The sequence below is a fragment of the Hydrogenophaga sp. genome, from assembly GCF_026125785.1.
GTDB lineage: Bacteria > Pseudomonadota > Gammaproteobacteria > Burkholderiales > Burkholderiaceae_C > Hydrogenophaga.
Genome location: NZ_JAHCKL010000010.1, coordinates 1 through 55,095, shown reverse-complemented (window position 1 = coordinate 55,095; position 55,095 = coordinate 1). Strand labels below are relative to the sequence as shown.

Below are 55,095 nucleotides of genomic sequence, written 5' to 3'. Positions count from 1 at the left end.
CGAGCAACCCGTGCAGGACCTGCTGCCCGACGAGCAGCGCCGGTTCATGGAAGACCTGCTGGCGCGCGAAGGCGTACCACCGCTGAGCGCGGACGATGCGCAGGTCGCACGCGAAGAGCTGATTGGCCGCGGACGCAATTCCACGCCGGCGGGTGCTCGCAAGCTGATCGACGTGGCGCTGCGGCACCCGCAGGTGAAGCTGATCGTGAGTGCGCTGGGCACGCCGTCGCGCGCGCTGGTGGATGAGCTGCATGCGCGCGGCATTCTGGTGGGCTCGCTCTGCGGAAAACCCGAGCACGCGGTGGACCAGCGCGATGCGGGCGTGGACCTCATCGTTGCGCAGGGCACGGAGGCGGGCGGCCACACAGGGCAGATTTCCACCATGGTGCTGGTGCCGCAGGTGGTGGACCTGGTGTCGCCCCAGGTCGCGGTGCTGGCCGCCGGCGGCATCAGCCGCGGCCGCCAGATCGCCGCGGCCTTCGCGCTGGGTGCGCAGGGCGTCTGGATGGGCACGGTCTGGCTGGGCACGCGTGAGAGCGAACTCACACCCATGGAGAAGGACGTGCTGTTCAAGGCGCGCACCGAGGATGCGGTGCAGCGCAAGTACCAGACCGGCAAGACGGTGCGCATGATCCGCAGCAAGGCCTCCGAAGCCTGGGAAAAGCCCGGCGCTCCCAAGCACCTGCCGCCGCCGCTGCAGAACGTGCTCTACCACAGCGCGCGCATCCGCATCGAGAAGGCGCGGCGCGCCGACCTCTGCTCCTTTCCCGCGGGTCAGGTGGTGGGCACCCTGCGCGAGGAGACCTCGGTGCGCCAGGTCATGGCGGACCTGATGAACGAATACGCCGAGACGGCCGAGCGGCTGTCTCCCCTGATCAACCTCTGATACCTCAACCGGACACACCGCATGAGCCAGATCACGCACAAAGAGTTTTGCACCGTCGAACGCGACGGCCATCTCACCATCGTCACCATCAACCGGCCCGATGTGATGAACTCCACCCACTTCGAAGCCGACCAGGAGTTGCATGAAGTCTGGAACGAATTCGCTGCCGACGATGAGCAGTGGGTGGGCATCATCACCGGCGCGGGCGACAAGGCTTTCAGCACCGGTAACGACCTGAAGGTGCATGCGCAGCGAGGCGTGCGCCACTTCCCGCCCACCGGCTTTGCCGGGCTGACGACGCGGTTCGACCTGGACAAGCCGGTGATCGCGGCCGTCAACGGCATCGCCATGGGCGGAGGGTTTGAACTCGCGCTGGCCTGCGACCTGGTGATCGCGGCGGAGAACGCATTCTTTGCGCTCTCTGAGCCGCGCGTGGGCCTGGCGGCGCTGGCCGGCGGTGTGCAGTACCTGCCGCGCGCCATTGGTTTGCCGCGTGCCATGGGCATCCTGCTTACGGGTCGGCGCGTGCCCGCGGCGGAGGCCTTTGACCTGGGTTTCGTGACCGCGCTGGCACCGGCCGGCGGTGCGATGGCCGAGGCCCGCAAGTGGGCCGACCAGATGCTGGAGTGCTCGCCGCTGTCGCTGCGTGCCACCAAGGAAGTGGCGCGCAAGACCATGCTGGGCGATGACTTCGAGACCAAGCTGATGGCCGCCCGCGAGTTTCCCGCCGCGCAGCGCTTGCGGAGCAGTGAGGACTACAAGGAGGGGCCGCGCGCCTTTGCCGAGAAACGCAAGCCACAGTGGAAGAACCGTTGAGGGGGCGATGAACATGGCGCACGACAAGACCCGCGTTCCCGTCATCGTCGGGGCCGGCCAGGTGACCGACACGGCATCTCCCCCCGAGAGCGCTCGCTCGCCCCTGGAACTGATGGTGGAGGCCGCCCGCCTGGCCGCGGCCGACAGCACTGCCGGTGAGGCGCTGCTGCGCTCGCTGGACTCGGTGACGGTGATACGGCTGTTCGCCGACACCGTGCCGCGTTTTGCCTCGCCATTTGGCAAGCTGGCCAACCCGCCCTGGTCGGTGGCCCGGCGGCTCGGTGCGCGGGCGGCGACGGATCTGGTGTACCCACCGCAAGGCGGCGACACGCCCCAGGTGCTGCTGGCCCGTGCGTGCGAACGCATTGCACAGGGGCAGTCGCAGGCCGCGCTGATCGTAGGGGGCGAGGCGCTGCGCACGGAGCTGGCGGCCAAGCGCGCGGGCCTGCAACTGGTCTGGGGCGAGGACGCACCCAGTCCGCCCGACGGGCTGGACGGCGTGAAGGACATGTACACCGCCGAGGAGGAGGCGCACGGCATGCGCTCGGCCATCGCCATGTACGGGCTGATCGGCCAGTCGTTGCGCGCATCCGCCAGGCAGACCGTGGACCAGTACCGAGAGGCCAGCGCGCGCCTGTTTGCCGGCCTGGCCGCGGTGGCCAAGGCCAACCCGCTGGCCACGCGCCGCGCCGGCTACAGCGCCGAAGCCATTGCGGCCGTGAACACGGACAACCCCTATGTGGGATTTCCCTTCACCAAGCTGATGACGGCCAGCGCCTACATCGACCAGTCGGCGGCGTTCGTGGTGGTCTCGGAGGCGAAGGCCGATGCGCTGGGCATACCGGTGGACAGGCGTGTCTACCTGCACGGCAGCGCGGCGGCCCATGACCAGTGGTTCGTGAGCGAGCGCCCCCGGCTGGACGCGTCACCGGCCATGCGCCTGTGCGCACAGCACGCGCTGGCGCAGGCCGGCCGCACACTGGACGAGGTGGCGTTCTTCGATCTCTACAGCTGCTTTCCGTCGGCGGTGCAGATCGCCTGCAAGGAGCTGGGCATTTCGCCCGAGGACCCGCGCCAGCTCTCGGTGACGGGCGGCCTGCCGTACTTTGGTGGACCGGGCAACAACTACGTGACGCACGCGATCGCCGAGATGGTGCTGCGTGTGCGCGGCCAGCCCGGGTCCTTTGGCCTGGTCATGGCCAATGGGGGTCTGGTCACCAAGGAGGCCGTGGGGGTGTTCTCCACACAGCGGCCGGACAAGCCTTTCGTGCGCGAACCCGCCTCCGTGATCCAGGACCAGATCGATCGCATGACGCCCCGCGAGCCCCTCAACCACCAGCCGCAGGGCGAGGCCGTGATCGAGACCTGCGCCGTGCTGCATGGCAAGAAAGGCCCCGAGCGCGGTGTGCTGTTCGGCCGCCTGGTTTCCTCGGGTGAGCGCTTCCTGGCCAACTCGCCCGCGGATCCCGCGACCCTGGCGCGGTTGCAGAGCGATGGCGCCATCGGTCTGCGCGGCAAGGTTTCTCAGGTCGATGGGCTCAACGTCTTCGTGCCGTCGTGATGGCACTCAGGCCAGATGCGGAAGCCCATCGGTATGCTGGCAGCCCTCGCACAAGGTCTTCACCAGCTCACGCACCACGCCGCGCACCCACTGATGCAGTGCCTGGCGATGGGTGCGCTCGTGCCAGACCATGGTGGTCTTGAAGGCCGCTGTCTCGAAAGGCAGGGCATGCAGCGTGATCGGCAGGACCGCCTGGCTGCGCCGTGCCAGCCAGGTGGGCATGGTGCAGAGCATGCCCGAACTGGCCACGATGGGCGGCGCGAGCAGGATGGAATTGACCCGTGCCCCAACGGTACGCACGAGGTTGCGCGCCTTCAGCGCGTCCGCCACCGAGGACTCGGCCCAGGAAATGGAGTGCCGGGGTGCGGCGGTCAGCACATGCCGCTCGCGCATGAAGGTGTCCAGCGAGAGCCGGCGGTCGCGTATGCGCGGATGGTCATTGGCGCGTATGGCCGAGAGCGACTGGCTCAGCAGGTCGCTCGCGTACATCTGTTCGGGTACCGAAGTGGCGTAGCCGATCCCCAGGTCCAGCTTGCCCTCGGCCAGCAGGCTGAAAAGGTTGGCCTGGTCCAGGCGCTGGATGTGCAGGCACAGCGCCGGCGCCTCGCGGTCCAGCCGCGCAGTCAGCCGAGGGCCGAGCTCCAGGGCCATCGAGTCGGACATGGCGACGGTGATGACGCCTTCCGCGCGTGCGGGTTCGAAAGGGCGTGGGTCGGAAAAGATGTCATCGAACACCGACAGGCCCGATTTCACGAGCACCGCCAGTTCCACCGCGCGCGGCGTGAGCTCCATGCCCTTGCCGGTGCGCACCAGCAGCGGGTCGCGCGTGAGGTGGCGCAGCCGGTTCAGGGCGTTGCTCATGCCGGGCTGGCTCATGCCCAGGCGGTTCGCCGCGCGCGTCACGGAGCGCTCGGACAGCAGCGCCTCCAGGCAGTACAGCAGGCCGATTTCTATGCGCTCTCCGCCCATTTTTGGACCAATCATTCAAGACTTGAATGGTCTTATTCTAGGTCCTTTGTTGCCGAAGAGAGCCCGCGCCGGTCTAATTCCGCAACGCCGCCGAGACCGGTCTTCCCAGTGGTGAAGGCCAGGCTGACGGCACTGGAGACAACCCATTCGCGTCCCATGGCCAGGCGGATCGGTCCGTGGCGCGCGCAATGCAGGACACATAGCCATGCGTGATACCTCACCCAGCCCCGAGCGCCACGACGGCGACGACCAGGTCGGCTCGCTGCCCCTGCGGGAAAGCGCCGAACTGACCATGTTGCGCGACGCTGCGCGGGACATGCTGGCCACCCACTGGCCATCGGTCAGTGCCGCGGCCTGGGCGCAGCAGCCCGATGCGCTGCTGCGCCTGTGGCGGCAGGCGGTGCGCCAGGGTTGGACGGGCCTCGAACTCGATGATGTCGACATGGGCCTGGCCGCAGCGCTGGTGCTGCAGCAGGAGCTCGGTCGAGCCGAATGTCCGCTGCCGCTGACCGAGGCGGTGCTCGCCGAGGCGGTCCTGGCGGCTTGCAAGGATCAGCCGCAGGCGGACTTGCTGCGCACCGCGCTGCACGAGGGCCATCTGGTGCCGGCCTGGTGCCATGGCCCCGCGGCGGGCGAGGTGGATGCGTTCACGCTGACGCAGGACGACAAGGGCCTGAGCGCCCGTCTGTCGCATGTGGAGAACACCGCCGTGGCGACCCATCTCTTCATCGCCACCGGCGCTCCTGGCGAGGTGCTGGTGGTGCACATGGCGCAGGCCATGGTGCGTCCCACACCTGGCCTGGCGCGGCCCGCGCTGGCGGAGGTGGTGCTCGACCAGGTGACGGGTTTCGATCGCCTGAGCACCGGTTTCGATCTGGCGGCGCTGCCGTCCCTGGCGCGTCTGTTGCTGGCGGCGCGGGCGCAGGGCGCTGCCAGCCACGGTCTGGACCTGTTGTGCGAGTACGCCCGCGTGCGCTCACAGTTTGGCCAGAAGATCGGCCAGTTCCAGGCCATTCAGCACAAGCTGGCCAACTGCCTCATGGGTACCGAGGTTTGCCGGCTCGCGCTGCTGCATGCAGGCGAGGCGCGCAGTGCCGGGACGCGGGCCTACCGTGCCGCACTGGCTTGTGCCCTGGCGGGCCAGTACCTGCGCCAGGTGGTGCTGGAGTTGCACCATGGTTTTGGTGGCATCTCGTTCTGGGAAGAGCATGAGATGCCGCGCATCTTCCGCCGCGTGCACGCGGACCTCGTCCGTCTGGGTGGCGTGGGGGCCGCGCGTGAGGTGCTGGCTGCGGCATTGCTGGTGCCAGGTGCTCGCATTCCCTCGTTTTCGCTGAGCCCGCAGGCAGACGCTTTCCGCCACGAGGTGCGCGAATGGCTGCAGGCCCACTGGGACCACCGGTACCCGCCCGAGACCGCCGCTCTGCCGGTGAACCACCGCAAGGCCCGGCAGGACTTCAGCCGCAAGCTGGGCCAGCGCGGCTGGCTGGGTGTGAGCTGGCCCAAGGCCTACGGTGGTCAGGGGCGCAGTGCGCTGGAGCACCTGGCTTTCGAGGAAGAGATGGCCTACAGCGAAGCGCCAGTGACGTTCCACAACACCGCGGCCACCATGATCGGGCCGGCGTTGATCCGCTACGGCAGCGAGGCGCAGAAGCAGATCTTCCTGCCCGGCATTGCCCAGGGCGAGGTGTCTTTTGCGCTGGGCTACAGCGAACCCGACCACGGCTCGGACCTCGCGGGCATCCGCACCGCCGCCACGCCGCTGCCGCAGGGCGGCTGGCGCATCCGCGGCCAGAAGATATTCACCTCGACCGCAGGGTTCTCCACGCACCTGTGGCTGGCCGCGCGCAGCGACCCCCAGCAGGCGCGCCACCGCGGCATCAGCGTCTTCATCGTGCCGCTCAACGCACCGGGCATCACGCTGCAGCCCATGCTGGGCCTCAATGGCCACCGCGCCAATGTCACTTTCCTGGACGATGTGGTGGTGGGTGAGGATGCGCTGGTGGGCGACCTGCATGGCGGCTGGGAGGTGATCACCGCCGCGCTGGCCTTCGAGCGCGTGTCGCTCGCGGCCAGCGCGGCGCGCATCCGGGGCTACTTCGATCTGCTGCTCGCGCATGTGCAGACGGCCCGCCTGGGCGGCAAGCCGATGGCCGAAGACCCGCTGGTGCGCGACCGCATCGGCGACCTCGCCGCGCGCATCGAGGCGGCGCGTCTGCTCGCGGTGAACACCGCGCTGGTGGTGCAGGACGGCGAGGTGCCGGTGCACCAGGCCGCGATGGTCAAGGTGTTCGCCAGCGAACTGATGGAATCCCTTTCCGAAGCTGTGTTCGACCTGGTCGGCACCGGCGCGACGCTGGATGGCGCCGCCGCCGGCGCCTTGCTCGATGGCCGCTTCGAATACGCCGTGCGCGACGCTCTGCTCTACACCATCGGCGGCGGCACGAACGAAATCCAGCGCACCCTGATTGCCCAGAGAGGCTTGGGGATGCCTCGCTGAGCGCGCCGCGCAGGCGGCTTTCTTTGAACCCGTACCACCCAGAAGGAGACCCTCCATGAGCACCACTCGCCGCACCCTGCTGGCAGCCGCCTGCGCGCTGGCCATCGCGCCCGCCGCGCATGCCCAGGCCTATCCGGACCGTCCGGTGAAGATCCTCTACACCTATGCGCCCGGCGGCCCCGGTGACGCGCTCACGCGCCTGCTGGCCACGCACATGGGGCCGTTGCTTGGCCAGCCCGTGGTGGTGGAGAACCGCACCGGCGCCTCCGGCGGCGTGGGCGTGATGGCGGCAGCCCGTTCGCCTGCCGATGGCTACACCTTCCTGCTCACCACCATCACCACCGTGGTGCAGATTCCCATGGTGATGCGCGACAACAGTTTCGACCCCGTGAAGTCGCTCACGCAGGTGGCCAATGTCGCCACGCAGCCGCTGGTGCTGGTGGCCCACCCCAGCGTGCCGGCCAACGACTTTCTGGCTTTCGTGGAATGGATGCGCAAGCAGCCCGAAGGCGTGCACGTGGCCGTTTCGGGCCCGACGCTGGAAGTGGCCTCCGCGCTGGTCAACAAAGGCGCCAACATCAAGATGGTGAACGTGCCTTACCGCGGCGCGGCGCCGGCCTTCCAGGCGCTGCTCGGTGGCGAGGTCAAGCTCTACTTCACCACGCCCTCGGCGGCCCTGCTCGACTTCGTGAAGCAGGGCAAGGTCAAGGTGCTGGGCGTGACCTCCGCGCAGGCGTCGCCGTTGATCCCCGGCGCCGAGCCGATCGGCAAGTACGTGCCCGGCTATGTGCAGGACATCAACTTCGCCGTCTGGGGGCCGCCTGGCGTGCCGGAGCCTGTGATGGCCAAGGTGACCGAATCCATCCGCAAGGCCATGGCGGTGCCGGAGATGGCCGAGAAGCTGGGCATGATGGGCATGACACCCGCGCACGCCGAGGCGGCCAAGGTGGTGAGCATCACGCAGCACGAGGCAGCCAACATCAAGCGTGCGATGGAAATCGCCACCATCCGCTACGGTGAGTGAGGCTTGGCCATGAAGCCGTCTGCGCCGATGCGCGAACGCGTCAGCGAGGCCGAGTGGGCCGCCCGGGTTGACCTGGCGGCCTGCTACCGGCTGGTGGCCCTGTATGGCATGGCCGACCTGATCTACAACCACATCACGGTCCGCGTACCGGGCGAGGAGGGCCACTTCCTCATCAACCCGTTTGGCCTGATGTACGCGGAGATCACCGCGTCCAGCCTGTTCAAGATCGACTTCGAAGGCCGCGTCATCGAAAGGCCCGACCTGCCCGGGGACATCGAGGTCAACCGCGCTGGCTTCGTCATCCACAGCGCGGTGCATGCCGCGCGTCACGACGTGGCCTGCGTGCTGCACACCCACACCCGCGCGGGCATGGCCGTGTCCGCCATGGCCTGCGGCCTGCTGCCGGCCACACAGGGCGCGCTGCGTTTCCACGGGCGCCTGGCTTATCACGACTTTGAAGGGCCGGCCGTGGACGAAGGCGAGCGGGAGCGCCTGGTGAGCGACCTCGGCGTTCACGACGCCATGGTGCTGCGCAACCACGGCCTGCTCACCTGCGGTCGCAGCATCGCCGAGGCCTTTCTGCTCATGCACCGCCTGGAAATGGCCTGCCGCGTGCAGGTGGACCTGATGGCCGCCGGCACGGCGTTGCACATGCCGACCCCGGAGGTGATGGAGAAGACGGCACGCATCCTGGCACCACCCACCTTCACCGGCCGCACCGGCAACGAGGCCTCGCTGGGCAACTGGAACGGCCAGCGCGAATGGGCCGCGTTGGTGCGCCAACTCGAACGGACCGATCCCTCCTACCGCGACTGACCCTTATGTTCAAGCTTGAAGACATCGAGAAACAGCTCCCCACCGCACAACCCCGCAAGCCCGGCGCGCCGACCGCGCTCGGCGGCATCCGCGTGGTGGACTTCAGTCATTTCATTGCCGGTCCGTATGCGACCATGATGCTGGCCGATTTTGGCGCCGACGTCATCAAGATCGAGGCGCCCGCCAAAGGCGACGACTTTCGCCACTACCCGCCGACCGACCCTGCCTTGCCCGCGCAGGGCGCGTCCTTCTTCTTTGCCAACCGCAACAAACGCAGCGTGGCGCTGGACCTGAAGAACCCTGCCGCGCTGGCGCTGGTGCGCGAGCTCATTGCCGAAAGCGACGTGCTGGTAGAGAACTTCTCCACCGGCGTGATGCAGCGCTTCGGCCTCGACCCCGAGACCTGCCTGGCGCTCAATCCTCGGCTGGTGTATTGCTCGGTGCCGGCCTACAGCCGCGACGGCGAGTTCGCCGACCGTCCCGGCTTCGACCCGGTGGTGCAGGCCGAGAGCGGCTTCATGTCCATGAACGGCTACGCCGACCGCGACGGGGTTCGGGCGCTGTCGCCTGTGATGGACATCGGCACCTCGCTGATGGTGTGCAACACCGTGCTGGCCGCGCTCATGGCGCGTGGACACACGGGCAAGGGGCAGTACTGCGAAGTCTCGCTGTTCGACAGCGCGGTGGCCATGCTGGGCTATGCGCCCATGCAGTACCTGCTGGGCGGCGTGGAGCCGCAGCGCAACGGCAACGTGAGCCCGGACACCTCGCCATCCGGCGTCTTCCATTGCACAGACGCCACCTTCTACGTCAACAGCGGCAACGACCGCATCTTCGAGCGGCTGGTGGCCGGCGTGCTGCAGCGTCCTGACGTCGCGGCCGATCCCCGCTACAACAACCGGGTAGGCCGCACGCGCCACCGCGACACCCTGTTCCCCATCCTGGAGGAGGCCTTTGCCAGGCAGCCCTGGGCGCACTGGCGGGACAAGTTCCGTGAGGCAGGCATTCCCAGCGGCGAGGTGCGCACCGTGCCGCAGGCGCTGGCGTCCCGCGAAGCGGCGGCGCGGGGCCTGGTCACGCGCATCGCCCATCCCCAGGCCGGCTGGGTGCCCAACATCACGCCGCCGCCCCGGCTGCAGGAAACGCCGGTGGTGGACCCGGTGGTGGCTCCGGCGCTGGGGCAGCACACCCAGGAGGTGTTGCGCGAGGTGCTGGGCTGTGACGACGCGCGGCTGGAAACGCTGCGCCAGGCCGGGGCTTTCGGCGCGGCCTGAACTGCGCGATGCCACTGCTTGGCACAATGGTCAGTCTTTTCACAACCACCACCTGACCAGGAGCGAGACAAGCATGAGCACCCCCAAGCCCAGTACCACCTTTGACAAAGAGGCCCTCAAAGGCCGCGTGGCCGTCGTTACCGGGGCCGGCGGTGGCCTCGGCGGCGCCATGGTCGCGCGCCTGCACGCCATGGGCGCGAGCGTCGTGGCCGTGGACATGAAGGCGCCGCAGAACCCGTTGGCCGCTCAGGCCCTGGCTTGCGACGTGACCGATGAGGCATCCATCGCAGCCATGGCCGCGCAGGTGAAGGAGCGCTTCGGCCGCTGTGACATCCTGGTCAACAACGCCGGCGTGATGGCGCCCGTGATCCCGCTGGAAGAGTTGCCGGTGGAGACCTGGGACAAGGTCATGTCGGTCAACCTGCGTGGTTCCTTTCTCTGTGCCAAGCACCTGGTGCGCATGATGCTGGCCCAGAAGAGCGGTGCCATCATCAACATCGCCTCCATTGGTGCGCGCGTCCCCAACGACATCGGGCCCTACGGCCCGAGCAAGGCTGGCGTGCTGGGCCTGACGCACCAGATGGCGGTGGAGTGGGGGCCGCGCGGCGTGCGGGCCAACTCGGTCAGCCCGGGCATGATCCGCACGCCCATGTCCGAGCATTTCTACCAGAACGAGAAGCTGCACCAGGGGCGCATCAAGGTGGTGCCCACGGGCCGCATCGGCCGCCCCGACGACATCGCCGACGCGATCGCCTTCCTGGCCAGCGACGCTGCGTCCTACATGAACGGGCAGGACATCATCGTGGACGGTGGCTTCATGCGCACCGCGCTGATGAACGTGCAGCCGGCCGTCTTCGCCTGAAGACGGCGTGTGGCAGGGGGGCGCTCAGCCGCCCAGCCACCTGGCGGGCACGGTGACGATCCAGGGGCAGAGGATCAGCAGGAACAACACCAGGAACTGCGCGGTCATGAAAGGCAGCACGCCGCGCGTGACCTCGTCCATTTTCATCTTGCCCACGCCGGCCACCACGTTGAGCACCACACCCACCGGCGGTGTCACCAGGCCGATGGCGTTGTTCATGATGAACAGCACGCCGAAATAGACCGGGTCTATGCCCGCGGCCTTGACCACGGGCATGAGCACAGGCGTGAGGATCAGGATGGTGGGCGTCATGTCCATGGCCGTGCCCACGGCCATCACCAGCAGCATGATCATCAACAGCAGCAGGAGCTGGTTGTCCATGAAGGGTTGCAGCAACTCCACGACCTGGCCGGGGATGTCGGCCACCGTGATCAGCCAGGCCGACACCATGGCGGCGGCGATCAGGAACATCACGATGGCGGTGGTGCGCGCAGCACTGACAAACACCGCGTAGAGCTGCGACACGTGCAGTTCGCGGTAGACCACGGTGGCCACGAAGAGCGCGTAGACGGCGGCCACCACCGCGGCCTCGGTGGGGGTGAACACGCCCAGCTTCAGGCCCACCAGCACGATCACCGGCAGCATGAGCGCCCAGGTCGACTCGCGCAGCGCCTTCAGGCGTTCCGCCGTGCTGGCCTTGGGCGGCGTCTGCACCTGCTCGCGGCGCGCCACCAGGTACCAGGTGATGGCGATGGCCAGGCCCATGAGCAGGCCGGGCACGATGCCGGCGAGAAACAGCTTGCCGATGGAGACGTTGCCCGCCACGCCGAAGATGATGAAGGCGATGGACGGTGGAATCACGGGCGCGATCACGCCCGCGGAAGCGATCAGTCCGCCGGCCCGTGCCTTGTCGTGGCCGGCGCGCGTCATCATGGGCAGCAGCAGCGCGGCCAGCGCGGCGGTGTCGGCCACGGCAGAGCCCGACAACGCAGCCATCAGGCAGCCCGCCACCACCGCCACGTAACCCAGTCCGCCCCGGCGATGACCCACCAGCGTCATTGCCAGGTTGACGATGCGCTGCGACAGGCCGCCCACGTTCATGATTTCGCCAGCGAGCATGAAGAAGGGAACGGCCAGCAGCGGAAAGCTGTCAGCGCCATTGATGACGTTCTGCGCCAGGATCTGCGCATCGAAAAGGTCCAGGTGCCACATCAGCGCCACGCCGGAGAGCAGCAGCGCATAGGCGATCGGCACCCCGATCAGCATGGCGCCCAGCAGGGCAAGAACAAAAATCCAGATGGTCATGGGTGGTCTCTCGCTCAGTGCTTTTGGTGGCGCTCGAACGAGGCCAGTTCTTCCGATTCGGTGACGGCAGCCAGCTCGGCGTCGCTGGCCTGCCCGCTGGCGATGCGCCACATCTCGCGCAACAGCAGCGCGATGGCGGACATGGCAAAGACGATGCCCGAGGCATAGAAGACAGCCATGGACAGGCCGGTCACCGGCGCGGTGGACTCCAGGTTGATCCTGGCCTGTTCCATGCCGCCGGTGAGCAGCAGCCAGGTGGCCCACAGCATCAGGGCGTGGGCGATGAACAGGCAGACCCGCCGGGCCAGCGGCGGCAGGCGCGAGGTCAGCACATCCGTGCCCAGATGGCCGCGCTCCTTGAGCGCGACGATGGCGCCGAGGAAGGTCAGCCATACGAAGAGCCAGCGTGAGAGCTCTTCGGATATGGCAATGTTGGAATTGAAGCCATAGCGCAACACCACGTTGCCAAAGACCAGCACGACCATGGTGGCCAGCGCCAGTGCACAGAGAAAATCCAGCAGACGGCAGTAGCCGTCGAGCAAGCGGTTCATGAAAAGACCTTTTTCAGGTGGCGGCGGTGAATCCGCCGGAGAATGCGGGGCCCGACCCAAGGAGACCGGCCCCATGACCCTGCGCGGCACATCGTTCCTCGCGATCTGGAACGACATCGACCAGATTGAAGACGTGGCGTACGACGCCTGGCTGACCCATGAGCACATGCCCGAACGCATGGGCGTACCGGGTTTCCTTCGGGGCCGGCGCTACGTGGCGCTGGATGGCGCGCCGCCGCACCGTTACTTCAATTTCTACGAGATCAGTGACGCCGACGTGATGACGGGTGCGGCCTACCTGCATTGCCTGAACCACCCCACGCCACAGACGCAGCGCGTGATGCCGCACCTGACGAACTTCCAGCGCATGGGCGGACGCACCATCGCCTCCCATGGCCGCAACGTAGGCGGGGTATTGGCCACGCTGCGCTTCCAGGCGCCGCTGGCGCAGGTCGAGGCGGCCGCGCAGGCGCTGTGCGAAGGCCTGCTGCACGACACCGTGGTGGTGGGCTGCCATGTGGGCGTTCCTCTGGCATCGGTCGCCGCTGTGCAGACGCGTGAGCGCGAGCTGCGCGCGCAGGGGGCCGTGGGCCAGGAGGCGGCGGACGATCATGTCCTGCTGGTCGAATCGGCCAACGGCCTGGCTTTGCAGGAGCGCCTGTCCGGTATCGGGCAGGCCCTGGGGCGGCACATCGGTGGCGCATCGAGCGTGCACGCGCGCCTCTACGGCCTGAGCTACCTGCTTGAAGCCCAGGCCGCCTGAGTCGCTCGTGCGCTGCGTGCGCACTCAGCGGCCGCTGTGGATCTTGTCCATTTCCTCGCGGTAGATCTTCATCAGCGCGGGGTCGTAGCTGGCGGCGAACTTGTCCACCACCGGCACTGTGGACTGGCGCATCCGGGCCAGTTCGGCGGCGGGGACTTCATTGATCTTCATGCCTTTGGCTTCGAGCTCCTGGCGGCTCTTGTCTGCCGATTCGCGGCTGACCTTGCGCTGGTAGGCACCCGCTTCGCGCGCGGCATCCTGCAGGATCTTCTGCTCGGTGGCCGAGAGCCTGTCCCAGAACTTCTTGCTCACCTCGATCAGGTTCGCGGTGTAGACGTGGTTGGTCACGCTCACGAACTTCTGCACTTCGTAGAACTTGTTGGACAGGATGATGGTGTACGGGTTCTCCTGCGCGTCCAGGGCCTTGGATTCCAGCGCACCGTACAGCTCGCCGAACGCCATCGGCACCGGGTTGGTGCCGAGCGCGCCGAAGCTCTCCACGAACACCGGATTGGCCATCACGCGGATCTTCAGGCCCTTGACGTCGTCGGCCGCCAGGATCGGCTTGCGGCTGTTGGTGAAGTTGCGAAAGCCGGTCTCCCAGTAGTCCAGTCCGACGATGCCCTTCTCCGGCAGGCGGTCCAGCAGGGCTTTGCCGAAGCGGCCCTGCAGCAAGGCGTCGGCCTGCTGGGCATTGGTGATGGAGAAAGGGGCGTCCAGGATGCCGAACTCCTTGACCAGCGCGGCGGCGGTGGTGGTGGCGGGGGTGAACATTTCCTGCACGCCGCCTTGCACCGCGGCCTGCTGTTGCAGTTCACCGCCCAGCACCGATGCCGGGAATTCCTTGACGGTGAGCTTGCCTCCGCTCTTCTGGGCCACCAGCTCGGCGAAGCGTTGAACGCCCTGGCTGATGGGGTGACCCACGGGGGTGAGGTGGCCGAAGCGGATGGTACGGGTCTGGATGTCCTGCGCCGAGGCGCCGCCTGCCATCAGCAGGGCGGCCAACAGCGAAAGCGGCGCGGCCAATTTCCGGAAGGTCATCGATGTGTCTCCATTTGAGATTTTCAGTTGAGAGATGGGAGGTGAGACTATATTTGAAATATTAAACCTATTAACAGGTCGGTCCAATGAATCGTTGATACTCAGCCAGAGGATGTCTTGGCCTGGAGCCGCGCGAAAGGACTCAGGTCCGCCTGATGGGTGCCGCCATACTGGTCGGCGTGCTTGTGCACATGCATCAGCGTGGTGTGCAGGAAGCCGCCGTCGGCCACGATGTCCTGCCCGTTGACGAAGGCTGCCGCGTCGCTGGCCAAGAAAGCCACCACCGCCGCAATGTCGTCCGCCGTTCCCAGGCGCCGCACAGGAATGACCTGCGTGCGCAACTGCAGCATGTCGGGGTTCGCGTAGTGCACCTCTGACAGGGGTGTGCGCAGAAAACCGGGGCTGACCGAGTTGGTGCGCACACCCATGGGTCCCCATTCCACGGCGGTGTGGCGCGTCAACGCCAGCACGCCGGCCTTGGTCACGCTGTAGGGGGGCGAGGTATTGGGGCTCTGCGCACCGATGGAGCCGATGTTGATGATGCTGCCGCTGGCCTGGCGCAGCATGGCGCGTCCAAAGGACTGGGTACAGAGCAGCACGCCCGTGAGGTTGACCGCCATGCTGCGGTTCCAGTCGCTCAGCGATAGCTTCTCCAGCGGACTCGCAGGCACCAGGATGCCGGCGTTGTTGACCAGGATGTCGCAGCGTCCCTGTTGGGCCAGTACGGTTTGCGCAGCGCGGGCCACAGCGGACTCGTCCGTAACGTCACAGGCCACGGCCTGGACCGTGGCGCCGCAGCCGCGGAGCTCCTCGATCAGGTTGTCGAGACTCTCGCCGCGAGGCTCCAGCAACGCCAGGTGTGCGCCGAGGCGCGCCAGATGGCGCGCGATGCCGGCACCCAGTCCGCCCGCTGCGCCGGTGATGACCGCCACGCGGGCGTCGAGTCGGTTCGAGGGGGTCATGCCAGGTCTTTCGTCGAATGGACGGTGTTTCGAGCCGGCATGCCCAGCATGGCGCGGGCCTCGTCGGGCGTGGCGGGTTCACGGCCGCAGTTGCGCGCCATCTCGACCACGCGGCGCACCAGCTCGGCGTTGCGTGGCGAGCCCAGTTCGGCGTAGTCGTGGTCGCCAACGCCGATGGAGACATGCCCACCCAGCGCCACGGCCGTGGCGGCGAGTGGCAGCAGGTTGGCGCCGGTCAGCGCGACCGTCCACTCGCAACGGACATCGTCTGGCAGGAAATCCACCAGCGCCATCAATCCGCGCAAGGTCGGCGGGTGGTGCGCGAGCGAGGCCGCGCTCAGTCCCAGGTAGATCCAGGCGGGCTGCGCGATCAGGCCGGCGCGCAGGAAAGCGGTGGCGCTGCGCAGCATGGGCAGGTTCCAGCACACCAGTTGCGGCTTGACGCCGGCCTCGCCCAAGGCATGGGCGAAATGACGCAGCGTGGCATGGCTGTTGATGTAGGTGCGGTCTTCGGTGGTGAACCAGCCGCTGGCGGCGTCGAAACGGTCCGCGTTGGTCGACCCCATGTCCATGGGGGCGATGTCGGGTGCTTCTCCCTGGCGGGCGAGTTCGACGATGTGGGCGACACGTTCCTGCGCCGACAGTGGCCGTTCGAAGGCGCCCAGCGTGGGGTAGACCAGCATGTCGCAGCGCGCGCGGATGGCCCTGATGGGTGCCCGGTAGCTCTCCAGCCCGAAGGCCGGTTCGCCGGCGGGTCCGCGCGCATGGAAGTGCACGATGGACGCGCCTGCGGCGCGGCACTCCGCCGCATCCTGGCCGATCTCCTCGGCGCTCCAGGGCACATGCGGGTTGCGCGCTCGCATGGCGTACTCATTCGCGCGCACCTCGATGATGAGTTTTTTGCGTTCGGGCATGCAGCGGTCCTCAGGGTTCGATCAGGCGACGAGCGTCCGCCGGCGTGGCGACCTGGTGTCCGAGCGCTCGGATGGCATCCGCCGCGCGCTCGACGATCTGCGGATTGGTCAGTGGCGGCGAGGGGCCGTCGGCATGCAGACAGTCTTCGAAGCCCACGCGCACGTGGCCACCGAGCTCCACGATGTCCGGTATGAGCGGTGCGATGTCCGCGCCCAGCGCGCCGGCAAACCAGTGGCAGCGCACCCCGGCCAGCATCTGGAGGCAGGCCAGCAGGCTGGCGCGTGTGGGAGGCAGCCCCACGGGAACGGCGGGTCCGCCCAGGTAGAACTTGAGCATCAGGGGTTCGGCCAGCAGGCCCTGCTCCAGGAACACCAGCGCGGCCCGCAGGAAGCTGGCGTCGAACACCTGCACGCTGGGGCGCAGGCCCAGCTCTTTACATGCCTGCAGAAAGTAGCGGCTGTTCTCCGCGCTGTTCAGGTAGGTGCGTTCGCCGCGCAGTTGCCGCGTGATCGGGTCGTAGCCCGCCAGGTTGACTGAACCGGGGTCGCACAGGCCCAGGTCGGGCCGCGTGGCCGGGTCTGCCGCGAGGCCGAACATGTGCTGGTAGCGCAGCACGGGATCTGTGCCATTGGCCAGCGTGGGCCACAGCAGGGCGTCGCAGCCGGCGCGTATGCCCCGGATGGCCGCGGCGTAGCTCGGCACGTCGTGCACCCAGGCTCCGTCGTGCGGGTCGCGCACATGAAAATGGACCAGCGAAGCGCCTGCGCGGCAGACGGCGATCGCATCCGCCACGATCTCGCTGGTCGACCATGGCACATGCGGGTTGCGGTCGCGCATCTGGTTGCCATTGATCGCCGACTCGATCATCACCACGCGCATGGACAGCCCTCCGGTGAAGCGAGAGAAACGGCCCGGGGAGGCCCGGGCCTCGGCGCGGACGGCGGCTTATTCCGCCGTGATGCCGGCGGCCTGGATCACCGGCTTCCAGCGAGCGATCTCGCTGGCGATGGTCTTGCGGAAGGTGGCCGTGCTGGTGTCGGGCGCCACTTCGGTATTGAGTGTCTTCAGCGCGTCCTTCACGCGCGGCGTCTCCAGCACGGCCGCGATCTCGCGGTTGAGCCGGTCGATGATGGGCTTGGGCGTGCCGGCGGGTGCGATCACACCGTACCAGGACTCGAGCATCAGCTCGGGCATGCCGAGTTCGGCGGTGGTGGGCACGTCGGGCGCGATGGAGACACGCTTGGGGCTCATGACGGCGAGCGCGCGCATCTTGCCCGCGGCCACGTGCGGCAGGGAGTCGGTGTTGCCGAAGACCACCTGCACCTCACCGCCGAGCAGACCCATGAAGGCCGGCGCGCCGCCGCGGTAGGGCACGTTGATCATCTGGCCATTGGTGAGCTGAGAGAACAGGCCGGCCGTGAGGTGGAAGGTGCTGCCATTGCCCGCTGTGCCGTAGCTCAGCTTGCCCGGGTTGGCCTTGGCGAAGGCCACCAGATCACCAAAAGTCTTGATCGGGCTGGACGAGTTCACCACGATGAGGTTGGGGCCGATGAAGGTCATGGCCACCGGCTCGAAGTCCTTGGTCGAGTCGTAGGGCAGGTTCTTGTACAGGCTGGGGCCCAGGGACAGCGGCGCGATGGTGCTCAGGCCAATGGTGTAGCCGTCGGGCGCGGCGTTCTTGATCGCCGCCGTGCCCAGCGTACCGCCGGCACCGGGACGCACGTCCATCACCACCGGCTGGCCCAGACGTTCCTGCAGACCGTCGGTGAGCAGGCGCGCCAGGTTGGCGCCCAGGCCGCCGGCGGCGTAAGGCCAGACGAACTTGATGGGCCTGTCGGGGTATTGCTGGGCAAGGGCGGGCGCTTGCCAGCTGGCGACCAGCGCGACCAGGGCGGTCACCGCGGTGCGGCGCATCATCTTGAAGGACGTCATGGTTGTCTCCGTGTGTTGAAAGATGGAATGCGAGGGCTGACGGACCGTCGTCAGGCCGGGGTGTTCTGCGGTCCGCGCACCAAGCGGCCTGGCGTGGCGCCGGTGGACTCGCCATCCAGGTAGGTGATTTCGCCCGAGAGGATGGTGGCCTTGTAGCCGCTGGCCTTCTGCAGCAGGCGTTTGCCGCCAGCGGGCAGGTCGTCCACCACGTAGGGCTTGCCCAGCGCGAGGCGGTCGAAGTCGATGATGTTGACATCGGCCTTCATGCCCGGCTTGATCACGCCACGGTCCAGAAGGCCGACGGTGAACGCCGGGTCGCTGGTGTAACGGCGCACCAGCTCTTCCACCGGCTGGCGGCCGCTGGCGCGGTCGCGGCCCCAGTGCGTAAGCAGGTAGGTGGGGAAGCAGGCGTCGGTGATGAAGCCCACGTGTGCGCCGCCGTCGCCCAGACCGATCATGGCGTTGGGGTGGTTGAGCATCTCGCGCGTCGGCTCGCAGACGTAGTCGTGAAAGCCCGTGAACGTGGCGTAGAGGAAGCTGTGTCCGCCGTCTTCGAGCAGCATGTCGTACGCCACTTCCGAGCCGCTGCGGCCCTCGCGGCGGGCGATGTTGGCGATGGAACTCTCGCGCGGCGGTTCGTAGTTCGGCGGATCGCCCAGCAGGAACATGTGCTCGTACATCTTCTCGAAGCCCATGCGCTCGAACAGTGGGAAAGTGCTGTCCTTGTAGGGGTCCTCGCTCAGGATGCGGCGGCGCACCTCGGGGTCGCGCATGCGGGCCACGCGTTCGGCCAGAGGCAGGTTCGCGATGCTGCGGTAGGTGGGCGTGGCCGCGAACGGATTCTGCGTGCCGCTGAGGCCGAACAGCGAACCGATGGGCCGCGGCGCGGTCACGGGACGGATGCGAAGCCCGTCTGCGGCCGCCTGGTCCGAGAGCGCCAGCAGTTCACGCCAGACGTCCTTGCGGTCACCGTGCCGCTGATTGAGCGAGAACACGCAACTGCGCCCGGACTTTTCCACCAGGCGGCGCATCATCGCGAACTCGCCGGCCGGGCTGGGCTGGTCCCAGTCGGACACGAATTCCAGCTGGCCATGGCCCGCGTCGGCCAGGCCCATGGCGATGCCCAGCAGTTCCTCTTCCTGCGCGCGCAGCATGGGGGTGGGGTCGCCCTTGGCGGTCTTGTGGCTGATGGTGCGCGAGGTGGAGAAGCCCAGGGCACCGGCGCGCATGGCCTCGGCGGCGATCTCTCGCATCTGCGCGATGTCTTCCGCCGTGGCGTTCTCCAGGCGCAATGCGCGCTCGCCCATCACGTACACGCGCAGGGGACCGTGTGGCAGTTGGGCGCAGATGTCGGTGTCGCGCTGGTGCGCGTCCAGCGCGTCCAGGTATTCCCCGAAGCTCTCCCAGTTCCATTGCAGGCCTTCGACCAGGCAGGGGCCGGGGATGTCTTCAACGCCTTCCATGAGCTCGATCAGCGCATCGCGGTCGGTCGGGCGCACGGGCGCGAAACCCACGCCGCAGTTGCCCATGACCACCGTGGTCACGCCGTGCCACGAACCGGGTGTGAGCTGCCGGTCCCAGATGGCCTGGCCGTCGTAGTGGGTGTGGATGTCGACGAAGCCCGGAGTAACCAGCAGACCCTGGGCGTCCAGTTCCTGGCGTCCCTTGCCAGCCACCTGGCCCACGGCCGCGATGCGGCCGTCCTTGATGGCCACGTCGGCGGCAAAGGCGGGAGCGCCGGTGCCGTCCACCACCTGGCCGTTGCGTATGACCAGGTCGAACTCGGTTGCGGTCGTCATGCGGGAATCCTTATTCTGCGGTGATGCCAGCCTTCTCGATCACCGGCCGCCAGCGGGCGGTTTCGGACTTGATCTTGTCGGCGAAATACTTGGGGCTCTGGTCCGGGGCGGCTTCCATCATCAGCGTCTTGAGCTGAGCCTGCGTGGACGGCATGCCCAACACGGCGATGGTGGCCTTGTTCAGCTTGTCCAGGATGGGCTTGGGCGTGCCCAGCGGGGCGAAGATGCCGTAGAACGACTCCATCACCAGATCCGGCATGCCCAGCTCGGCGGTGGTGGGGATCTCGGGCGCTGCTTCCAGGCGCTTGGGGCTCATCACGGCCAGGGCGCGCATCTTGCCCGCGCGCACGTGTGGCAGGGACGACAGGTCGCCGAAGACCACCGACACCTCGCCGCCCAGCAGGCCCATGTAGGCTGGGGCCCCGCCCTTGTACGGGACGTGAACCATCTTCGAGCCGTTGAGCAGATCGAACATGGAGGGCATCAGGTGGTAGGTGGTGCCGTTGCCCGCCGAGCCGAAGTTCAGCTTGCCGGGGTTGGCCTTGGCTTGCGCGCGCAGGTCGGCGAAGTCCTTGATCGGGCTGTCCGCGCGCACCACCACCGCATTGCCACCCACGTAGACCATGGCCACGTGCTCGAAGTCCTTGCTCGGGTCGAAGGGCAGGTTCTTCTGGATGGAGGGCAGCAGCGTGGATGTGCTGTTGGTGCCGAGCATGATGGTGTAGCCGTCCGGCTCCGCCTGCTTGGTGAGCTGGAACGCCACCACGCCACCGCCGCCGGGCTTGGCATCCACATACACCGGCTGACCCAGTTGTTGTTGCAGGCCTTCTGCCAGGATGCGCGCCAGGTTGGCGCCCAGGCCGCCAGCGGCGAAAGGCCACACCATGCGGACCGGTTTTTCCGGCCATTCGGCCAGGGCGGGGGCATGCCAGGCGGCTGCCAGCGAAAGCAGCGCGGCCCATGCCGTGCGGCGCAGGAAGCGTAGGGATGTCATGGTGTGTCTCCTGTCGTTGTCGTGGTCGCGAAGAGACCCGTCCGCGAACGGGTCGCGCGCACTCAGGCCGGTGCGTTCTGGGGGCCGCGCACCAGGCGGCCAGGCAGGGCGCCGGTGGCTTCGCCATGGCGGTACACCGGCGTGCCCGACACGATGGTCGCGGCATAGCCCTGGGCGCGCTGCATGAGGCGGCGGCCTCCGGCAGGCAGGTCGAACTGCATGTGCGGCACGGCCATGCCCAGCGCATCCGGGTTGAGCACATTGATGTCGGCCTTCATGCCGGGTGCGATCACGCCACGGTCGCTCAGGCCAACCGCGCGAGCGGTGTCGTGCGACTGGCGCTTGATCAGCCAGGGCAGGTCGAAGCGGCCCTTCTCGCCGCCCCAGTGGCTGAGCACGAAGGTCTGGAAGCTGGAGTCACAGACCAGGCCCACGTGCGCTCCGCCATCACCCAGGCCGATCACGGTGTCCGGGTGCGCGATCATGTCGCCGCAAGCATCCAGGCTGCGGTCCGCGTAGTTGGCAAAGGGCGAGTACAGCATGCCGTGACCGTCGTCGGCCATCATCAGGTCGTACGCCACTTCGCCCGGTTCGCGGCCCTCGCGTGCGGCGATGGCGGCCACCGACTTCTCCGGGCCGGGGTCGTACTCGGGCGGATTGCCGAAAGCGAAGATGTTGGTGAACTCCACCAGGCGCATGCCCAGCGGCGTCTTGCCGCTGTGCGGCAGCTCCCGCAACAAGGCGGCACGCACCTCGGGCTGCCGCATGCGGGCCACGCGCTCGGCGAAAGGCAGCTCGGCAATCGCCTGGTAGCTGGGGCACTCGGAGAACACGTTGCGGCTGCCCTGCAGGCCCAGCATGATGCCCACGCCGCGCGGTGCCACCTGGGCCAGCATGCGCAGGCCGTCCTGGTTGGCCTGGCGCGTGAGCTCCAGGATGCGCTGCCAGCCGCGCGGGTTCTTGTGTTTCTGCATCAGCGAGAACGACAGCGGCCGGCCGGAGGCCTCCGTCAGGCGGCGCATGAGCTGGAACTCGCCGTCCACGTCCTCGCCGTCGAAGTCGGTGATCATCTGCAGCACGCCGCGCCCGGCGTCCTTCACGCCCATGGCGATGGCCATCAGCTCTTCTTCCGACGCCTTGAGCGTGGGGGTGGGCGTGCCCTTGATGGATTTGTGGTTGATCGAGCGCGAGGTGGAGAAGCCGATCGCGCCGGCGCGCATGGCCTCGGTGGTCAGTGTCCGCATGCGGGCACGGTCCTCGGCGGTGGCTATTTCGAGCCGCGAGGCGCGCTCGCCCATCACGTACACGCGCAAGGCGGCGTGGGGAAGCTGGGCGCCGAAGTCGATGTCGTGCGGCTTGCGCTCCAGCGCATCCAGGTAGTCGGAGAAACTCTCCCAGGCCCAGTCCAGGCCTTCCTGCAGCGCCACGCCAGGGATGTCCTCCACCCCTTCCATCAGGTCGATGAGGCGGTCGCGATCCTGCTTGCGCACGGGCGCGAAACCCACGCCGCAGTTGCCCATGACGGCGGTGGTCACGCCGTGCCAGCTGGATGGCGCGAAGCGCTGGTCCCAGACGGCCTGGCCATCGTAGTGGGTGTGGATGTCGACGAAACCCGGCGCCACCATGTGGTGCCGTGCGTCGATTTCCTCGCGGCCCTGGGCCGTCACCTTGCCCACTTGCACGATCACGCCTTTGTCGATCGCCACGTCGGCTTGCACCAGTGGGCCGCCCAGGCCGTCTGCCACCGCGCCGCCACGAATCACCAGGTCCAAGGTGCTGCTCATCGTCGTTCGTCCTTCTGAAATCTTGTCTCCACCGCGCGGAGGGCCTCTGGCGCAGACGCGCCGCATGCCCCGCGAGGTACGGGATTCTCGCTGCATCAGGTTGCAATGTCAACATAATAGGTTGACATTGCAACAATTTGAATATTGCCAACCGAATCGGACGGGGCGTTGAATAATGGCGACCCCATCCTGATCCAAGGCTTGCCTGTGCTTGGCTCAAAGAATGGTAAGACCATATACTAGTTGAATGAAAAAAGATATGCAAACTGTCCTGATCACCGGTGCTTGCGGCAATCTCGGAAAAGCGGTTGCCCAGATGTTTTCCTCAAATGGTTGGACCTTGGTCCTGCTGGATCGAGAACAGGCGCAGCTCAACAGCGTGTTCGGCACGGATGGCGAACGCCAGCTCAGCCTGGCCGCCAACCTGCTGGACGCGGCGTCCGTGCAGAGTGCGGTGCAGCAGGCCTTGCAGCGCTTCGGCCGCATCGACGTGCTCTGCAACCTGGCAGGCGGCTTCCGCATGGGTGAGCCGGTGCACGAAACGTCGGACGGCACCTGGGATTTCCTCATGGGGCTCAACGTGCGCTCGGTGCTGCACACCGCGCGCGCCGTGGTGCCCGCGATGCTGGCCGCAGGTGGCGGCCGCATCGTGAACATCGGTGCCGGTGCGGCGGGCAAGGGCGGTGCGAACATGGGGGCCTATGCGGCATCCAAGAGCGCGGTGGCGCGGTTGACGGAGTCGATGTCGGCCGAGTTGCGTGAGCGCGGCATCAACGTCAACTGTGTGCTGCCCAGCATCATCGACACGCCGGAGAACCGCAAGGACATGCCCAAGGCGGACCCCTCCCGGTGGGTATCGCCTGCATCGCTGGCAGGCGTCATCGCTTTCCTGGCCTCGGATGCCGCGAGGGATATTCACGGCGCCAGTGTGCCGGTGTCGGGTCTGAGCTAAGCTCGGCCTCCCGTTACATCCCAAGGAGGTATTGCGCCATGGTCTCCACCCGTTCGCTCGGCCGTTCCGGCATTCAGGTCATGCCCCTTGCCTTTGGGGGCAATGTCTTCGGCTGGACCGTGGATCAGGCGCAGTCCTTCCGTCTGCTGGACGCCTGGGTCGATGCCGGCTTCAACCTCATCGACACCGCCGACGTCTATTCGAGCTGGGCGCCTGGCAACCAGGGTGGTGAATCCGAGACCATCATCGGCAACTGGTTGCAGGCCAGCGGCAAGCGCGACAAGGTCGTGATCGCCACCAAGGTCGGCAAACCCATGGGACCGGACAAGAAGGGACTGCGCCCCGCCTACATCCGCCAGGCTGTCGAAGCTTCCCTCCAACGCCTGAAGACCGACCGCATCGACCTCTACCAGTCGCACGACGACGATGCCGACACGCCGCTGGCCGACACACTGGGTGCCTTTGCCGACCTGATCCGCGAGGGCAAGGTGCGCGCCATCGGTGCCTCCAACTACAGCGGTGCCCGCCTGAGCCAGGCGCTGGCGGAGAGCGAGCGCCTCGGGCTGCCGCGCTACGAGACCTTGCAGCCGCTCTACAACCTCTACGACCGTCAGGGATTCGAGACCGATCTGTTGCCGGTCTGCCAGGCGCACGGCGTGGGTGTGTTGACGTTCTACGCGCTGGCCGCCGGTTTCCTCAGCGGCAAGTACCGCAAGCCCGAGGACGCCGCCAAGAGCGCGCGCGGCACCAGCACCATTGGCAAGTACCTCAATCCGCGCGGCCTGGCGATTCTGGACGCGCTGGACACCGTGGCCGCCCGCCACGGTTGCGCGCCGGCCCAGGTGGCCATTGCCTGGCAGCTTGCCAAGCCTGGCATCACCGCGCCCATCGCCAGCGCGACCACGCTGGAACAGCTCAAGGACCTCGTGAGCGCGGTGTCGCTGAAGCTGAATGCCGAGGACGTGAACGCGCTGGACCAGGCGTCCGATCTCAAGGTGCCTTGAGGTAGGTCTTGACCATGCGCGCCAGTTCGGTGATCAAAGCCTCGTCCTCCAGGAGGAGCGGTCCGGGGTTGTTCAGCGTGGCGTGCACCAGCGTGCCTGCAAGGGCCTGGTAGGCGAAGAGGATCCGCAGTTCTCGCTCCTTCGGTGGAAGGTGGGTGAGCAGTGGCTTCATTCGCACGGTGAGCGCGGCGCGGTAGCGGTCGCCGGAAGCCTTGAAGAGATCCCACATGCCCTCCTTGGTGTGCTGCAGGGCAGCGCGCAGTACACCAACGTTGGAGCGAAAACCCTGCACGGTGAGGTGCACCATGTCCTGGCAGAGATCGTCCAGGCGGGTCTTGCCGATCACGTGCCTGGCCGCGAAGTCGGCCAGTACGGCTTCGGATTGCATGGTTTGCACGCGTTCCATGGTGAGAAAGAAAGCCTGCTTGTTCTCGAACCTTCCGTAGAAGGCGCCTACGGTCGTACCCGCGGCGCGGCACACCGCTTCCACCGAAAGATCTTCGAGTGAACGGTCCCTGAGCAGGGTCCGGCCCGCCTCGATCATGGCCAGCGCCGTGCGCAGGCTGCGGTCCTGCTGCGTTGGGTTGAGTTCGGGCAGCCGTCCTTGCGCTATCCAGTCGCGCAGGCTTCCAAGCAGTTGGTGATCGATCGCCGGCGCCGTACGCGTTTTGGCGGTTTCGCGTGCTCTTGGAGCGTTTTTGCCTGTCTTCATGGTGGCGCTACTTTAGCCTTGTGTTCGTGGCGGGCTGGACTTGGTGAAAACCCTATTGGAAGGACCATTGATATTTCTGAAAATAAAATCAGAATAACAATTCTATTTTTATCAAAACCTTCAGGAGCACACATGAGTACCGTGAGCGCAGTTTCCAAAGACCCCTCAGTGGCCGTGATGGCCAAGCCGCCCCGCACAGCGCCAGCGCCTGCCATGGCCAGAGGTTCCTTCGGCCCATGGCAGGGGAAGCTTCTTTCACCCACGCTGGGTCTTGAACTCTCCGGGATTTCCCTGGCGACGGAATTCGATGAACAGGAGGTGGCGATGCTGCGCCAACTGCTGGCAAGGCATAAGGTGCTCGTGTTTCGCGAACAGGACGTCACGCCGGCGCAGCATGTGGCCTTTGCCAGGCGTTTCGGCAAACTTGAAGTGCACCCGATCATCAAGCGCCATCCGGACCATCCTGAACTGGTGACGTTCGTGCACAACGACGTCAACGTCGGCGTCGAGAACGTTTACCACTCGGATACGTCGTTCTATCCGGAGCCATCGATGGGTTCGGTGCTTCGCTGCGTCGAATGCCCGGAAGTGGGCGGCGACACCATCTTTGTGAACATGGTGGCCGCGTACGAATCCCTGCCCGATACGGTCAAGGAGAAGCTCATCGGCCTGAACGCGATGCACGACGCTTCGGTGGTCTTCTCCAACCGCACGCCAACGTCTGAAGGCCGGGCCAAGCTGCGCGAAGAGATTCCCCCAGTCGAGCATCCTGTGGTGCGCACCCATCCCGAGACCGGCGAGAAGATCCTCTATGTCAATGAGGCTTTCACAACCCATTTCGCCAACTACCGGCAAATCAATGAGGGGGTTTGGAACCGCGATGCGCCGACCCAGGCGCGCGACCTTTTTGCCTTTCTCCTGCGCCAGGCGCGCACGCCTGAATTTCAGGTGCGGATCCAGTGGCGCAAGAACACGATCGTGTTCTGGGACAACCGGTCGGTCCAGCACTACGCCATCATGGATTACTACCCCAACGTCCGCAGCATGATGCGTGCGACCATCATCGGAGACCGTCCGCATTGACGGGGCCTTTCATGCATACATCCCTAACCGAAGAGGCCCGTGTGCAGTACCGCGTCCATCCTCCCGCCTTTCTCGACGGCAAGGCCAAGCTGCTGCTGATCGACGGCAAGCTGGTGCCGTCGGTCTCTGGCAAGACGTTCAAGACCTACAACCCGAGCACGGGCAAGGTTCTGGCCGAAGTGGCCGAAGCCGGTCGGGAAGACATCGACCGCGCGGTGGCGGCTGCGCGGCGCGCCTTCGAAGAAGGCCCGTGGAGCCGCTTCAAGCCCTTTGACCGCCAGGCCGTGCTGCTGCGCCTGGCCGATCTGGTGGAGAAGCACTTCGACGAACTGTGCCTGATCGACACCCTGGACATGGGTGGCCCCATCGCCCGCACCTCGGCCGCGCGGCGCCGCGGCGTGGCGCTGCTGCGCTACTACGCGGGCCTGGCCACGGCCACGCACGGCCACACCATCGACAACTCGGTGGACGGCGACATCTTCTCCTACACCCTCAAGGAGCCGGTGGGGGTGGTGGCGGCCATCAACCCCTGGAACGGCCCGCTGGGTCTGGCCATCTGGAAGATCGCCCCGGTGCTGGCCACGGGCTGCACCATGGTGCTCAAGCCCGCCGAGCAGGCGCCGCTGTCGCCGCTGCGCCTGGGAGAGCTGTGCCTGGAGGCGGGCGTGCCCGCTGGCGTGGTCAACATCGTCACCGGCTTCGGGGAAGCGGGCGCGGCGCTCTCCGCGCACCCCGGGGTGGACAAGATCGCCTTCACCGGCTCCACCGAAGTGGGGCAGCACATCGTGCGCGCCTCGGCGGGCAACATGAAGCGCGTCTCGGTCGAACTCGGTGGCAAGTCACCCAACATCGTCTTCGCCGATGCCGACCTAGACCAGGCGGTGCCGGGAGCGGCGATGGCGGTGTTCAACAACTCCGGGCAGATCTGCAGCGCGGGCACGCGCCTGTTCGTGCAGCGCAGCATCCACGACGAATTCGTGCAGCGCGTGGCGGCCTTTGCCAAGACGCTGCGCGTGGGCGACCCGCTGGACCCGCAGACGCAACTCGGTCCGCTGGTGAGCGACACGCAGTTGGAGCGGGTGACGGGCTACCTGGCCAGTGGCAAGGCCGAGGGGGCGCAGGCGCTCTCGGGCGGTCAGCGCATCACCGAGGGGGCGCTGGCCGATGGGTACTTCGTGGCGCCGACGATTTTCGCCAACGTGACCGACAGCATGGCGATCGCGCGGGAGGAGATCTTCGGGCCGGTGATCTCGGCGATGCCGTTCGACAGCATCGAGGAAGTGATCCGGCGGGGCAACGACACGCCCTACGGGCTGGGTGCGGGGGTGTGGACGAGGGACATCGGCAATGCGCAGAGGGTCTCGCGCGGTTTGCGCACGGGCTCGGTGTGGGTGAACTGCTACCAGGCCATGGACCCGGCGGTGCCGTTCGGGGGCTACAAGATGAGCGGCTACGGGCGCGAGTCCGGCACCGAGCACATGGAGGAGTACCTCCAGACCAAGGCCGTATGGGTCAAGAACCCACCTGAGAAACGCTGAACACGGCCAGCGCGTTCCCTGAATTTCACCCCATCCAGAAAGAGGAGACCACGATCATGCTCAACCGCCGCCAGATCATTGCCGCTTCGTCGTTGACCGCATTGGCCCCGCTGGCCCACGCGCAACAGTACCCTGTGCGCCCTATCAAACTCATCTACAACTTCGCCCCCGGAGGCCCTGGAGATGCCATCTCTCGCTACTTGGCGCAGCAGATGGGCGCAACACTAGGGCAGTCCGTGATTGTGGAGAACCGTACAGGGGGCGGTGGGGCGGTGGGCATCCTGGCCGCTGCACGCTCACCGGCCGATGGCTACAACCTGCTGTACTCTACCGTGACCGGTCTGGTCCAGGTCCCGCTGGTGACCAAGGACGAAAACTTCGATCCTTTCAGCAGCCTCATGCCGATCATGGGCGTCGGTGTGACGCCCCTGGCGATCCTGGCGCATCCCAGCGTGCCAGCGGACGACGTACCCAGTTTCCTGGCCTGGGCCCGCCAGCAGCCCAAGGGAGTAGACATCGCGGGCGCCGGTCCGATCATCGAAGTGACGACGGCACTACTGGCCCGTGAGGCCCGTTTGAATCTGGTCTATATCGGCTACCGGGGGGCCGCGCCCGCCGTACAGGCTGTGCTGGCGGGCGACGTGAAGTTCTACTTCAATACCCCATCGGCCTTGACAGCGGAGCACCTCAAGGCGGGTCGTCTAAAGGTTATCGGCGTGACAAGTGCGGAGCCCTCCAGTCTGTTTCCAGGAGGTCAACCCATCAGTCGCCATGTGCCGGGCTTCGTGCAAGAGATTGCCTTCGCGATGTTCGCGCCAGCTGGAACCCCTGCAGACGTGATGGCCAGGCTGCAGGACGCGCTGGGCAAGGTACTGTCCGAGCCAGGACTTGCCGAGCGCTTCCACGCCCAAGGCCTGTCTCTCAAGCCAACCCCCGCAGCCGATGTCATGCAGATGGCCAGACGGGAGGACGCCAGCATCCGGCGCATCCTGGAGACTACGCCGGTGAAGTTCGGCGGATGAGCCGGCCTCTCAGTCGTTGACCAGCACCACCTTGCCGCTGGTCTGGCGGCTGGTGATGCTGCGCAGCGCGGCGACGGCGTCGGCCAGCGGGTAGCTGGCCGAAACCAGCGGCTGGAATTTGCCCTCGGCGCACCAGCGCAGGATCTGTTCCAGATTCAGGCGCGCCTCGTGCCACCAGCCGTCGCGCCACACGTCGTAGCGCACACCGATCACGTCGTAGCCCTTGACCAGGGGCATGTTGATCTTGAGCGTGGGGATGCGTCCCGAGGTGAAGCCGATCACCAGGTAGCGGCCGCCCCAGCCGATGGCGCGGACCGCTTCGTCGAAGGCATCGCCACCCACCGGGTCGTACACCACATCGGCTCCTTTGCCGCCGGTCAGCTCCTTCACTTGCAGGCGCCAGTCCGGTTGCGTGTAGTCAACGGCATGGTCCGCGCCATGTTGCAGCGTGAGCGCGCGTTTCTCGGGCGTGCTGGCGGCGGCGATCACGCGCGCACCCATGGCCTTGGCCAGGTGCACCGTGGCCAGGCCCACACCGCCGGCGGCGCCGAGCACGAGCACGGTTTCGCCGGGCTGGAGCTGGCCGCGCTGCTTGAGGGCGTACAGCGTGGTGCCGTAGACCACCGGCGTGGCTGCGGCGGCCTCGAAGCTCATGGCGGGAGCGAGCGCGAACACGCGTTCCTGGGGCAGCACGATCTCCTGCGCGAAGCCACCTCCGTCCGCACGGGAGACGCCCATCACGCGGTCACCTGCCTTGAACTGCGTGACGTCTGGCGCGACCTCGGACACCACGCCAGCGGATTCGCTGCCAGGCACCCAGGGCAGTTCGGGTTTGATCTGGTGCAGGCCTTCGACCTTGAGAGAGTCCGGGAAGTTGGTGCCGGCGGCCTTGATGGCGATGCGAACCTCACCTGGGGCCAGCGGCCTGCGGGGCATGTCGATGTAGACCAGTTGGTCAACGGGGGCAAATTCGCGGCAGACGATGGCTTTCATGATTCATCCTTTAAATGGTCAGTCCATTTTAAATCCATTGGCGCGGAACCGGGACGAAGCCCCCTTCCTAAGCCTCCTCTAACTCTGGCGGCGCACAGTGGCGGCATGTCCAACCTGTTCTTGCTCAAGGAGCTCTCATGAAAACCTTGTCTCTCACCGCGACGCGTCTGGTGCTCTCCCTGGCCGCAGCGGGCATTGTGGGTGGCGCCAGCGTCGGTCTGGCCACGGGCCGGCATGCCAGTGCCGCCGCGCCGGTGGCCGCCGTGCAGCAGGCGGCCGTGCCCACCGTCGCCATGCCGGACTTCTCGCAGATCGCGCAGCGCCATGGCGCCGCCGTGGTCAACATCAGCGTGGTCGGCAAGACGCCCGCGCAGGGCGAGCAGCGCGCCGATGCCGGCCGCCTGCCGCCAGGGGTCGACCCCAATGACCCGTTCTTCGAGTTCTTCAAGCGCTTCCAGATGCCGGGTGGTCAGGGCAATGGCGCCGGGCGCGAGGTGCCGGAGCGTGGCCAGGGGTCGGGTTTCATCGTCAGTGCCGATGGCTTGATCCTCACGAACGCCCACGTGGTGCACAACGCGCAGCGCGTGACCGTCAAGCTGACCGACCGGCGCGAGTTCGTCGCCAAGGTGCTGGGCAGCGACCCCAAGACCGATGTGGCCGTGCTCAAGATCGAGGCCAAGGACCTGCCCGTCGTGCCGCTGGGCAGCACGCGTGATTTGAAGGTGGGGGAATGGGTGCTGGCCATCGGCTCGCCTTTCGGCTTCGAGAACAGCGTGACCGCGGGTGTGGTGAGTGCCAAGGGCCGTTCGCTGCCGGACGACAGCATGGTGCCCTTCATCCAGACCGACGTGGCGGTCAATCCAGGCAATTCCGGAGGGCCGTTGTTCAACTCGCGTGGCGAGGTCGTCGGCATCAACTCGCAGATCTACAGCCGCACCGGAGGCTACCAGGGCCTGTCGTTTGCCATCCCGATGGAGACCGTGCTCAAGGTCAAGGACGAGATCGTGGCGCACGGCAAGGTGAGCCATGCCCGCCTGGGCGTGGCGGTCCAGGAGATCAACCAGACGCTGGCCGAGTCCTTCCGCCTCGACAGGCCCGAGGGCGCGCTGGTCAGCAGCGTGGAGCCCGGTGGGCCCGCGGACAAGGCTGGCCTGAAGGTGGGCGACGTGGTCCGCCAGGTCAACGGCCAGGCCATCGTGGGCTCCGGCGATCTGCCGACGCTCATCGGCCAGGCCAAACCCGGCGAACAGGTGCGGCTCAATGTCTGGCGTGACGGCAAGGATCTCGCCCTGAATGCGCGCCTGGGCGATGCGGCCGACACCGGCGTGAAGACCGCGCGCGCGGACAACCCGGCCGACCAGGGCCGCCTGGGCCTCGCGCTGCGGCCGCTGGCGCCGCAGGAGCGGCGCGAGGCGGGCGTGAGCGGCGGGCTGCTGGTGGAAGACGCCCAGGGCCCGGCCGCGCTGGCGGGCGTACAGCCAGGCGATGTGCTGCTGGCGGTGAACGGCGAGTCGGTGCAGAACGTGGAGCAGGTGCGGGCGTTGCTCGATGGTTCGCGCAAGTCGCTGGCGCTGCTGATCCAGCGCGACGGCGACCAGATCTTCGTGCCGGTGCGCCTGGGCTGAGAACCCCGAAAGCCCGCCCTCGCGGCGGGTGGCGCCCACAGGACAGGGGCGCTGGGCGGATGCGTCTATGATCCTGGGCCGCCCCGTTGCAGCCCAGGCCCCACGGGCCGCCGCTCCCAGCTCCCATGTCTTCTCCATCCGACCTCACTCCCGATGGCCGCGTCGAAGCCGGCCCAGCCGCTCCCGAAGCGCCCGCCAGCGACGAAAACACCCGGGTGCCCCTGCGCATCGAGGACTGGCTCACCGTCATCTCGATGGCACTGCTGGCGCTGATCACGTTCGCCAACGTCATCGTGCGCTACTTCACCGACCAGTCCTTCGCCTGGACGGAGGAGTTTTCCGTCTTCCTCATGATCGTGCTCACCCTGGTGGCCAGTTCGGCCGCCGTGGCACGGCACCGCCATATCCGCATCGAGTTCATCGCCGACGCCGGTTCGCCGCGCCGGCGCCACCTGCTGGCACTCTGGGGCGCGCTGGCCATGGCCCTGCTGTTCCTGCTGATGGCGGGGCTGAGTGTGCGCATGGTCTGGGACCACTACGTCTATGAGGAAATCTCTCCCGGGCTGGGGCTGCCGCAGTGGTGGTACTCGGTCTGGCTGCCGGTGTTGTCGCTGGCCATCGCGTTGCGTGCCCTGGGGCGCTTCAACCGTCTGCGCAAGGCGGGTCCCCAGCCATGATCGCGGCGCTGCTGTTCCTCATCTTCCTGCTCGCGATGTTCGCGGGCGTGCCCATCGCCGCCTCGCTCGGGCTGGCCGGGGCCGCCGCCATTGCCCTGGCCGATCACAGCGCGCAATGGTTCGGTTTGCTCGCGGTGCCGCAGAACTTCTACGCCGGCCTGGGCAAGTACCCGCTGCTGGCGATCCCGATGTTCGTGCTGGTGGGCTCCATCTTCGACCGCTCGGGCGTGGCCTCGCGTCTGGTGCGCTTTGCCATGTCCATCGTGGGCCACGGCCCCGGCATGCTGCCGTTGGTGGCCATCGTGGTGGCCATGTTCCTGGGGGGCATCTCGGGCTCTGGGCCCGCCACGGCTGCCGCCGTGGGCGCCGTGATGATTGCCGCCATGAAGCGTGCCGGCTACCCCGATGCCTACTCCGCCAGCGTGGTGGGCGCGGCCGCCGCCACCGACATCCTCATTCCTCCCTCGGTGGCGTTCATCGTCTACTCGGTGCTGGTGCCGGGCGCGCCGGTGCCGGCGCTGTTTGCCGCAGGCATGGTGCCGGGCCTGCTCGTTGGCCTGGCCCTGGTGGTGCCGGCGGTCTGGCTTGCGCGTCGCCACGGCATGGGCCAGCGCGAGGGTGAGCTCGAACGCCCGCCGTTCTGGTCCAGCCTGCGCGAGGCCTCCTGGGGCTTGGCCGCTCCCGTGCTCATTCTCGGAGGCATGCGCATGGGCTGGTTCACGCCGACCGAAGCCGCGGTGGTGGCTGTGTTCTATGGCTTGTTCATTGGCATGGTGGTCCACCGCACGATCCGCGTGCGTGACCTCTTCGACATCTTTCGCGAGGCGGGAGAACTCTCCGCCGTGATTCTCATTGTCGTCTCCCTGGCAGGTATCTTTGCCTTCTCGCTGTCCACACTGGGCGTCATCGATCCCATCACCCAGGCCATCGTGCACTCGGGGCTGGGCGAGATCGGCGTGATGCTGCTCATCATCCTGCTCCTCACGTTCGCGGGCATGTTCCTCGACGGCATCTCCATCTTCCTGATCTTCGTGCCGCTGCTCATGCCCATCGCACAGCACTTTCAGTGGGACATGGTGTGGTTCGGCGTGGTCCTTACCATGATGGTCGCCCTGGGTCAGTTCACGCCGCCGCTGGCGGTCAATCTGATGGTGTCCTGCCGCATTGCGAAGGTGCGCATTGAAGACACTGTTCGCTGGGTCGGCTGGATGGTCGTCGCCATGCTGTGCGTGACCATTCTGGTGGTGGCCTTCCCGCAGCTTGCGCTGTGGCTTCCCACCCGGCTGGGCTACTGAGGCGCGCGAGCGGCCTCGTCATTTTTCAACCAAGGAGACACGAGATGAAACTGCGTTCCTTCCTCACCACCCTGGCCGTCACGGCCGCCACGCTGGCATTGGGAACAGGCACCGCCCTGGCCCAGCAGCAGCCCTACAAGGCCGAGTACCGCATGTCGCTGGTGCTGGGCACCGCCTTCCCATGGGGCAAGAGCGGCGAGATCTGGGCCAACCTCGTGCGCGAGCGCACGCAGGGCCGCATCAACATCAAGCTCTATCCAGGCGTGTCGCTGCTACAGGGTGACCAGACGCGCGAGTTCAGCGGCCTGCGCCAGGGCGTGATCGACCTCGCCGTCGGTTCGACCATCAACTGGTCGCCGCAGGTGCGCCAGCTCAACCTGTTCTCCATGCCCTTCCTGATGCCCGACTTCGCCGCCATCGATGCGCTGACCTCGGGTGAGGTGGGTGCCCAGCTCTTCAAGGACATCGAGCGCGCGGGCGCGGTGCCGCTGGCATGGGGTGAGAACGGCTACCGCGAGATCTCCAACTCCAAGCACGCCATCAAGTCACCGGCCGACCTCAAGGGCCTGAAGATCCGCGTGGTCGGCTCGCCGCTGTTCCTCGACACCTTCACCGCGCTGGGCGCCAACCCCACGCAGATGAGCTGGGCCGATGCCCAGCCCGCCATGGCCAGCCGTGCCGTGGACGGCCAGGAGAACCCGCTGTCGGTGTTCCTCGCGGCCAAGCTGCCTTCGGTGGAGCAGAAGCACCTCACCCTGTGGGGCTACGTCGCCGATCCGCTGATCTTCGTCGTCAACAAGGACGTGTGGGCGAGCTGGAGCGAGGCCGACCGCGCCATTGTCAAGCAGGCCGCCATCGAGGCCGGCAAGGAGGGCAAGGCGCTGGCGCGCAAGGGTCTGGTCGAACCTGGCAAGCCGCTGGTCAAGCAGCTCACCGACATGGGCGTGACCGTCACCGAACTGACGCCCGAGCAGCGCGCCGAGTTCGTCAAGGTGACGCGCCCGGTCTATGAGAAGTGGAAGAAGCAGATCGGTGCCGACCTCGTGACCAAGGCCGAGAAGGCCGTGGCCGCCCGCAAGTGAACTGAGCCGCGATCACCCCAAACCCCGCCTGCGCGGGGTTTTTTGTTCGGGGAATCAGTCCACCTGCGCGCCCGACAGCTTGACCATGCGCTCGTACTTCGCACGCTCGCGCTTCATGAAGTCGTCGAACTGCTCGGGCGTGCTGGGTGCGGGCTCGGCCAGCAACTGGGCGAAGCGGGTCTTCACCTCGGGCGAGTTCAGTGCTGCGTTGAAGGCCGTATTGAGCTTGCGCACGGTCTCGGCCGGCGTGCCCGCTGGCGCGATCAGCCCCCACCAGGTGTCGATGTCGAAGCCCGGCAGTGTGGCGGCGACGGTGGGGACATCAGGCATCACGCTGCTGCGCTGTTGCGTGGTCATGGCCAGCGCCTTGAGTTTGCCCGAGCGGATGTTGGCCGCGGCGGTGGCGAGGTTGTCGAAGTTGAAATCGACCTGCCCCGAAAGCAGCCCCAACTGCGCCGGGTTGCCGCCGTTGTAGGGGATGTGCACCGCGAAGATGCCGGCCTGGTTCTTGAACAGTTCGCCAGCCAGGTGGCCGGCGCTGCCGTTGCCACCGGAGCCGTAGTTGAGCTTGCCGGGGTTGGCCTTGCCGTAGGCGATCAGGTCCGCCACGGTCTGGATCTTCAGGCGGCTGGCGGTGTCGGCGTTCATCACCAGCACATTGGGCACACGCAGCATCTGCGTGATGGCGGCGAAGTCCCTGGCCGGGTCGTAGGGCAGTTGCTTGAACAGCCAGGGGTTGATGCCGTGCGAGGCGGTGGTGGCGATGCCCAGCGTCAGGCCGTCGGCGGGGGCTTTGGCCACGGCGCTCACGCCGATGTTGCCGCCGGCACCGGGCCGGTTCTCCACAATCACCGTGCCCAGCGTGCCCTTGACGGCTTCCGCCAGGATGCGGGCAGTCACGTCGATCGGTCCGCCGGGGGCGAAAGGCACGACGATGCGTGTGGGGTTGGCCTGCGCCCAGGTCAGGCCGGGCACGGCAAGACTGGTGGCGGTGGCGGCGAGGGCCTGGATCACGTGGCGGCGGCTGCTCATGGTGGTGTCTCCTGATGGGCTGGCGGGAAAGATCAGGCCGCCTTGTCGGCGGCGCTCGTGAAGGAATCCGCGAAGAAGGCCTCTTCCGGCAGACCGGCCTTCTCGACGTAGTCGCGCCTGGCCGACTCCACCACGATGGGGGCTCCGCAGGCATACACCTCATGGCCAGACAGGTCAGGGAAGTCCTGCAGCACGGCCATGTGCACGAAGCCGGTGCGGCCGGTCCAGGCGTCCTCGGGCAATGCGTCGGAGACCACCGGCACATAGCGCAGGTTCGGCATCTCGGCCAGGCGGGCCTCGATCCAGGCGCTCTGGTAGAGGTCGGCCGGGCGGCGACCACCCCAGTACAGCGTGGCGGGCCGCGTGATGCCCTTGTGCTGCATGTGCTCCACGATCGCCTTGATCGGCGCGAAGCCGGTGCCCGAGGCCAGCAGCACGATGGGTTTGTTGCTGTCCTCGCGCAGGAAGAAGCTGCCGTAAGGGCCTTCGATGCGCAGGATGTCCTTTTCCTTCATGGCGCCGAACACGTGGTCGGTGAACTTGCCACCGGGCATGTGGCGCAGATGCAGTTCCAGGCCCGGCTGCTCGGCCTGCGTGTGCGGCGCATTGGCCATGGAATAGCTGCGGCGGTCGCCGTCGCGCAGCAGGAATTCGACGTACTGGCCCGCGTGGTACTGGAAGCGGTCGGCGGCCGGCAGTTGCAGGCGCAGCACGATCACATCGTGCGAGGCGCGCTCCATCGAGGCCACGCGAACCGGCATCTTCTTGATGGGAAAGGCGCCGGCCTCCGTCACCTGGCGCGACTCCAGCACCACGTCCGTCTGGGCCACGCCGCAGCAGGTGAGCACAAAGCCCGCCGCCTCCTCTTCCGGACTCAGCGCCTTGGCCTGGTGCGGGCCGTGCACCACGCTGCCTTCGAGCAACCTGCATTTGCAGGAACCGCAGGCGCCGTCCTTGCAGCCATAGGGCAGGCCAATGCCCTGGCGTATACCCGCGGCCAGCATGGCCTCCTGCGGCTCGGCAGTGAAAGTGCGCCCACTGGGCTGGACGGTGATCGTGAATGTCATACTGGCAAATCTCTAACGGGTACGGGTCTGCGCGCGCAGCAACCGGCCATTGTCTCAAATCCGGATATTGCATGAGCCTCACTGGCGCCTTGCCCGCACGCTTCCGGCGTGAACGGGTTCTTATCATCGGCTGCGGCGACGTGGGTCTTCGCGCGGCCCGTGTGCTGGGCCAGCCGCAGCGCGTGCGCGTGCTGGCCCTGACCTCCAGCCCCGAGCGTGCACCCCTGCTGCGCGAGCAGGGCATCACCCCGCTGCGGGGCAACCTGGACGACCCCGCGGACCTGCGCCGGCTGGCCGGCCTGGCCACGCGCGTGCTTCACCTGGCGCCGCCGCCTTCGGGGGACATGCCCGACTGGCGGCTGGACACGCGCACCCGTGCCCTGACGCGGGCGTTGGCGCAGCGCTCCCCGCCGCTGTCGCTGGTGTATGGGTCCACCAGCGGTGTGTATGGGGATGCGCAGGGCCGATGGGTGAGCGAGGCCATGCCCGCCCAGCCCCGCACGCCACGCGCCTGGCGCCGCGTTGATGCCGAGGCATCGGTGCACTGGCTGGGCCGCGCGCTGGGCGTGCGGACCAGCGTGCTGCGCATTCCGGGCATCTATGCGCCCGATCGCCCAGGGGGGACGCCGCGTGAACGGCTGCAGCGCGGCACACCCGTGCTGCGGCCGGAAGACGACGTGTACACCAACCACATCCACGCAGATGATCTGGCGCGCGCCTGTGTGCTCGCGCTCTGGCGGGGGCGGCCGCAGCGCAACATCAATGTGGTGGACGACACCGAGTTGAAGATGGGCGACTACTTCGACCTGGCCGCCGACCTCTATGGCCTCCCGCGTCCGCCACGGCTGGACCGCGTGTCGGCGAACGACCAGTTGCCGCTGATGCTGCTGAGCTTCATGAGCGAGTCGCGTCGACTGCGCAACCAGCGCATGAAGGACGAGTTGCGCCTGCGCCTGCACCATCCCACGGTGGCGCAGGGGCTGCGCTCGGGCGCGCGCTGAGGCCGCGCCAACGGGGCAAAAACGGGCGAAAAAAAACCGCGCAGCGGCGCGGTGGTGTCTGTCGATGGTGGTGCCCGGGGTCGGAATCGAACCGACACTCCTTTCGGAACCGGATTTTGAGTCCGGCGCGTCTACCAATTTCACCACCCGGGCGTTGCCAAACGGCAGCCCGAAATTATGGCACAGTGGCGCCATGAAATACCCGACGATTGAAGACGCCATCGGCAACACGCCCCTGGTGGCGCTGCAGCGCATCGGCGCTGCCGACAACGCCCGGCGCGGCAACGTGATCCTGGGCAAGCTGGAAGGGAACAACCCTGCGGGCTCGGTGAAGGACCGGCCCGCGCTGTCCATGATCCGGCGCGCCGAAGAGCGCGGCGACATCCAGCCCGGCGACACGCTGATCGAGGCCACCTCGGGCAACACCGGGATCGCGCTGGCCATGGCCGCAGCGATCAAGGGCTACCGGATGGTGCTGATCATGCCCGAGGACCTGTCGATCGAACGCGCGCAGACCATGAAGGCCTTCGGTGCCGAACTCATCCTCACGCCCAAGAGCGGTGGCATGGAGTCCGCCCGCGACCTGGCCGACCGCATGGTGGCCGACGGCAAGGGCCGCGTGCTCGACCAGTTCGCCAACGAGGACAACCCGCGCGTGCACTACGAGGCCACGGGCCCCGAGATCTGGCGGCAGACCGAAGGCCGCATCACCCACTTCGTGAGCGCCATGGGCACCACCGGCACCATCACCGGCGTTTCCCGCTTCCTCAAGGAACAGAACCCGGCGGTGCGCATCATCGGCGCGCAGCCCAGCGAGGGCTCGCGCATCCCCGGTATCCGCAAGTGGCCCGCGGAGTACCTGCCCCGGATCTACGACCCCAGCCGGGTCGACGAACTGGTGTACGTGGACCAGACCGATGCCGAAGAGATGTGCCGCCAGCTCGCACGCGAGGAAGGCATCTTCGGCGGCATCTCGGCCGCCGGCGCCTGCTGGGTGGCGCAGCAGATCGCGCGCCAAGTGGAGAATGCCACCATCGTTTTCATCGTCTGCGACCGGGGCGACCGCTACCTGTCCACCGGCGTGTTTCCGGCCTGAGGCAGCCATGAACAGCAGCAACTACCGTTTCTGTCCGCAGTGCGCCCATCCGCTGGCGATGCTGGGCCTGGAAGAGGACAGCGGCCTCGTCGAACGCTTGCGCTGCGCCGCCTGCGGCTTCACCCACTGGAACAACCCGACGCCGGTGCTGGCCGGCATCGTGGAGCTGGATGGGCGCATCCTGCTGGCGCGCAATGCCGCCTGGACCAACCCGGACATGTACGCGCTGATCACCGGTTTCATGGAGGCCGGCGAGACGCCCGAGGATGGCATTCGCCGCGAGATCGCCGAGGAGACCTCGCTGGTGGTGGACGAGCTCTCGCTGGTGGCGGTGCACGATTTCCAGCGCATGAACCAGGTCATCATCACCTACCATGCCCGCGCGCACGGCACGGTGAAGCTCTCGCCCGAGCTGGTGGACTACCGCCTCTCTCCGCCCGAAGAGGTGCGCTGCTGGCGTGCCGGTACCGGCCTGGCGCTGGCCCAGTGGCTGCGCGGGCGCGGCATAGAGCCGCGGTTCCGGGACGATCCGCCACGCCCGGTCGCCGCGAGTCCGGCCACCTGAACCGGCCAGCGGCGTGGCCGCGGGTTGCGGGCCCGCCGTGCCTGCGCGCGGCGGGCGTCACGCTTAGAATGTCGGCAACCCAGGAATACCCCCCCATGAATGCTGACCGAGAACTCGACGCCCGCGGGCTGAACTGCCCCCTGCCCATCCTGAAAGCCAAGAAGGCCCTGGCCGACATGCTCAGTGGCCAGACGCTCAAGGTCATTGCCACCGACGCGGGTTCGGTGCGGGACTTCCAGGCTTTCGCCAAGCAGACCGGCAATGTGCTGGTCGAACAGCAGACGCTGGGTGGCGAGCACATCACCGTGCTCAAACGCCGCTGACCGCTCCTTCCTTCTTTTTTTCCACCCACTTCCCTCAAGCACCATGGAAGTCCTGTTGCTGGATCCGCTCGTGCCCGAGGCGCTGGCCTGGCTGCAGGAACGCTACGAGGTGAGTTTCCGCCCTGAACTGGCCGACGACCCGCCGGAGCTGCGCAAGAGCACGTACAAGACGCGTGCCATCGTGCTGCCGCCGCATGTGGTGGTGTCGCACGAATTTCTCGACTTCGCGCCCAAGCTGGAGATCATCGCGCGCATGCAGATCTCCAGCGACAACACCGACCTGGACGCTTGTGCGCGGCGCAACGTGCGGGTGCTGCAGGCGCGCAGCGCCACGGTGCGCTCCAATGCCGAGTACCTGCTCTACGGCCTGCTGATGCTCTACCGCAGGGGCATGATCAGCGCGCTGCTGGGGCGCAAGATCTCGCAGGTGCGCATGGGCCGTGAACTCGCGGGCAGCACGGTGGGCTTGCTCGGCCTGGCGCCGGTGGCCCACACGCTGGCGCCCATGCTGCGCAGCCTGGGCGTGCGCCTGCTGGGCTACGACCCGGCGGTGCACCACGCGGCGGACATCTGGGACAAGCTCAAGGTCGAGCCCGTCTCGTTGCAGGAGTTGCTGAGCCACTCGGACGCGATCTCGCTGCAGATGGTGTACGCCTCTCGCTTCAAGGGATGGATCAATGAGCGCCTGCTCAACCACTGCAAGCCCGGGCAGCTCTGGGTGGGCGTGAGCCGGAGTTCCCTGTTCGACCCGGAAGCTTTGGCACTGGCGCTGTGCGACGGTCGCATCGACGCCTGCTTGCTCGATGGTGCGAATCCGCAGTTCGCGGCCGAAGGGACGGCGCTGCACGGTATTCCCAACCTGCACCTGACCCCGCGCCTGGGCTCGCACACGCGCGAGGCCAAGCTGCGCGCGAGCTGGTATGTGGCCCACCGCATCCACGAGACGCTCACGCCGGGGGCGGTGGCTCAGACCGACGCCCGCACCACCGACTTCTCCATGCTGGACAACCTGGACTACCAGGAGCCGGGCGATCCACAGACGGTCACGCCGTCGCAGTGGAGTTCGATCGCCTTGCACAGGAACTGAGCTCTCGCGCCGCCGGGCGGCGCCCTACTTGTGCACATGGCGCGGCATCCCGGGCTGGCGAAGCCTGGCCCCCGGTGCCTCAGGAAGGGGGATATCAGGCGCTCAGGCGCTGCAACTGGTCCCGCACTTTCACCAGCGTGGCGCTGAAATCGGCCACGCGTTTCTTTTCCTGTTCGATCACGGCCGGCGGGGCCTTGGCGACGAAGGCCTCATTGGAGAGCTTGCTGTTGGCCTTGGCGATCTCGGTTTCGAGGCGCGTGGCCTCCTTGCCGAGGCGGATCTTTTCGGCCGCAACATCGATTTCCATGAACAGGCACAGGCGGGCTTCGCCGACCACGGCGACCGGCGCGGCCTGCGCGGCGGCGGCCCAGGCGGCCTCGTCGTCGAAGACACGCACCTCGCCGAGCTTGGCCAGGGCCTGCAGCACAGGGCCGTTGGCGCGCATGAAGTCGGCATCACCCACCACGTAGAGCGGCAGGCGCGTGGCCGGCGAGACGTTCATTTCGCCGCGCAGCGTGCGGCAGGCCTCCACCAGAGACTTCAGCCGCGCCACGTGGGCGATGGCGTTTTCGTCGATCTTGTTCGGCTGGCTCTCGGGGTAGCGCGCGGTGCTCACCGAGTCGCCGGGCAGGCCGGCCACCGGCGCGACCTTCTGCCAGAGCTCTTCCGTGATGAAGGGAATGACCGGATGCGCCAGCCGCAGGATGGCCTCCAGGGTGCGGATCAGCGTGCGCCGCGTGGCCCGCTGCTGCGCCTCGTTGCCGGTCTGGATCTGGACCTTGGCGATTTCCAGGTACCAGTCGCAGAACTCATTCCAGACAAAGTCGTAGATGGCGTTGGCGACGTTGTCCAGGCGGTACTCGGCAAAACCTCGGGCGACCTCGGCCTCGACCTTCTGCAGCACGGAACTGATCCAGCGGTCGGCCTGGCTGAAGTGCATGTAGCCGTGGAAAGGACCGCCCGGCTCGCACTCGGCCTTGGTGTGTTCCTTCAGGCCGCAGTCCTGACCCTCGCAGTTCATCAGCACGAAGCGCGTGGCGTTCCAGAGCTTGTTGCAGAAGTTGCGGTAGCCCTCGCAGCGCTTGGCGTCGAAGTTGATGCTGCGGCCCAGCGAGGCCAGTGCCGCGAAGGTGAAGCGCAGCGCGTCCGCGCCGTAGGCGGGAATGCCCTCAGGGAATTCCTTTTCGGTTTCCTTGCGCACCTTGGGCGCGGTCTCGGGCTTGCGCAGGCCGGTGGTGCGCTTGTCCAGCAAGGGGGCGAGGGCGATGCCGTCGATCAGGTCCACCGGATCGAGCACATTGCCTTCGCTCTTGCTCATCTTGCGGCCCTGCGCGTCGCGCACCAGGCCGTGGATGTAGACGTGCCGGAAGGGCACGCGGCCGGTGAAGTGGGTCGTCATCATGATCATGCGGGCGACCCAGAAGAAGATGATGTCGTAGCCGGTCACCAGCACGGTGCTGGGCAGGTAGAGGTCGTAGTCGCCGAGGCCGCCCCGGGGTGCGGCAGCCGCCTCGGGCCAGCCCATGGTGCTGAAAGGCACCAGCGCGCTCGAGTACCAGGTGTCGAGCACGTCGGGGTCGCGCGTGAGCTTGCGCCCCGGGGCCTGGGCTTGTGCCGCGGCTTCGTCGCGCGCGACGATCACGCGGCCATCCTCGTCGTACCAGGCGGGAATCTGGTGGCCCCACCAGAGCTGGCGGCTGATGCACCAGTCCTGGATGTTGTTCATCCACTGGTTGTAGGTGTTGACCCAGTTCTCGGGCACGAAGCGGACTTCGCCACTGGCCACCGCATCGATGGCCTTCTGCGCGATGGACTTGCCCGTGGGGTCCTGGTCGCTGACCTTGGACATGGCGACGAACCACTGGTCGGTCAGCATGGGCTCGATGACCTGGCCGGTGCGCGCGCAGCGCGGCACCATGAGGCGGTGCTTCTTGGTCTCCACCAGCAGGCCCGCGGCCTCCAGATCGGCCACCACGGCCTTGCGGGCGACGAAACGGTCCATGCCCTGGTACTTGGCGGGTGCGTTCTCGTTGATGGCGGCGTCCAGCGTGAGCACACCGATCATGGGCAGGCCATGCCGCTGCCCGACGGCGTAGTCGTTGTTGTCGTGGGCCGGTGTGACCTTGACCACGCCGGTGCCGAAGGCGCGGTCCACGTAGGCGTCGGCGATGACCGGGATCTCCCGGTCGCACAGCGGCAGGCGGACCATCTTGCCGATGAGCGCGGTGTAGCGCTCGTCCTCGGGGTGCACCATGACGGCCACATCGCCCAGCATGGTTTCCGGGCGGGTGGTGGCCACCGTCAACGAGCCACTGCCGTCGGCCAGCGGGTAGGCGATGTGCCAGAGGAAGCCGTCCTCCTCCTCGCTCTCGACCTCCAGGTCCGACACCGCGGTCTTGAGCACCGGGTCCCAGTTGACCAGCCGTTTGCCGCGGTAGATGAGGCCCTGCTCGTACAGGCGCACGAAGGTCTCGGTGACGATGGCCGAGAGCTTGTCGTCCATGGTGAAGTACTCGCGGCTCCAGTCCACGCTGTCGCCCATGCGGCGCATCTGCGTGGTGATGGTGTTGCCGGACTTTTCCTTCCACTCCCAGACCTTGGCCACGAAGTTCTTGCGGCCCAGGTCGTGGCGGCTGACTTTCTGCTCCTGCAACTGCCGCTCCACCACGATCTGCGTGGCGATGCCGGCGTGGTCCGTGCCCGGCACCCAGACCGTGTTCGCGCCGGCCATGCGGTGGTAGCGCGTGAGGCTGTCCATGATGGTCTGGTTGAACGCATGGCCCATGTGCAGCGTGCCCGTGACGTTGGGTGGCGGCAACTGGATGGCGAACGAGGGCACGCCTGCCTGCGGCTGCCCGGTGCCGCGAAAGCCGGCCCGGCCCACACCGCGCCGTTCCCATTCCGGGCCCCAGCGGGCTTCGATGGGGGCGGGTTCGAACGATTTGGCCAGGGACTGCAGGCCAGGCTGGTTCAGGGTGTCGGTCATGGGCTCGCCAGAATGGAAAACGGCATCCCGCGGGATGCCGTCGAAAGGGGGCAGGGGTACCTGGTGGATTTTATTCGACCTGTCCTTCAGTCCGCGGCGACGGGGCTCAGGCGCGCGGCCGCGATGCATTCGGCCAGCACGCGGGTATCGCCGATCTGGTTGGCCAGCAGCAGGATGAGGCGGGCATTGAGCTGTTCGGACTGTGTCCGGTCCAGGCCGGCATGGGCGTCGATGAGCTGCTCGTAGAACGTGTCGGCGTCCTGGAAATGGGCGTTGGTCTTCATGACTGGAGGTCTCCTGGCAGGCCGAGGGCGCGCGAGATCGCGGCAACCAGGCCGGCGTCTATGGTTTCACCGGTGGCGGCGAGGTAGCCGTCCGGGCGCACCAGCGCCCAGGCATGGCCGAACACATGGCAGGCACCCTGGAGATGGCCCTTGGGGTCGCGCACGTGCTCCATGGCCTGCGCAGGGGCGTCGGCGGTGACCACCTGCACGCAGCGCACGGGTGTCTCCTCGGCCAGGCGGCGCAGGCGCTGCCGGGCGGTGGTACCGAGGTCGCCAAAGGCCAGCAGCAGCAGGTCGCCGGCGGCCCAGTTCAACAGGTCGTTCACATCGCCGGTGGTGCCGTCGGCCCAGTGGAAGGGCACGTTCTGCACCGACTGGCCGGCCGCGCCGCCAGGGAGGTAGGTGCAGACGCGCGAGCGGCTGTAGGGGTTGGCCACCGCCATGCGGCCGGTGTTGATGAGGCTGCGCGCGAACGGATACCGCCGCGCCAGACCGATGGCCGCGTCCCGGAACAGGCGCTCGGCGCCGTCCGCAGGGCGCAGGAAGCGCGCGGTGCGGTTGGTCACGTTCACGTTCTGCTGTGCCGCTTCCAGGCGTTCATCGTGGTAGCTGTCGAGCAGGCTGGCGTCGGCCTTGCCGCGCAGCACGGCCGCCAGTTTCCAGGCCAGGTTGTCGGCGTCGGCCACGCCGGTGTTGCCACCGCGCGCACCAAAGGGGCTGACCACCTTGGCCGAGTCGCCCATCAGGAACACATGGCCATGGCGCATGGCGTGCACGCATTCGCTGCGGTAGGCATAGGGGCCGACCCAGATGATCTCGACCTCCACGCCGGGGCCGAACTGGCGCGCCAGGCGTTCGCGCACCACCTCCTCGCGGCTGACGTACTCGGGGTCCGCGTTGGGCGCCATCTGGTAGTCGATGCGCCAGACATCGTCACCCATGAGGTGCTGCCAGACCGCGCGGTTCTCGTTGAACGGCGCCTCGATCCAGGTGTGGCGTTCCGCCGGGGGGCGTGTGGTGAAGCGCACGTCGGCGATGCACCAGCGGTCATCGCCGCGGCGCGAATCGAAGGGTACGGCCAGCCACTTGCGCAGCGGGCTGTGCGAGCCGGTCGCGTCGATCACGTGTTCGGCCTGCATGCGGTAGGTGCCATCGGGCGTCTCCACCGTGAGCGTGGCGCATTCGCCGTCCTGCTCGAAGCCGGTCAGGCGGTTCTGCCAGCGCAGCTCCACCACACCCAGTTGCTGGATGCGCTCGACCAGGTAGCCCTCGATGTAGAACTGCTGGATGTTGATGAAGGGCGGCTGGCTGGAGAGGTGGAAGTTGCCCTGCTGGCGCAGGTCGAAGCTGTAGACCTCGTCGTCGCCCGCGAAGGTGCGACCCACACTCCACTGCACGCCCTTGGACGCGATGCGTTCGTAGATGCCCAGGCGTTCAAAGATCTCCAGCGACTTCTGGGTGTAGCAGATGCCGCGCGAGGAGGCACCCTTGACACCTACCGTGTTGTCTTCGTCGATCAGCACCGCACGCACACCCAGGCGCGCCAGCGAGCAGGCCATGGTCAGGCCGGTGATGCCACCGCCCACGATGACGATGGGATGGCGCACCATCGGGCCGCCCTGCAACTCCGCAGGCGGCACGAAAGGGTATTCGGGCAAGGTGTAGCCACTGCCCTCGGTGAACTCGTAATGGTTGGTCAGGGCGGTGGCCTGGTAGCCCGCCGTCGTCGACGTGGTCATGCGCGGCGCTCCCGTCTCAGGCTTTGGCGCGCTCGGCCACCTCGGGCCGGTCGTTCTGCTGTGGCTTGAGGGGCGCGGAGGTCTTGCCTTCGGCGCGCTCGCGGCGCCACTGTTCCTTGCGGGCATTCCACTCGCCCAGGCGCGCGTGCGCGGTCTTGCTTTCCTGCAGCATCTGGAACTCGTCGGCCAGTTGCGCGGTGAGCTCCAGGCGGATGCCGTTGGGGTCGAAGAAATAGATGCTCTTGAAGATGTGGTGGTCCGTCACGCCCAGCACTTCGACCCCATGCGCCTGCAGCCGCGCCTTGGTGTTCTCCAGTTCCTGCACCGTATTCACGCGAAAGCTGATGTGGTTGACCCACTTGGGCGTGTTGGGGCTGGGCAGCGCCGCCTCATCGTCGCCCAGGTCGAAGAACGCGATGAAGGAGCCGTCCTGCAGGCGGAAGAAGAAGTGGGTGTAAGGGCAGTACTCGCCCGTGCTGGGCACGTAGTCGCTCTGGATGATGTGGTACAGCGGCAGGCCCAGGATGTCTTCATAGAAGTGCCGGGTCTCTTCTGCGTCCTTGGCCCGGTAGGCGTAGTGGTGCAGTTGCTGGATGGGGGCCGGGGCGGGCAGGGTGGTGTTGGACGGCATGTGTGTCTCCTGAAGGGGTGTCGTGATTCAACATTATGCAACGCATTTCCCATATCGTAATCGCATGACCCATGGCATGGCTCAGTTTGCGACTTTCCTGTCGGGGTGTCGACCGTGTTGAGAACCGTTATCAATTCGATGAGTGCAATAGCTGAAAGCAATGGGTTGCATAGTCCAGAACAATTAGACCGGCCTCTCCAAGCGGCGTAAGGTGCTTCGGTCCCAGTGGATGCGGGGCCACGGCACCGGCCATGGGCGAAGGACTTTTTCAACCCACGGAAACAAGGAGATGACGATGCCCGCATTGAAAGGCTCGAAGACCGAGCAGTGCCTCAAGGACGCTTTTGCCGGTGAATCCCAGGCCAACCGCCGTTACCTGTACTTCGCCAACAAGGCCGACGTGGAAGGCCAGAACGACGTGGCTGCGCTGTTCCGCTCCACCGCCGAAGGCGAGACCGGCCACGCCCATGGCCACCTGGAATTCCTGGAGCAGTCGGGGGACCCCGCCACCGGCCTGCCGATCGGCAGCACCCGCAACAACCTGGCCTCTGCGGTGGCCGGCGAGACCCACGAGTACACCGACATGTACCCCGGCATGGCCAAGACCGCCCGGGAAGAGGGCTTCGATGAAATTGCCGACTGGTTCGAGACACTGGCCAAAGCGGAGCGCTCGCACGCCAACCGCTACCAGAAGGCCTTGAACGAACTCGTGGATTGACCCTGCGGCGTTCCGGATGCTGCGCTCACGGGAGCGCAGCGTTTTCGACAGGGCTCGCCGAGCCTTGTCGAAAGCTTCCCCACGAACACGCTCGCACCAGACGAGGAGACAACAAGCATGGCCACCGAAGGCAATCTGCAGCCGCCCACGCGGCACGCGCTGGACTGGAAGAACCCGGACTTCTACGACGAGGCAAAGTGCTTCCACGAACTGGAGCGCATCTTCGACATCTGCCACGGCTGCCGCCGCTGCGTCAGCCTCTGCGGTGCCTTCCCCACGCTGTTCGACCTGGTGGACGAGAGCGAGACGCTGGAGGTCGACGGTGTGGCCAAGGCGGACTACTGGAAGGTGGTCGACCAGTGCTACATGTGCGACCTGTGCTACATGACCAAATGCCCCTACACGCCGCCGCACGAATGGAACCTGGATTTTCCGCACACCATGCTGCGGGCCAAGGCCATCAAGTTCCGCAAGGGTGAGGTGGGCGCGGCGGAGAAATTCCTCGCTTCGACCGACGTGCACGGCCAGTTCGCGGGCATTCCCATCGTGGTCCAGGCGGTCAATGCCGTGAACCGCACGCAGACCGCGCGCAAGCTGATGGAGAACGTGGCGGGCGTGGACAAGGACGCCTGGCTGCCCGAGCTGGCGACGCGCAAGTTCCGCAGTGCCGCGCCGGCCGCCCGCGCCACGGAGGTGAAGGACGGCGAGAAGACCCCGGGCAAGGTGGCCATCTTTGCGACCTGCTACATCAACTACAACGAACCCGGCATCGGTCTGGACCTGTTGAAGATCCTCGACCACAACGACATTCCGTACGTGATCGTCGACAAGGAGAAATGCTGCGGCATGCCCAAGCTGGAGCTGGGCGACCTGGAATCGGTGCAGCGGAGCAAGGAGGCCAACATACCCGTGCTGGCCCGCTATGCGCGCGAAGGCTATGCCATCCTGGCCGCAGTGCCGAGTTGCGCGCTGATGTTCAAGCAGGAAATCCCGCTCATGTTTCCTGACGATGCCGATACCCAGTTGGTGAAGGCACACATGTGGGACCCGTTCGAGTACTTCATGGCGCGCAAGCGCGATGGCCTGCTCAAGACCGAGTTCCCGCGCAAGCTGGGCAACGTGAGCTACCAGATCCCCTGCCACGGCCGTGTGCAGAACATCGGCCGAAAGACCGAAGAGATGCTTCGCATGATCCCGGAGACCACGGTTCAGACCATCGAGCGCTGCTCGGGCCATGCCGGCACCTTCGGCGTGAAGAAGGCGTACCACCAGACGGCCCTGAAGATCGGCAAGCCGGTGTTCAAGGCCATGGCCAGCATGAAGGACGGCGGTCAACCCGACTACATCAGCTCGGACTGCCCGCTGGGTGGCCACCACATCGCGCAGGGCTTCGAGGTGAACGGGCTGGGCACGCCGGTTCTCAGGCACCCGCTGAGCCTGGTGGCCCAGGCCTACGGATTGAAGTGAGGTGCGGCGCTGGGGGGTGAGCGCTCAGCGTGGCCCTCCCGCTCGCTCAACGCACAACGCCCAACGCACAACGCACAAGCCAGGAAACCCCATGCAACTCACCGGACACATCACCGCCGACAGCCTCATGAGCCTGGAGGCCTACACCAAGTGGCGCAAGGTTCACAAGCCCGAGATCATGGCGCACCGCAAGCTGCGCAGCGTGCACCTGGGTGAACACATCCACCTGCAGTTCGAGAGCGAGACCACGATCCGCTACCAGATCCAGGAGATGCTGCGCATCGAGAAGATCTTCGAGGAAGAAGGCATCGCGCACGAGATCGAGGCCTATGCGCCGCTGATGCCCGATGGCAGCAACTGGAAGGCCACGATGATGATCGAGTACCCCGATGAGAACGAGCGCAGGCGCGAACTCGCTCGTCTCATTGGCGTGGAGGACCGCATGTTCGTGGAGGTGGAAGGGCGCACCCGCGTCTACGCCATCGCTGACGAGGACCTCGACCGGGAAAACGAACAGAAGACCTCGGCGGTGCACTTCGTGCGCTTCGAGTTCACGCCGGCCATGCGCGCGGCCATTCAGGCCGGCGCGGCGGTGAAGCTCGGCTGCGACCACACCCACTACCCCGCGCACGTGCAGATTCCCCCCGAGACTTTGGCGAGTCTCGCCGGGGATTTCCGGTAGCGCCCGGCACTGCTGCCGTTGCCATGCCCTTCAGGGCGGTGGCAGAGGTCCGTGCTCGCAGGGGTCGGCCTGTGCAGCAGGTCCGTGAGGGCATGGGCCCTTGGTCATAATCAGGGGTCCCCCGGGCAACTTTCATTCCGCTCTTTGGCCATGCTGTTCCTGATTTCCCCCGCCAAGGCACTCGACTACGAGACGCCGGCCCATGTCGCCACCCACACGCAGCCCCTGTTCGTGAAGCAGGCGACCGAACTGGTCGGTGTGATGCGGGAGAAGTCGCCGCAACAGATCGCGGAGCTGATGGACCTGTCCGACGCGCTGGCCGGGCTCAACGCGGCGCGCTACGAAGCCTGGAGGCCGCGCTTCACCACCCGCAATGCCAAGCAGGCGGCGCTGGCTTTCGATGGCGACGTGTACGGCGGGCTGGACGCGAAGACGCTCTCCGCCACTGAACTGGACTGGCTGCAGCAGCACCTGTGCATTCTCAGCGGCCTGTATGGCGTGCTGCGGCCTCTGGACCTGATGCAGCCCTACCGGCTGGAGATGGGCACACGCCTGAAGACCGCGCGTGGCCGCAATCTCTATGAGTTCTGGGGCCGTCAGGTGGCCGAGTACCTCAACGAGCGCGCCATGGCCGACAAGACGCCGGTCATCGTCAACCTGGCGAGCGAGGAATACTTCAAGGTGGTTGATCGCAAGGCGCTGGTGCCGCGCGTGGTCACCTGCGTATTCGAGGAGCGCAAGGCCGAGGGCTACAAGGTCATCAGCTTCATGGCCAAGCGCGCCCGCGGGCTGATGGCGCGTTATGCGGTCAAGCACCGCCTGACCCTGGTCGAGCAGCTCAGGCGCTTCGACCTGGAGGGCTACCGTTTCCACGAAGCGGCGTCGGCCAGCGACCGGCTGGTGTTCCGCCGCGAAGCCCCGCCCGCGAGGACCGCATGAGCCACCAGACCATCACCCCCGAGTTGCGCCGCTGGATCGTCGAACAGGCGCAGGCCGGTTTCACACCCGACGTGGTGCTGGCTTCCATGGTCGCATCGGGCTGGCGTGAGCCGGTTGCGGTGCAGGCCCTGGAGACCACGCTGCGCGACCATCTGCGCCAGCAGTCGGCTGGCCGCGCGGTGGTCGCCGCACCGCCGCTGCAGGCCGCGGCAGCCGCAAGCGGCACGCTGGCGCAGCCGGCCGGCGTGTCCGTGCCCGATCTGGACCTGAGCCAGTCGCCGCGCCAGATCGATGCCGGCGACCGCGTGGTCGACGTCATCGCCTCCATGGGGCATCCGCGCGTGGTGGTGCTGGGCAATCTGCTCAGTGCCGAGGAGTGCGATGCCCTGATCGAAGCGGCCAAGCCGCAGCTCGCGCGCTCGCTCACGGTCGAGACCAAGACCGGAGGCGAAGAGCTCAACCCCGACCGCACCAGCAGCGGCATGTTCTTCACGCGGGGGCAGAACCCGGTGGTGGCGCGCGTGGAGGCGCGCATCGCACGCCTGGTTGGCTGGCCGGTGGAGAACGGCGAGGGCATCCAGGTGCTGCATTACCGCCCCGGGGCGGAGTACAAGCCTCACTACGACTACTTCGATCCGGACGAACCCGGGACGCCCACCATCCTGCGGCGCGGCGGCCAGCGCGTGGCCACATTGGTGATGTACCTCAACGAACCTGCGCGCGGCGGCGGCACCACCTTCCCGGACGTGGGCTTCGAGGTCGCACCCAAGCGCGGCCATGCGGTGTTTTTCAGCTACGACCGCCCACATCCTTCCACGCGCACGCTGCACGGCGGCGCGCCGGTGATCGAGGGCGAGAAATGGGTGGCCACCAAATGGCTGCGGGAGCGTGAGTTCGCATGAACACGCCGGAGCTCTCCCAACTGGGCAAGGCCTCGGCCTACGTCGACCGCTACGACGCCTCCCTGCTGTTTCCGCTGCCGCGCGAGACCAAGCGGCGCGAGATCGGCATCACCGGCAGCGTGCCGTTCCTCGGTGCGGACCTGTGGACCGCCTTCGAGCTGAGCTGGCTCAACCCGCGCGGCAAGCCCATGGTGGCGCTGGCCCACATCACGGTGCCGTGCGAGAGCACGCACATCGTGGAGAGCAAGTCGTTCAAGCTCTACCTCAACAGCTTCAACAACACGCCCTTTGCCAGCGCGGATGCGGTGCGCGAGCGCATCCGCAACGACGTGAGCGCCGCCATCTGGCACGGCGGGCCGGTGCAGGCCGGCGCCGGCGTTCGTCTGGTGCTGCCCGAACAGTTCGGGCAGGAGCCGCTGCGCGAGCTCGAAGGCCTTGCGCTCGACCGGCTGGACGTGGAGTGCAGCCGCTACCAGCCCGCGCCCGAGCTGCTCACGGCCGCGCTGACCGAACAGCCGGTGACCGAGACCCTGGTCAGCCACCTGCTCAAGAGCAATTGCCTGGTGACGGGTCAGCCCGACTGGGGCAGCGTGCAGATCCGCTACAGCGGCCCGCAGATCGACCAGGCCGGCCTGCTCCAGTACATCGTGAGCTTTCGCAACCACAACGAATTCCACGAGCAGTGCGTGGAGCGGATCTACATGGACATCTGGCAGCGCTGCAAACCGGCCCGGCTGATGGTCTATGCGCGCTACACGCGCCGCGGGGGGCTGGACATCAACCCCTGGCGCAGCAGCCACCCCTGCACGCCGCCGGCCAATGCGCGCACCGCGCGCCAGTGACGCCACGCCGTCCGGTTCAGCGCGCGGGCATCACCTCGTCGAGAAAGCGGCGCACGTCCTCGCATGAGCGCGCCGTCACGCGCGCGGCCAATTCGCATTGCCAGCAGCCCCGCATGGGTCTTGCACGCGGGCCATTGCATCGTAGGCTCCTCGTCGCGGTCGGTAGAGCCGCCGTTTTACAACATGCTTTGTATCAAGGGACCCTTGAACAACACCGGGCCTGTAGGCCCACGCTCGCCGGACACTCCGCCCAGCGGCTCCAGGCTGATGGCCAGCACGGGTACTTCGCGCACATCGGCCTCGCCAGCGGTCAGTTGCAACACGCGTTGCGGGCCCAGTACACCCAACGACCGTGGAGTCGCGCCAGGTGGCAGCGCCCAGAGTTGCAGCGACTTGTCCTCTGCCTCCTTGAAGCTGCCCACGCGCTGCAGATTCAGCCGTCCGTTTCTGGGGTCGAAGGTCACCAACATGGCTGCGCTGGCCTTGTCGTCGTTGAGAACGGCCACATACCGCACTTCGGGCGTGGCCTGCAGCCGTGCTTGCAGTGCATCGACCTGAGCCCCGAGTTCACTGCGCAAGGAGATGCCATGCACCACCACGAGTAGGGTGGCCAGCGCGCCGGCGGCGCTGGCTGCGCGCCAGAAGGTCAGGCTGCGCAACCAGCCGCCCAGGGAAGGGAGTGGTTCCTGGCGCGCGGTTGCCATGACCTGCTGCGCCTGTTCAGCGCGAACCAGATTCTCGATGCGTGTCCACACCTCAGGGGCGGGCTTTTGCGGGGCCTGCAACTCGTTCATGCTGGCCACGCGGCTCTGCCAGACGAGCGCTGCGGCGCGCACTGGCGCCTGCTCGCGCGCCAGCGCTTCGAAGCGGCGGCGCGCAGCTCCCCGCAAGGTGCCCAGCGCATGGGCAGCGGCCAGTTGATCCAGCAGTTCGGGTTTGTTCAGCAGGTTCATGGCTGGCGTCCGTTCATGCAAAGCGCGCCATGCAGGCACGCAATTGCTCCAATCCTCGCCGTATCCAGCTTTTGACGGTACCCAACGGCAGTCGCAACTGCGCGGCCAGTTCGCCGTGGCTCAGATCGCGAAGGTAGGCCAGGCTGACCGCTTCCCGCTGGCGGTTCTCCAGCCGGGAGAGGCACTGATGCAAAGCCCACGCCTGCTGGCTCGCCAGGCTGGTGTCCATGGGATTGGGCGCGTCGCCTTCGAGCGACTCTGCCAGCGCTGTGTCGATCTCGTCGGTGAGGTGTGCCCGCTCGGCACGGCGGCGACGCAGCAGGTCCAGCGATCGGCTGCGCACGATCATGCCAAGCCAGGCCATCGGCGGACTCAGGCTGGCGTGGTAGTCGCCGGCCGCACGCCAGATGTGAAGAAACGTGTCCTGCAAAGCGTCTTCGGCCCATTCGTGCTGACCGACCACCCGCAACGACAGGCCATAGAGCTTGGCGCTGGTGCGGCCGTACAGCGCTTTGAGCGCGGTCTCGTCGCGCAGCGCCACGCGCTCTATCAGGGCGATCAATTCCTCGTCGGAGTTCGCGGTATGGGGCATGCGTGCATTGTGCGGTAGTCCCGATGGCGACCACAGGGGTTGTTGCGAAAGGCGCGGGTTTCCGGGTCGAGATCATGGCGTGGAGCGTCTGCGTCGGGCATGCGTCTCCTGATGGAGGTACGCAGCGAAGCGGTGGCTGGATGCGGACGGCTTTGCCCCTCTGCATTCAGGGGTTTTGTGCATCCGGTCCCGGGGCGGTCGGCGTATCCAGTGGGACGGCTCTTCCTCCGCAGTTCTCCCCGCTGTCACTGCGACCAACCAGGAAATACCATGACCACGATCTCCCAAACCGACCTGCTCCGCATCTCTCCCGCCTCGCGCCGAGGCTTCATGCGCACCGGTGGCGCCCTCTCTGCCGTGGCAGTGGCCATGCTGGCCGGGCGCGATGCGCTTGCGCAGGGCATGAAGGCCGACACCACCAAGGACGTCGCCATTCTCAACGTGGCCTTGGCGCTCGAACACGAAGCCATCAGTGCCTACCAACTGGGCGCCGGCAGCGGCCTGTTGCAAAAGCCGGTGCTCGATGTGGCGGTGCAATTCCAGGGCCACCACAAGACCCATCGCGATGCGCTGATCGCCACCATCCAGAAACTGGGGGGCAAGCCGGTGGCCGAGATGAAGCTCGACGACTACGCGAAAGCACTCAATGCGTCTGCACTCAAGAGCCAGGCTGATGTGCTCGATCTCGCAGCCCGACTGGAGCTGGGGGCAACGAACGCCTATCTGGGGGTGATCCCCTCGCTGATGGACCGGGAACTGGCCAAGGTGGCGGCCCGCTTGGCGGCCGACGAGACCATGCACTTCACCGTGCTCACTGGGGCGCTGGGCCGCCCCTTGCCACCGGGGGCGCTGTCCTTTGGCGCCTGAGGCTTGGGCTGGAAGCCGCCTTCAGGCGGCACGCAGGAACCCTTCCAGCAGGTTGACCGCGTTGGTGCCCACCTCGGCCACCGCGTAGCCGCCCTCGAAGGTGAACACCGTGGGCAGGCGGACTTCGGCCAACGCCGCGCCCACGGAAAAATAGTCTTCGCTGCGCAGGGTGAAGCCTGAGATCGGGTCGCCCTCGAAGGTGTCCAGGCCGGTGGGCACCACCAGGGCCTGCGCGCCGAAGTTGGAGACGGCCTGCAGGGCCTGGTCCAGCGCGGTGCGCCAGGCGGCGGTGCCGCTGCCGCGCGGCAGCGGCAGGTTCAGGTTGAAGCCTTCACCCGCGCCCGCCCCGCGCTCGTCCGCATGGCCGAGGAAGAAGGGGTACTCGGTCGTGGGGTCGCCGTGGATCGAGACCGTGAGCACGTCGGCGCGTTCGTAGAAGATGGCCTGCGTGCCGTTGCCATGGTGGTAGTCCACGTCCAGCACCGCCACCCTGGCGCAGCCGGCGTCGCGCAGTGCCTGCGCGGCGATGGCCGCGTTGTTCAGGAAACAGTAGCCGCCCAGGAAGTCTGCACCCGCGTGGTGGCC

Annotated in this window: 52 protein-coding genes and 1 tRNA gene (1 of these 53 only partly in view); 30 read left to right on the top strand and 23 right to left on the bottom strand. The window is 67.0% G+C overall.

Features of this window, described 5'->3' with window-relative positions; translation table 11 throughout:
- The 3 genes in view from KIT53_RS11570 to KIT53_RS11560 are tightly spaced (at most 21 nt apart) and all read left to right on the top strand, a layout consistent with a single transcriptional unit that may run on beyond the window.
- Positions 1-886: the 3' portion of a nitronate monooxygenase gene (locus KIT53_RS11570; RefSeq protein WP_297752423.1), read on the top strand. The gene continues 239 nt to the left of window position 1, outside the view; 886 of the gene's 1,125 nt are visible here — the last part of the coding sequence; its start codon lies off the left edge, out of view; it ends in the stop codon at positions 884-886.
- 21 nt (positions 887-907) lie between these two features.
- Positions 908-1,702, top strand: coding sequence for an enoyl-CoA hydratase-related protein (locus tag KIT53_RS11565; protein WP_297752420.1), 795 nt, complete (start codon positions 908-910; stop codon positions 1,700-1,702).
- A gap of 7 nt (positions 1,703-1,709) precedes the next feature.
- The gene (locus KIT53_RS11560) at positions 1,710-3,263 is read left to right on the top strand and encodes an acetyl-CoA acetyltransferase (RefSeq protein ID WP_297752417.1); all 1,554 of its coding nucleotides are present in this window, start codon (positions 1,710-1,712) and stop codon (positions 3,261-3,263) included.
- Between the two features lie 6 nt (positions 3,264-3,269).
- Here the strand turns inward: KIT53_RS11560 and KIT53_RS11555 are convergent, their stop codons facing one another.
- On the bottom strand, positions 3,270-4,247 hold the full coding sequence (locus tag KIT53_RS11555; protein ID WP_297752414.1) for a LysR family transcriptional regulator: 978 nt from the start codon (positions 4,245-4,247) through the stop codon (positions 3,270-3,272).
- A 190-nt stretch (positions 4,248-4,437) separates the two neighbouring features.
- On the opposite strand from KIT53_RS11555, the gene KIT53_RS11550 reads away from it, so the two are divergent.
- From KIT53_RS11550 to KIT53_RS11530, 5 genes are all read left to right on the top strand, one after another.
- On the top strand, positions 4,438-6,732 hold the full coding sequence (locus KIT53_RS11550; protein ID WP_297752410.1) for an acyl-CoA dehydrogenase: 2,295 nt from the start codon (positions 4,438-4,440) through the stop codon (positions 6,730-6,732).
- Between the two features lie 55 nt (positions 6,733-6,787).
- Positions 6,788-7,756 carry a tripartite tricarboxylate transporter substrate binding protein gene (locus KIT53_RS11545; protein WP_297752408.1) on the top strand — a complete coding sequence of 323 codons (969 nt, stop codon included), beginning with the start codon at positions 6,788-6,790 and terminating at the stop codon, positions 7,754-7,756.
- A 9-nt stretch (positions 7,757-7,765) separates the two neighbouring features.
- Positions 7,766-8,572 carry a class II aldolase/adducin family protein gene (locus KIT53_RS11540; protein ID WP_297752405.1) on the top strand — a complete coding sequence of 269 codons (807 nt, stop codon included), beginning with the start codon at positions 7,766-7,768 and terminating at the stop codon, positions 8,570-8,572.
- A gap of 5 nt (positions 8,573-8,577) precedes the next feature.
- On the top strand, positions 8,578-9,846 hold the full coding sequence (locus tag KIT53_RS11535; RefSeq protein ID WP_297752402.1) for a CoA transferase: 1,269 nt from the start codon (positions 8,578-8,580) through the stop codon (positions 9,844-9,846).
- A 73-nt stretch (positions 9,847-9,919) separates the two neighbouring features.
- Complete coding sequence (locus KIT53_RS11530; protein ID WP_297752399.1) at positions 9,920-10,708, top strand: SDR family oxidoreductase; 789 nt, start codon at positions 9,920-9,922, stop codon at positions 10,706-10,708.
- 24 nt (positions 10,709-10,732) lie between these two features.
- On the opposite strand, the gene KIT53_RS11525 is transcribed toward KIT53_RS11530, so the two are convergent.
- Together KIT53_RS11525 and KIT53_RS11520 are read right to left on the bottom strand one after the other, a co-directional pair.
- Entirely contained in the window at positions 10,733-12,013 is a 1,281-nt protein-coding gene (locus KIT53_RS11525; RefSeq protein ID WP_297752396.1) for a TRAP transporter large permease subunit, read from the bottom strand.
- A gap of 14 nt (positions 12,014-12,027) precedes the next feature.
- Entirely contained in the window at positions 12,028-12,564 is a 537-nt protein-coding gene (locus tag KIT53_RS11520) for a TRAP transporter small permease (protein WP_297752393.1), read from the bottom strand.
- Positions 12,565-12,637: 73 nt separating this feature from the next.
- Here KIT53_RS11520 and KIT53_RS11515 point away from each other — a divergent pair, with 73 nt between their 5' ends.
- A complete protein-coding gene (locus tag KIT53_RS11515; protein WP_297752391.1) occupies positions 12,638-13,327 on the top strand; it encodes a hypothetical protein in 690 nt (229 codons plus the stop codon).
- Positions 13,328-13,351: 24 nt separating this feature from the next.
- On the opposite strand, the gene KIT53_RS11510 is transcribed toward KIT53_RS11515, so the two are convergent.
- The 8 genes from KIT53_RS11510 to KIT53_RS11475 all read right to left on the bottom strand — a co-directional run bounded on the left by KIT53_RS11510 (position 13,352) and on the right by KIT53_RS11475 (position 22,754).
- Complete coding sequence (locus KIT53_RS11510; protein WP_297752388.1) at positions 13,352-14,368, bottom strand: TRAP transporter substrate-binding protein; 1,017 nt, start codon at positions 14,366-14,368, stop codon at positions 13,352-13,354.
- A 101-nt stretch (positions 14,369-14,469) separates the two neighbouring features.
- Positions 14,470-15,330, bottom strand: coding sequence for an SDR family oxidoreductase (locus KIT53_RS11505; RefSeq protein ID WP_297752385.1), 861 nt, complete (start codon positions 15,328-15,330; stop codon positions 14,470-14,472).
- Positions 15,327-16,244 (bottom strand): 3-keto-5-aminohexanoate cleavage protein, encoded by a 918-nt coding sequence (locus tag KIT53_RS11500; RefSeq protein ID WP_297752382.1) that lies wholly within the window; start codon positions 16,242-16,244, stop codon positions 15,327-15,329. Before KIT53_RS11500 ends, KIT53_RS11505 begins: the two co-directional genes overlap by 4 nt.
- Positions 16,245-16,254: 10 nt before the next feature.
- Positions 16,255-17,124 carry a 3-keto-5-aminohexanoate cleavage protein gene (locus KIT53_RS11495; protein WP_297752377.1) on the bottom strand — a complete coding sequence of 290 codons (870 nt, stop codon included), beginning with the start codon at positions 17,122-17,124 and terminating at the stop codon, positions 16,255-16,257.
- A gap of 66 nt (positions 17,125-17,190) precedes the next feature.
- On the bottom strand, positions 17,191-18,177 hold the full coding sequence (locus KIT53_RS11490; RefSeq protein ID WP_297752374.1) for a tripartite tricarboxylate transporter substrate binding protein: 987 nt from the start codon (positions 18,175-18,177) through the stop codon (positions 17,191-17,193).
- 50 nt (positions 18,178-18,227) lie between these two features.
- On the bottom strand, positions 18,228-19,976 hold the full coding sequence (locus KIT53_RS11485; protein WP_297752371.1) for an amidohydrolase family protein: 1,749 nt from the start codon (positions 19,974-19,976) through the stop codon (positions 18,228-18,230).
- 10 nt (positions 19,977-19,986) lie between these two features.
- A complete protein-coding gene (locus KIT53_RS11480) occupies positions 19,987-20,970 on the bottom strand; it encodes a tripartite tricarboxylate transporter substrate binding protein (protein ID WP_297752368.1) in 984 nt (327 codons plus the stop codon).
- A 62-nt stretch (positions 20,971-21,032) separates the two neighbouring features.
- Entirely contained in the window at positions 21,033-22,754 is a 1,722-nt protein-coding gene (locus KIT53_RS11475) for an amidohydrolase family protein (RefSeq protein ID WP_297752365.1), read from the bottom strand.
- A gap of 247 nt (positions 22,755-23,001) precedes the next feature.
- On the opposite strand from KIT53_RS11475, the gene KIT53_RS11470 reads away from it, so the two are divergent.
- Together KIT53_RS11470 and KIT53_RS11465 are read left to right on the top strand one after the other, a co-directional pair.
- Positions 23,002-23,706 (top strand): SDR family NAD(P)-dependent oxidoreductase, encoded by a 705-nt coding sequence (locus tag KIT53_RS11470; RefSeq protein ID WP_297752362.1) that lies wholly within the window; start codon positions 23,002-23,004, stop codon positions 23,704-23,706.
- Positions 23,707-23,744: 38 nt separating this feature from the next.
- Positions 23,745-24,710 carry an aldo/keto reductase gene (locus tag KIT53_RS11465; RefSeq protein WP_297752359.1) on the top strand — a complete coding sequence of 322 codons (966 nt, stop codon included), beginning with the start codon at positions 23,745-23,747 and terminating at the stop codon, positions 24,708-24,710.
- Here KIT53_RS11465 and KIT53_RS11460 read toward each other — a convergent pair.
- Positions 24,697-25,422 (bottom strand): TetR/AcrR family transcriptional regulator, encoded by a 726-nt coding sequence (locus KIT53_RS11460; RefSeq protein WP_297752356.1) that lies wholly within the window; start codon positions 25,420-25,422, stop codon positions 24,697-24,699. The two genes, KIT53_RS11465 and KIT53_RS11460, sit on opposite strands and share 14 nt — an antisense overlap.
- A 132-nt stretch (positions 25,423-25,554) precedes the next feature.
- Here KIT53_RS11460 and KIT53_RS11455 point away from each other — a divergent pair, with 132 nt between their 5' ends.
- The 3 genes from KIT53_RS11455 to KIT53_RS11445 are packed head-to-tail and all read left to right on the top strand — an operon-like array spanning position 25,555 to position 29,065.
- Complete coding sequence (locus tag KIT53_RS11455; RefSeq protein WP_297752353.1) at positions 25,555-26,505, top strand: TauD/TfdA family dioxygenase; 951 nt, start codon at positions 25,555-25,557, stop codon at positions 26,503-26,505.
- An 11-nt stretch (positions 26,506-26,516) separates the two neighbouring features.
- The gene (locus tag KIT53_RS11450; protein WP_297752350.1) at positions 26,517-28,043 is read left to right on the top strand and encodes an aldehyde dehydrogenase family protein; all 1,527 of its coding nucleotides are present in this window, start codon (positions 26,517-26,519) and stop codon (positions 28,041-28,043) included.
- A 56-nt stretch (positions 28,044-28,099) separates the two neighbouring features.
- Positions 28,100-29,065, top strand: a complete 966-nt coding sequence (locus tag KIT53_RS11445; RefSeq protein ID WP_297752348.1) for a tripartite tricarboxylate transporter substrate binding protein — start codon at positions 28,100-28,102, stop codon at positions 29,063-29,065.
- A gap of 9 nt (positions 29,066-29,074) precedes the next feature.
- Here the strand turns inward: KIT53_RS11445 and KIT53_RS11440 are convergent, their stop codons facing one another.
- Positions 29,075-30,058, bottom strand: a complete 984-nt coding sequence (locus KIT53_RS11440; protein ID WP_297752345.1) for an NADPH:quinone oxidoreductase family protein — start codon at positions 30,056-30,058, stop codon at positions 29,075-29,077.
- 137 nt (positions 30,059-30,195) lie between these two features.
- Here KIT53_RS11440 and KIT53_RS11435 point away from each other — a divergent pair, with 137 nt between their 5' ends.
- From KIT53_RS11435 to KIT53_RS11420, 4 genes are all read left to right on the top strand, one after another.
- Positions 30,196-31,683, top strand: coding sequence for a DegQ family serine endoprotease (locus tag KIT53_RS11435; protein ID WP_297752341.1), 1,488 nt, complete (start codon positions 30,196-30,198; stop codon positions 31,681-31,683).
- A 125-nt stretch (positions 31,684-31,808) separates the two neighbouring features.
- Positions 31,809-32,360: a TRAP transporter small permease gene (locus KIT53_RS11430; protein WP_297752338.1), complete on the top strand. Its 552-nt coding sequence runs from the start codon at positions 31,809-31,811 to the stop codon at positions 32,358-32,360.
- Positions 32,357-33,655 carry a TRAP transporter large permease gene (locus tag KIT53_RS11425; RefSeq protein WP_297752335.1) on the top strand — a complete coding sequence of 433 codons (1,299 nt, stop codon included), beginning with the start codon at positions 32,357-32,359 and terminating at the stop codon, positions 33,653-33,655. The genes KIT53_RS11430 and KIT53_RS11425 overlap by 4 nt, the downstream gene beginning before the upstream one ends.
- Before the next feature lie 44 nt (positions 33,656-33,699).
- A complete protein-coding gene (locus tag KIT53_RS11420) occupies positions 33,700-34,737 on the top strand; it encodes a DctP family TRAP transporter solute-binding subunit (protein ID WP_297752331.1) in 1,038 nt (345 codons plus the stop codon).
- A 54-nt stretch (positions 34,738-34,791) separates the two neighbouring features.
- Here the strand turns inward: KIT53_RS11420 and KIT53_RS11415 are convergent, their stop codons facing one another.
- The gene (locus tag KIT53_RS11415; protein ID WP_297752328.1) at positions 34,792-35,769 is read right to left on the bottom strand and encodes a tripartite tricarboxylate transporter substrate binding protein; all 978 of its coding nucleotides are present in this window, start codon (positions 35,767-35,769) and stop codon (positions 34,792-34,794) included.
- Positions 35,770-35,801: 32 nt separating this feature from the next.
- Positions 35,802-36,836, bottom strand: coding sequence for a CDP-6-deoxy-delta-3,4-glucoseen reductase (locus KIT53_RS11410; RefSeq protein WP_297752326.1), 1,035 nt, complete (start codon positions 36,834-36,836; stop codon positions 35,802-35,804).
- Between the two features lie 71 nt (positions 36,837-36,907).
- Here KIT53_RS11410 and KIT53_RS11405 point away from each other — a divergent pair, with 71 nt between their 5' ends.
- Positions 36,908-37,837 (top strand): SDR family oxidoreductase, encoded by a 930-nt coding sequence (locus KIT53_RS11405; protein WP_297752323.1) that lies wholly within the window; start codon positions 36,908-36,910, stop codon positions 37,835-37,837.
- A 68-nt stretch (positions 37,838-37,905) separates the two neighbouring features.
- Here KIT53_RS11405 and KIT53_RS11400 read toward each other — a convergent pair.
- A tRNA-Leu gene (locus KIT53_RS11400) sits at positions 37,906-37,990 on the bottom strand.
- A 40-nt stretch (positions 37,991-38,030) separates the two neighbouring features.
- On the opposite strand from KIT53_RS11400, the gene cysM reads away from it, so the two are divergent.
- From cysM to KIT53_RS11380, 4 genes are all read left to right on the top strand, one after another.
- Entirely contained in the window at positions 38,031-38,933 is a 903-nt protein-coding gene (gene cysM, locus KIT53_RS11395) for a cysteine synthase CysM (protein WP_297752320.1), read from the top strand.
- A 7-nt stretch (positions 38,934-38,940) separates the two neighbouring features.
- Complete coding sequence (locus KIT53_RS11390) at positions 38,941-39,498, top strand: NUDIX hydrolase (protein WP_297752317.1); 558 nt, start codon at positions 38,941-38,943, stop codon at positions 39,496-39,498.
- A gap of 95 nt (positions 39,499-39,593) precedes the next feature.
- Positions 39,594-39,821 carry a sulfurtransferase TusA family protein gene (locus tag KIT53_RS11385; protein ID WP_297752314.1) on the top strand — a complete coding sequence of 76 codons (228 nt, stop codon included), beginning with the start codon at positions 39,594-39,596 and terminating at the stop codon, positions 39,819-39,821.
- Between the two features lie 43 nt (positions 39,822-39,864).
- On the top strand, positions 39,865-40,908 hold the full coding sequence (locus KIT53_RS11380; protein WP_297752311.1) for an NAD(P)-dependent oxidoreductase: 1,044 nt from the start codon (positions 39,865-39,867) through the stop codon (positions 40,906-40,908).
- A 94-nt stretch (positions 40,909-41,002) separates the two neighbouring features.
- On the opposite strand, the gene KIT53_RS11375 is transcribed toward KIT53_RS11380, so the two are convergent.
- The 4 genes from KIT53_RS11375 to KIT53_RS11360 all read right to left on the bottom strand — a co-directional run bounded on the left by KIT53_RS11375 (position 41,003) and on the right by KIT53_RS11360 (position 46,548).
- The gene (locus KIT53_RS11375; RefSeq protein ID WP_297752308.1) at positions 41,003-43,894 is read right to left on the bottom strand and encodes a valine--tRNA ligase; all 2,892 of its coding nucleotides are present in this window, start codon (positions 43,892-43,894) and stop codon (positions 41,003-41,005) included.
- A gap of 86 nt (positions 43,895-43,980) precedes the next feature.
- Positions 43,981-44,178 carry a DUF2783 domain-containing protein gene (locus tag KIT53_RS11370; protein WP_297752306.1) on the bottom strand — a complete coding sequence of 66 codons (198 nt, stop codon included), beginning with the start codon at positions 44,176-44,178 and terminating at the stop codon, positions 43,981-43,983.
- Complete coding sequence (locus KIT53_RS11365; RefSeq protein WP_297752303.1) at positions 44,175-45,917, bottom strand: FAD-dependent oxidoreductase; 1,743 nt, start codon at positions 45,915-45,917, stop codon at positions 44,175-44,177. The genes KIT53_RS11370 and KIT53_RS11365 overlap by 4 nt, the downstream gene beginning before the upstream one ends.
- A 16-nt stretch (positions 45,918-45,933) precedes the next feature.
- Positions 45,934-46,548 (bottom strand): VOC family protein, encoded by a 615-nt coding sequence (locus KIT53_RS11360; RefSeq protein WP_297752300.1) that lies wholly within the window; start codon positions 46,546-46,548, stop codon positions 45,934-45,936.
- 295 nt (positions 46,549-46,843) lie between these two features.
- On the opposite strand from KIT53_RS11360, the gene KIT53_RS11355 reads away from it, so the two are divergent.
- The 6 genes from KIT53_RS11355 to queF all read left to right on the top strand — a co-directional run bounded on the left by KIT53_RS11355 (position 46,844) and on the right by queF (position 52,098).
- Positions 46,844-47,266, top strand: coding sequence for a rubrerythrin family protein (locus KIT53_RS11355; protein ID WP_297752297.1), 423 nt, complete (start codon positions 46,844-46,846; stop codon positions 47,264-47,266).
- A gap of 117 nt (positions 47,267-47,383) precedes the next feature.
- Positions 47,384-48,733 carry a heterodisulfide reductase-related iron-sulfur binding cluster gene (locus KIT53_RS11350; protein ID WP_297752294.1) on the top strand — a complete coding sequence of 450 codons (1,350 nt, stop codon included), beginning with the start codon at positions 47,384-47,386 and terminating at the stop codon, positions 48,731-48,733.
- 91 nt (positions 48,734-48,824) lie between these two features.
- Complete coding sequence (locus tag KIT53_RS11345; RefSeq protein ID WP_297752291.1) at positions 48,825-49,415, top strand: DUF3501 family protein; 591 nt, start codon at positions 48,825-48,827, stop codon at positions 49,413-49,415.
- Positions 49,416-49,565: 150 nt separating this feature from the next.
- A complete protein-coding gene (gene yaaA / locus KIT53_RS11340) occupies positions 49,566-50,354 on the top strand; it encodes a peroxide stress protein YaaA (RefSeq protein WP_297752288.1) in 789 nt (262 codons plus the stop codon).
- A complete protein-coding gene (locus KIT53_RS11335) occupies positions 50,351-51,256 on the top strand; it encodes a 2OG-Fe(II) oxygenase (RefSeq protein WP_297752286.1) in 906 nt (301 codons plus the stop codon). Before yaaA ends, KIT53_RS11335 begins: the two co-directional genes overlap by 4 nt.
- Entirely contained in the window at positions 51,253-52,098 is an 846-nt protein-coding gene (gene queF, locus KIT53_RS11330; RefSeq protein ID WP_297752284.1) for an NADPH-dependent 7-cyano-7-deazaguanine reductase QueF, read from the top strand. Before KIT53_RS11335 ends, queF begins: the two co-directional genes overlap by 4 nt.
- 176 nt (positions 52,099-52,274) lie before the next feature.
- Here the strand turns inward: queF and KIT53_RS11325 are convergent, their stop codons facing one another.
- Both KIT53_RS11325 and KIT53_RS11320 read right to left on the bottom strand, forming a co-directional pair.
- On the bottom strand, positions 52,275-53,051 hold the full coding sequence (locus KIT53_RS11325; RefSeq protein ID WP_297752281.1) for an anti-sigma factor: 777 nt from the start codon (positions 53,049-53,051) through the stop codon (positions 52,275-52,277).
- Between the two features lie 13 nt (positions 53,052-53,064).
- Positions 53,065-53,643 (bottom strand): sigma-70 family RNA polymerase sigma factor, encoded by a 579-nt coding sequence (locus KIT53_RS11320; RefSeq protein WP_297752278.1) that lies wholly within the window; start codon positions 53,641-53,643, stop codon positions 53,065-53,067.
- Between the two features lie 270 nt (positions 53,644-53,913).
- Between KIT53_RS11320 and KIT53_RS11315 the strand changes: the two genes are divergently transcribed.
- Positions 53,914-54,510, top strand: coding sequence for a ferritin-like domain-containing protein (locus KIT53_RS11315; RefSeq protein ID WP_297752275.1), 597 nt, complete (start codon positions 53,914-53,916; stop codon positions 54,508-54,510).
- 21 nt (positions 54,511-54,531) lie between these two features.
- Here the strand turns inward: KIT53_RS11315 and KIT53_RS11310 are convergent.
- Positions 54,532-55,095 (bottom strand): histone deacetylase family protein (locus KIT53_RS11310; RefSeq protein ID WP_297752272.1); only part of this gene is annotated, 564 nt, incomplete at its 5' end.

Coding starts and splice junctions, on each gene's coding strand:
- KIT53_RS11555 (WP_297752414.1), bottom strand. CDS start 4,247: ATGATTGGTCCAAAAATGGGCGGAGAGCGCATAGAAATCGGCCTGCTG.
- KIT53_RS11480 (WP_297752368.1), bottom strand. CDS start 20,970: ATGACATCCCTACGCTTCCTGCGCCGCACGGCATGGGCCGCGCTGCTT.
- KIT53_RS11510 (WP_297752388.1), bottom strand. CDS start 14,368: ATGACCTTCCGGAAATTGGCCGCGCCGCTTTCGCTGTTGGCCGCCCTG.
- KIT53_RS11470 (WP_297752362.1), top strand. CDS start 23,002: ATGAAAAAAGATATGCAAACTGTCCTGATCACCGGTGCTTGCGGCAAT.
- yaaA (WP_297752288.1), top strand. CDS start 49,566: ATGCTGTTCCTGATTTCCCCCGCCAAGGCACTCGACTACGAGACGCCG.
- KIT53_RS11490 (WP_297752374.1), bottom strand. CDS start 18,177: ATGACGTCCTTCAAGATGATGCGCCGCACCGCGGTGACCGCCCTGGTC.
- KIT53_RS11525 (WP_297752396.1), bottom strand. CDS start 12,013: ATGACCATCTGGATTTTTGTTCTTGCCCTGCTGGGCGCCATGCTGATC.
- KIT53_RS11515 (WP_297752391.1), top strand. CDS start 12,638: ATGACCCTGCGCGGCACATCGTTCCTCGCGATCTGGAACGACATCGAC.
- KIT53_RS11435 (WP_297752341.1), top strand. CDS start 30,196: ATGAAAACCTTGTCTCTCACCGCGACGCGTCTGGTGCTCTCCCTGGCC.
- KIT53_RS11425 (WP_297752335.1), top strand. CDS start 32,357: ATGATCGCGGCGCTGCTGTTCCTCATCTTCCTGCTCGCGATGTTCGCG.
- KIT53_RS11390 (WP_297752317.1), top strand. CDS start 38,941: ATGAACAGCAGCAACTACCGTTTCTGTCCGCAGTGCGCCCATCCGCTG.
- KIT53_RS11320 (WP_297752278.1), bottom strand. CDS start 53,643: ATGCCCCATACCGCGAACTCCGACGAGGAATTGATCGCCCTGATAGAG.
- KIT53_RS11415 (WP_297752328.1), bottom strand. CDS start 35,769: ATGAGCAGCCGCCGCCACGTGATCCAGGCCCTCGCCGCCACCGCCACC.
- KIT53_RS11380 (WP_297752311.1), top strand. CDS start 39,865: ATGGAAGTCCTGTTGCTGGATCCGCTCGTGCCCGAGGCGCTGGCCTGG.
- KIT53_RS11420 (WP_297752331.1), top strand. CDS start 33,700: ATGAAACTGCGTTCCTTCCTCACCACCCTGGCCGTCACGGCCGCCACG.
- KIT53_RS11440 (WP_297752345.1), bottom strand. CDS start 30,058: ATGAAAGCCATCGTCTGCCGCGAATTTGCCCCCGTTGACCAACTGGTC.
- KIT53_RS11485 (WP_297752371.1), bottom strand. CDS start 19,976: ATGACGACCGCAACCGAGTTCGACCTGGTCATACGCAACGGCCAGGTG.
- KIT53_RS11335 (WP_297752286.1), top strand. CDS start 50,351: ATGAGCCACCAGACCATCACCCCCGAGTTGCGCCGCTGGATCGTCGAA.
- KIT53_RS11535 (WP_297752402.1), top strand. CDS start 8,578: ATGTTCAAGCTTGAAGACATCGAGAAACAGCTCCCCACCGCACAACCC.
- KIT53_RS11350 (WP_297752294.1), top strand. CDS start 47,384: ATGGCCACCGAAGGCAATCTGCAGCCGCCCACGCGGCACGCGCTGGAC.
- KIT53_RS11315 (WP_297752275.1), top strand. CDS start 53,914: ATGACCACGATCTCCCAAACCGACCTGCTCCGCATCTCTCCCGCCTCG.
- KIT53_RS11365 (WP_297752303.1), bottom strand. CDS start 45,917: ATGACCACGTCGACGACGGCGGGCTACCAGGCCACCGCCCTGACCAAC.
- KIT53_RS11450 (WP_297752350.1), top strand. CDS start 26,517: ATGCATACATCCCTAACCGAAGAGGCCCGTGTGCAGTACCGCGTCCAT.
- KIT53_RS11475 (WP_297752365.1), bottom strand. CDS start 22,754: ATGAGCAGCACCTTGGACCTGGTGATTCGTGGCGGCGCGGTGGCAGAC.
- KIT53_RS11545 (WP_297752408.1), top strand. CDS start 6,788: ATGAGCACCACTCGCCGCACCCTGCTGGCAGCCGCCTGCGCGCTGGCC.
- KIT53_RS11345 (WP_297752291.1), top strand. CDS start 48,825: ATGCAACTCACCGGACACATCACCGCCGACAGCCTCATGAGCCTGGAG.
- KIT53_RS11565 (WP_297752420.1), top strand. CDS start 908: ATGAGCCAGATCACGCACAAAGAGTTTTGCACCGTCGAACGCGACGGC.
- KIT53_RS11375 (WP_297752308.1), bottom strand. CDS start 43,894: ATGACCGACACCCTGAACCAGCCTGGCCTGCAGTCCCTGGCCAAATCG.
- cysM (WP_297752320.1), top strand. CDS start 38,031: ATGAAATACCCGACGATTGAAGACGCCATCGGCAACACGCCCCTGGTG.
- KIT53_RS11495 (WP_297752377.1), bottom strand. CDS start 17,124: ATGCGCGTGGTGATGATCGAGTCGGCGATCAATGGCAACCAGATGCGC.
- KIT53_RS11360 (WP_297752300.1), bottom strand. CDS start 46,548: ATGCCGTCCAACACCACCCTGCCCGCCCCGGCCCCCATCCAGCAACTG.
- KIT53_RS11430 (WP_297752338.1), top strand. CDS start 31,809: ATGTCTTCTCCATCCGACCTCACTCCCGATGGCCGCGTCGAAGCCGGC.
- KIT53_RS11410 (WP_297752326.1), bottom strand. CDS start 36,836: ATGACATTCACGATCACCGTCCAGCCCAGTGGGCGCACTTTCACTGCC.
- KIT53_RS11560 (WP_297752417.1), top strand. CDS start 1,710: ATGAACATGGCGCACGACAAGACCCGCGTTCCCGTCATCGTCGGGGCC.
- KIT53_RS11405 (WP_297752323.1), top strand. CDS start 36,908: ATGAGCCTCACTGGCGCCTTGCCCGCACGCTTCCGGCGTGAACGGGTT.
- KIT53_RS11460 (WP_297752356.1), bottom strand. CDS start 25,422: ATGAAGACAGGCAAAAACGCTCCAAGAGCACGCGAAACCGCCAAAACG.
- KIT53_RS11370 (WP_297752306.1), bottom strand. CDS start 44,178: ATGAAGACCAACGCCCATTTCCAGGACGCCGACACGTTCTACGAGCAG.
- KIT53_RS11385 (WP_297752314.1), top strand. CDS start 39,594: ATGAATGCTGACCGAGAACTCGACGCCCGCGGGCTGAACTGCCCCCTG.
- KIT53_RS11505 (WP_297752385.1), bottom strand. CDS start 15,330: ATGACCCCCTCGAACCGACTCGACGCCCGCGTGGCGGTCATCACCGGC.
- KIT53_RS11455 (WP_297752353.1), top strand. CDS start 25,555: ATGAGTACCGTGAGCGCAGTTTCCAAAGACCCCTCAGTGGCCGTGATG.
- KIT53_RS11500 (WP_297752382.1), bottom strand. CDS start 16,244: ATGCCCGAACGCAAAAAACTCATCATCGAGGTGCGCGCGAATGAGTAC.
- KIT53_RS11520 (WP_297752393.1), bottom strand. CDS start 12,564: ATGAACCGCTTGCTCGACGGCTACTGCCGTCTGCTGGATTTTCTCTGT.
- KIT53_RS11325 (WP_297752281.1), bottom strand. CDS start 53,051: ATGAACCTGCTGAACAAACCCGAACTGCTGGATCAACTGGCCGCTGCC.
- KIT53_RS11550 (WP_297752410.1), top strand. CDS start 4,438: ATGCGTGATACCTCACCCAGCCCCGAGCGCCACGACGGCGACGACCAG.
- KIT53_RS11355 (WP_297752297.1), top strand. CDS start 46,844: ATGCCCGCATTGAAAGGCTCGAAGACCGAGCAGTGCCTCAAGGACGCT.
- queF (WP_297752284.1), top strand. CDS start 51,253: ATGAACACGCCGGAGCTCTCCCAACTGGGCAAGGCCTCGGCCTACGTC.
- KIT53_RS11445 (WP_297752348.1), top strand. CDS start 28,100: ATGCTCAACCGCCGCCAGATCATTGCCGCTTCGTCGTTGACCGCATTG.
- KIT53_RS11465 (WP_297752359.1), top strand. CDS start 23,745: ATGGTCTCCACCCGTTCGCTCGGCCGTTCCGGCATTCAGGTCATGCCC.
- KIT53_RS11540 (WP_297752405.1), top strand. CDS start 7,766: ATGAAGCCGTCTGCGCCGATGCGCGAACGCGTCAGCGAGGCCGAGTGG.
- KIT53_RS11530 (WP_297752399.1), top strand. CDS start 9,920: ATGAGCACCCCCAAGCCCAGTACCACCTTTGACAAAGAGGCCCTCAAA.